This window comes from Paracidovorax wautersii (assembly GCF_900113035.1).
Taxonomy (GTDB): domain Bacteria; phylum Pseudomonadota; class Gammaproteobacteria; order Burkholderiales; family Burkholderiaceae_C; genus Paracidovorax; species Paracidovorax wautersii.
Genome location: NZ_FONX01000002.1, coordinates 447752 through 502710, shown reverse-complemented (window position 1 = coordinate 502710; position 54959 = coordinate 447752). Strand labels below are relative to the sequence as shown.

Here is a 54959-nt window from a genome sequence, read left to right as displayed (position 1 = left end):
CCGCTCACGGTGTCGCGGATCGCCTTGACGAGGTGCGGCCGAAAGCGCGTGCCGCCATTGGCCAGCGTGGCCTCGGCGCTGGCCAGCTGCAGCATGGTGAAGTTGTTGTAGCCCTGGCCGATGCCCAGCGACACGGTTTCGCCCGAATACCAGCGCCGCTGCTCGGGGCGCTTGTAGGTGTTGCGCTTCCACTCGGTGCTGGGCAGCACGCCGCGCACCTCGCCGCCCAGGTCGATGCCGGTGAGCTGGCCGAAGCCCAGCGGCTTCATGAAGTCGTGGATGGTATCCACGCCCATGTCCACCGCGAGCGAATAGAAGTAGGTGTTGCTGGAGAACTGGATGGCGCGCTGCATGTCCACCGGGCCCAGGCCGCCTTCGTGGCTGCGGAAGGTGCGCCCGCCGTAGGTGAAATAGCCGGGGTCGTTGAAGATCGCCGTGGGCGAGCGCTTGCCCAGCTCCAGCGCGCCCAGCGCCATGAAGGGCTTGTAGGTGGAGCCGGGCGGGTAGGTGCCGCGCAGCGCGCGGTTGAGCAGCGGCTTGTCGATCGATTCGTTGAGCGCCTGCCAGTTCTCCGAGTCGATGCCTTCGACGAACAGGTTCGGGTCGAAGGTGGGCTTGGAAACCAGCGCCAGGATCTCGCCGTTGCGCGGGTCGATGGCCACCAGCGCGCCGCGCCGGTCGCCGAAGAGGTCTTCCACCATCTTCTGCAGCTTGATGTCCAGCGACAGCATCACCGTGTTGCCCGGCGTGGCCGGGTAGCTGGCCAGGCGCCGCACGGCATGGCCGCCGGCGGAGGTCTCCATGCGCTCCACGCCGGTCTGGCCGTGCAGCGTGGTCTCGAAGCTCTGCTCCACGCCCAGCTTGCCGATGTGGTCGGTGCCGCGGTAGTTGGCGGCCTCGTCCGAATCCTCGATGCGGGCCTTCTCGCGCTGGTTTATGCGGCCGATGTAGCCGATGGCATGGCTGGCCACCTCGCCCATCGGGTAGGTGCGAAAGAGCCGCGCCTTCACGTCCACGCCGGGGAAGCGGTAGCGCTGGGCCGTGAAGCGCGCCACCTCTTCGTCGGTCAGCCGGGTGCGGATGGGCAGCGACTCGAAGCTGCGCGCGTCCTCCATCAGCCGCTTGAAGCGGCGGCGGTCGCGCGCATGGATGTCCACCACCTTCGAGAGCTCGTCGATGGTGCCTTCGAGGTCATCGACCTTGGACGGCGTGATCTCCAGCGTGTAGGCCGAATAGTTGGTGGCCAGCACCACGCCGTTGCGGTCCACGATGAGGCCGCGGTTGGGCACGATGGGCACGACCGCCGTGCGGTTGCTCTCGGCCTGCTCGGCCAGGTCTTCGTGGCGCACCACCTGCAGCACGATCAGGCGCCCGACGATCAGGCAGAAGGCCAGGAAGACGACGGCCCCCACGGCCAGCACGCGCATCCGGAAGCGGGACGCGTCGGCCTCGTTGTTGCGCAGCTCGGTCATGCAGGCTCAGAAGGTGTGAAGGGGGCAGCCAGGGCGCGGGCTGCGGCGGGTGGCGGCAACGCGGCAGGGGCGGGTTCTGGCGGGGCGGGCGGGCACGGCGGAGCGTTCATGCCCTTTTAGAGGGGCCGGTTCTCATCGGGTTCCGGCGGACGGCGCTGGGGCGCGAGCAGCACCCAGCTGGCCAGCGGCCAGAGCAGTGCTTCCAGCACCGGCGCGGCCAGGCCTTCGATGCCCGGCACGATGCCGCCGGTCAGCAGGCGCAGCAGCAGCTCGATGGCATGGGCCACCACGAAGAGCGGCAACACCTGCAGCGCCTGCGGCCACACGCTGAACCACAGCAGGCGGCGGTGCGCGTAGATGGCGCCGTACATCAGCGCGATGTAGGCCAGCGCGTGCTGACCCAGCAGGGCCGACTGCACCACGTCCATGCACACGCCCAGCGAGAACGCCACGCCCATGCCCACGCGCTGGGGCTGGTGCACGCCCCAGAACGCCAGCAGCACCAGGAGCAGGTCGGGCGTCCAGACCACGCGGCCCAGCGGCAGCATGTTGAAGGCCAGCGCGGCCAGCAAGCTGGCCGCGATGAAGAGCGGGCGTGCCGGCAGCAGCAGCTGCTGGCCTTTGGGCATGATCATCGGCGGGCCTTGTTGCTGCGCTTGGGCGCTGGGTCGGGAGGGGCCGGGCGCTCGGGCAGCTCGTCGGTGAGCGGCTGCAGCACCATGACGTGGCGCGCGCCCAGCATCTGGGCCAGCGGCACGCAGTAGATGCGTGCGAAGGCGGAATCGGCACGGCGCTCCACGCGCACCACGCGCGCCACCGGCAGGCCCGAGGGGTACAGGCCATCGACGCCGCTGGTGGTGAGCAGGTCGCCCTCCTGCACGTCGGCATTGCCGGGCATGAAGCGCAGCTCCATGCCGCCGCTATGGGCGGCCACCGGGTCGCCGTAGGCCACGCTGCGCGCGCCGGTGCGGACGTTCATCACGGGAATGGCCTGGTCGCGGTCGATCAGCAGCGTGACCTCGCTGACCAGCGGCAGCACCCGGGTCACCTGGCCCAGCACGCCGGCGGCGTCCATCACCGGGGAGCCCAGCTGGACGCCCGCCACCTGGCCGCGGTCGATGACCACGCGCCGGGTGTAGGGGTCCGCCGTGTCGTAGATGACCTGGGCGGCATGGGCGGGCGTGGTGAGGCGCTCGCGCAGTTCGAGCAGCTTGCGCAGGCGGGCGTTTTCCTGCTGCAGGTCTTCGGCCTGGTTGACGCGCTGCGCCATCTCGGCCATCTTGCGCTGGGCCTCGTCGCGGGTCTGCTGGGCAGTCTCCAGCGTCTGCAGGTAGTCCGCCGCGCGGCGGGCGAAGTCCACCGGCTGCAGCATGGTCCACTGCAGCGGATACAGCACGGTCGAGATGGCGTTGCGCAGCAGGCCGGTGACGCCGAAGCGGGCGTCGGCCACCATCAAAAACAGCGCCAGGGCGCTGTAGAGGACGAGGCGGGAAAGCGGCGACGGCCCTTGCCGGAAGAAGGACGGAGCAGACCGCTCAAGGGTGCCGAAGAACATGCGAAGGACCTGTCAGGGCAAGGCGGCGCCAGCAAGGGGCGGGCTCAGGCAGCAGCCCGAAGCGCGCACGCCTGCGCCGGCACGGCGTACCGCCCTGCGCAGGGGCCAGCCACCAGGCGCAGGGCCATCTCGCCTCACTCGCTCGTGAAGATGCTGCCCTGGCGGTCCATGCGCTCCAGCGCGATGCCGCAGCCGCGCACCACGCAGGTCAGCGGGTCTTCGGCCACCAGCACGGGCAGGCCGGTTTCCTCGGCCAGCAGGCGGTCCAGGTCGCGCAGCAGCGCGCCGCCGCCGGTCAGCATCATGCCGCGCTCGGCGATGTCCGCACCCAGTTCGGGCGGGGTCTGTTCCAGCGCGTTCTTGACGGCCGAGACGATCTGGTTGAGCGGATCGGTCAGGGCTTCCAGCACTTCGTTGCTGGAGATGGTGAAGCTGCGCGGCACGCCTTCGGACAGGTTGCGGCCCTTGACTTCCATCTCGCGCACTTCGGAGCCCGGGAAGGCCGAGCCGATGTGCTTCTTGATGGATTCAGCGGTGGGCTCGCCGATCAGCATGCCGTAGTTGCGGCGGATGTAGTTGATGATGGCTTCGTCGAACTTGTCGCCGCCCACGCGGACCGAGCCCTTGTAGACCATGCCGCCCAGCGAGATCACGCCGACCTCGGTCGTGCCGCCGCCGATGTCCACCACCATGGAGCCGGAAGCTTCCGACACCGGCAGGCCGGCACCGATGCCGGCGGCCATGGGTTCCTCGATCAGATAGACGGCGGTGGCGCCGGCGGCCTCGGCCGCGTCCTTGATGGCGCGGCGCTCGACCTGGGTCGAGCCGCAGGGTACGCAGATGATGATGCGCGGGCTGGGCGTGAGCAGCGTGCGCGGATGCACCATCTTGATGAACTGCTTGATCATCTGCTCGGTGATGACGAAGTCGGCGATCACGCCGTCCTTCATCGGCCGGATGGCTTCGATGTTGCCGGGCACCTTGCCCAGCATGGCCTTGGCCTCGCGGCCGACGGCCTGGATGACCTTCTTGCCGTGCGGGCCGCCTTCGTGGCGAATGGCTACGACCGACGGCTCGTCCAGCACGATGCCCTTGTCACGGGCGAAGATCAGGGTGTTGGCAGTGCCAAGGTCAATGGCAAGGTCGGTGGAGAAGTACCGACGGAAGGCTCCGAACATTCAATATTCCTCTTGGGCACGGCACGCGCTTCGGCTGGCCGTCGCCTGGTTTTACGGGGTGTTTGCTGGCTTTTTTCGCCCAATGACCGGCGTTGGAGAGGCTATTGCGGCAAAGGCGGGATAATACCGCATCCCCTGTGAATAACTTTCAATCGCGCGTGGCTGAATTGGGCTTTACATCCCGTTTCTGCGCGCCGACATCGCTCCCACCCTATGGCACTGACACCCCAGGATATCGGCCGCATCGCCAATCTGGCGCGGCTGGAACTCAGCCCCGCCGACAGTGAGCGCATGCTCACCCAGCTCAACGGCTTCTTCGGCATCGTCGAGAAGATGCGCGCCGTGGACACCACCGGCATCGCACCCCTGCCCCATCCGGTGGCGGCGATCCAGGACGTGGCGCTGCGCCTGCGCGAGGACGTGGCCAGCGAGCCCGACCAGCGCGAGGCCAACCAGCGCAGCGCGCCGGCCGTCGAGCGCGGCCTGTTCCTGGTGCCCAAGGTCATCGAGTGAGGAGCGGCGCAGCATGACCGACATGAAGAACTCCGCCCTGCACGACCTGAGCGTCGCCGACCTCGCCCGCCACCTGGCGGCCAAGCAGGTCTCCGCCGTCGAGGCGGCGCAGCACTTTTTGGCCCGCGCCAACGCCCACCGGCAGCTGGGTGCCTTCGTGGCCGTGAACGAAGAGGCCACGCTGGCCCAGGCCCGCGGGCAGGACGCGGCCATCGCCGCCGGCACGGCCGGCCCGCTGGCGGGCGTGCCCATCGCCCACAAGGACATCTTCGTCACGCGCGACTTCCCCACCACCGCCGGCTCGAAGATGCTGGCCGGCTACCGCTCGCCCTTCGACGCCACCGTGGTCACGCGCCTGGCCGATGCCGGCGCGGTGACGCTGGGCAAGCTCAACTGCGATGAATTCGCCATGGGCTCGGCCAACGAGAACTCGGCCATCGCCCCCGTGGGCAGCGATGCGCCCGCCCCCGTGCGCAACCCCTGGGCCACCGACCGCGTACCGGGCGGCTCCTCGGGCGGCAGCGCCGTGGCCGTGGCCGCGCGCCTGGCCCCCGCCGTGACGGGCACCGACACCGGCGGATCCATCCGCCAGCCGGCCTCGTTCTGCGGCGTCACCGGCATCAAGCCCACCTACGGCCGCGCCAGCCGCTACGGCATGATCGCCTTCGCCTCCAGCCTGGACCAGGCCGGCCCGATGGCCCGCAGCGCCGAAGACTGCGCCCTGCTGCTCTCGGCGATCTGCGGCCCCGATCCGGACCGCGACTCCACCAGCCTGGACGTGCCCGCCGAAGACTTCAGCGCGAAGCTGAACGACTCCATCGACGGCCTGCGCATCGGCATCCCGGCCGAGTTCTTCGGCGAAGGCCTGGCGCCCGACGTGCGCGCCGCCGTGGATGGCGCGCTCAAGGAATACGAGAAGCTCGGCGCCAAGCTGGTGCCCATCACGCTGCCGCGCACCGAGCTGTCCATCCCGGTGTACTACATCATCGCGCCGGCCGAGGCCTCGTCGAACCTGAGCCGCTTCGACGGCGTGAAGTTCGGCCATCGCGCCAAGGACTACACCGACCTGGTGGACATGTACAAGAAGACGCGCGCCGAAGGCTTCGGCGACGAGGTCAAGCGCCGCATCATGATCGGCGCCTACGTGCTCTCGCACGGCTACTACGACGCCTACTACCTGCAGGCGCAGAAGATCCGCCGCATGATCGCCGACGACTTCCAGAACGCGTTCAAGGAATGCGACCTGATCGCCGGCCCGGTGGCCCCCACGGTGGCCTGGAAGCTGGGCGAGCACAGCAACGACCCGCTGGCCGACTACCTGGCCGACATCTTCACCCTGCCCGCGTCGCTGGCCGGCCTGCCCGGCATGAGCGTGCCCGCCGGTTTCGGCGAAGGCGGCATGCCCGTGGGCCTGCAGCTCATCGGCAACTACTTCCAGGAAGGCCGCCTGCTGAACGCCGCGCACCGGCTGCAGCAGGCGACCGACTTCCACCTCCGCGCGCCGGGAGGCCTGTGACATGACGACCACCAGCAAATTGATCCACGGCTACGAAGTCGTCATCGGCTTCGAGACCCACACCCAGCTCGCCACGCAGTCGAAGATCTTCAGCCGTGCGCCCACGGCCTTCGGCGCCGAGCCCAACACCCAGGCCTGCGCGGTGGACCTGGCGCTGCCCGGCACGTTGCCGGTGATGAACCGCGAGGCCGTGGCCTGCGCTATCAAATTAGGACTGGCCCTCGGCTCCACGATTGCGCCGGAGAGCATTTTCGCCCGCAAGAACTACTTCTACCCCGACCTGCCCAAGGGCTACCAGATCAGCCAGTTCGAGATCCCGGTGGTGCAGGGCGGCGAAGTGTCGTTCTTCCTGGGCGACGAGAAGAAGACCGTGCGCCTGGTACGCGCCCACCTCGAGGAAGACGCGGGCAAGTCGCTGCACGAGGACTTCATCGGCCAGTCGGGCATCGACCTGAACCGCGCCGGCACGCCGCTGCTGGAGATCGTGACCGAGCCCGACATCCGCAGCAGCGAGGAAGCCGTGGCCTATGCCCGCGAGCTGCACAAGATCGTCACCTGGATCGGCATCTGCGACGGCAACATGCAGGAAGGCTCGTTCCGCTGCGACGCCAACGTCTCCGTGCGCAAGCCCGGCGCTCCGCTGGGCACGCGCCGCGAGATCAAGAACCTGAACAGCTTCAAGTTCATGCAGCAGGCGATCGACTACGAGATCCGCTGGCAGATCGACCAGATCGAGGACGGCCACGCCATCCAGCAGGCCACCGTGCTGTTCGACCCCGACACGGGCGAAACGCGCGCCATGCGCACCAAGGAAGACGCGGCCGACTACCGCTACTTCCCCGACCCGGACCTGCCGCCGCTACGGATTTCGGAGCAGTGGGTGCAGGAAGAGCGGGCGCGCATGCCCGAACTGCCGCGCACCATGGCGGCGCGCTTCGTGGCCGACTACGGCCTGCCCGAATACGACGCGACCACGCTCACGCAATCGAAGGCCATGGCGGCCTACTTCGAAGAGGCCGCGAAGGCCAGCGGGCAACCGAAGCTCGCGAGCAACTGGATCATGGGCGAGATCTCGCGCCGCGTGAATGCTGGCGAGACCGACATCGCCGCCGCGCCGGTCACGGCCGCGCTGCTGGCGAAGCTCGTCGGCCGCATCGCCGACGGCACCATCTCCAACGCCGCCGCCCGCCAGGTGTTCGAGGCGCTCTGGACCGGCGAAGGCAGCGACGTGGACGCGCTCATCGAGGCCAAGGGCCTCAAGCAGATGAACGATTCCGGCGCGCTGGAGAAGATCATCGACGAGGTGATCGCCGCCAACCCCGACAACGTGGCCCAGTTCAAGGCCGGCAAGGACAAGGCGTTCAACGCGCTGGTCGGCCAGGCGATGAAGGCCAGCCGCGGCAAGGCCAACCCGCAGCAGGTCAACGACATGCTGCGCGCCAAGCTGGCTGCGGCCTGAGGCTGACGCCCAGGCCATGGCGCCTGGGCCTGGGCGGTGGGCGGCTCAGCGCTCCGCCGCGGCGGCTTCCGGCGCGGCCGGCTTGCCCGCCCAGATCGGCTGCAGCACGGCCCGTTCGGCATCGAAGCGCTGGTTCACCCGGCGCTTCTCGGCCTCCTGCGCGGCCACGAAGCGCTTGTGCGTCTCCAGGACCTGGTCCTGCTCGGCCAGCTGCCGGCGCAGCGCCATGGGTGCCTTGCCCGGCGTGCCGGCGTAGGCGGCCAGTTCCGCCTCCAGCTTATTGCGGTCGCGCAGCAGCTCATCCACATGCTTCTGGGTCACGGCAGTCACGTCGTCCACCCGGGCCAGCGCCGCGGCGCGCTCGGCATCGTGCGCGCTCTGCGTGGGGTAGCGCGCGGCCAGCACGCGCTCGCGCCGGCGCTCTTCGGCCACGCGGGCGCGCTCGGCGGCCTCGCGCTGGTGCTGGGCCTCGGCCGCGGCGCGTTCGTTCTCGGTGAGCGACGGGCCCATGCGGCGGCGCTCCGCGCCCGTCTGGTCCAGCACGCGCTGCTCGCGGTCGTTGCATTCCGGGATCGGGCGGTCGGCCGTGAGGCGACGGCCCTGCCGGTCGATGCAGGTATAGACGCTGCCGCCGCCCGGCGCAGGCTGCGCCCAGACGGAGCCCGCGCAGCAGAGGCCGGCCAGGGCCACGCCAGCAGCGGCCAGCGCACGCGGGCCGATGGGCTGGCGGGCCGCAGGACTCATGCGGCGCCTACGCCGTAGCGTTCGCGGTAGGCCAGCACGCGTTCGTGGTGGGCCGCCATGTCGGCGCCCGCGCCGCTCTGCGCCAGATACTGCAGCAGGTCGGCCAGCGTGGCGATGGTGCAGACCTGCATGCCGAGCTGGTTGCGCACGTACTGCACGGCGCTGTGGTCCACGTCCTGGCCGTTCTCGGTGGCCTTTTCCTGCCGGTCCAGCGCGATGGCGATGGCGTGCGGCACGGCGCCCGCGGCGCGGATGAGGGCGATGGATTCGCGCGCGGCCGTGCCGGCGGACATCACGTCGTCCACGATCAGCACGCGGCCCTTGAGCGGCGCGCCCACCAGCGTGCCGCCCTCGCCGTGGTCCTTGGCTTCCTTGCGGTTGTAGGCGAAGGGCACGTTGCGGCCCAGGCGGGCCAGCTCGACGGCCACCGTCGCGGCCAGCGGAATGCCCTTGTAGGCGGGGCCGAAGACCATGTCGAACTCGATGCCGCTGGCGACCAGCGCCTTTGCATAGAATTCCGCCAGCCGACCCATCTTGGCGCCGTCGTCGAACAGCCCGGCATTGAAGAAGTACGGGCTCATCCGGCCCGCCTTGGTCTTGAATTCGCCGAAGCGCAGCACGCCGGAGGCCTCGGCGAAACGCACGAAATCCTGCGCCAGGGAGCCTTGCTGCTCCACCGGCTGCGCCTTGTCTGTCACCATGAATGCACCTTTGTTCAAATTAACCAGCCTCAACCTCAACGGCATCCGCTCGGCCACCTCGAAAGGCGTCGAAGCCTGGATCGCCGCGAACCGGCCGGATTGTATTTGCGTGCAGGAGATCAAGGCCCAGTCCGCCGACATGCAGGGCCGCTTCGAGCAGCTCGCCGGCCTCACGGGCCACTTCCATTTCGCGGCCAAGAAGGGCTATTCGGGCGTGGGCATCTATACGCGCCATGAGCCTACCGACGTCATCGTCGGCTACGGCTCGACGGAATTCGACGCCGAGGGCCGCTACGTGGAAGCGCGCTTCGACACGCCCGCGCGCAAGCTCTCCATCATCAGCGCGTACTTCCCCAGCGGCTCGTCGGGCCCCGAGCGGCAGGAGGCCAAGTTCCGCTTCCTGGCCGAGTTCCACCCGCACCTCATGCGGCTGAAGGCCGAGCGCGAACTCATCCTGTGCGGCGACATCAACATCGCCCACCAGCAGATCGACCTGAAGAACTGGCGCAGCAACCAGAAGAACAGCGGCTTCCTGCCCGAAGAGCGCGCCTGGATGACCCAGCTGCTGCACACCGCCGAAGCCACGGGCGGCCTGATCGACGTCTATCGCCGGCTGCAGCCCACCGCCACCGACACGGCCTACACCTGGTGGAGCAACCGGGGCCAGGCCTATGCCAACAACGTGGGCTGGCGGCTGGACTAGATGATGCGTCAAAAAACCCGCAAAATCCGGGCATGACTACCACCCGCGTTTACTCCTACCGTCGCTTCTCATCAGGCCGCCAAGCACACGGCCACAGCCTCGAACGGCAGACCGCATCAGCGCGGGCATGGTGCGTTGAACACGGCTACGAACTCGACGAGGAGTTCGAGCTATCCGACATGGCAACTTCGGCCTATACGGGGAAAAATGCCACGGACGGAGCGCTAGCGGCGTTCCTGCTGGCGGCAAAGGGCGGAAAGGTGCCCAGTGGCTCCATTTTGCTTGTGGAAAGCCTGGATCGCCTCTCTCGAAACCACCTGACGGAAGCGATTGCCTTACTTACCTCAATTGTCCAAGCAGGCATCCGGGTGGTCTCGCTACTGGATGGCAAGGAGTGGAACCGAGAAAACATCAACGACACCATGAACTTCATGCTGTCCGTGCTGTTGTTCGCCCGTGCCCATGAGGAAAGCGCTACGAAGGCGAAGCGTGTGCGAGCAGCCTTTGCAAAAAAGCGGGACGCTGGCTTGGCGGTTGTTTCGCATGGGCATGGACCGGGATGGGCGTATCCACGAGAGGACCGGCAAGGCTGGGAGTTGGACGAAGCGAAGGCGGAGTCCGTGCGAAAAGTCTTTGAGCATGTGGCCGGTGGGCTGGGAGGCGTAGCCATAGCGAGGCTCGCTAATTCGGAGGGTTGGACGCTTCCGTGGCGAAACCGAGCCAACACCAACACGCGATGGGAACACACACAGGTCAGCCGATTGGTCCGCGACCGTCGCGTGGTGGGTGAGTGGCAGCCCAAGCAGATGGTTGACGGTTCGCTGGTGCCACTCGGCGACCCGGTATCCGACTACTTTCCACGGGTCATCACCGATGAGCTTTGGGGAAAAGTCCATGTCGCTTTGGATGCGCGGACTGGGATACCACGAATACGCGGTGTCAAGGCCGACGTGTTGGCGGGCCTCTTCTATTGCCGATGTGGGGAGAAGATGCAGCGCAAAGCCCCCTGGAAGCGAGGCTATGCCCGCTACTACTGCCTCGGTCAAATTGCAGGGAAAAGCGACTGCCGCTCCATCAGTGAAGCAGCCATCATCGACCATGGCTTCTCGTTACTGGGAACACTGGAACACGGCCAGTTCCAAGAAACCGAAGCGCTAAGGCTTGCACGTGCGGCCATTGACGAGGCGGTGGCCAAGCTGGCGGAACTCGACGAACGCGCCGCACGGTACATGGATGCAATCGAGGAAGGCAGCGGCCAGGGCATCAAGCTCATCACCGAGCGTTTGCGGCGAATTGAAGCCGAGCAGGACGCTTTGCAAGCAGTGCTTACCCAGCGCCGAGCAGAGTTGGCGGCTGCTCCGAAAACAGGGGTGGATTTCGGCGCGCTCTTCGCATACGACGTCCGGGCGGCGGTGGCGGACAAAGAAGCAGTCAAAGAGCGGCACCGCATCGCGACCGCACTGAACCGACTCCTAATCAAGATAGTGTGGGAGCCACCCAGCTTCCTGATGATGTACACCAGGGACGGGGGCATGGTTGCCCACATATTCCAGAAGGGCCAGTTGGACAGAGCACCTCGGCGTGACAGGGGCACAACTCATAGTTCGCGGTCAAGTCGGTAACTGCGCCGGTCCATCAACTAGCTTGTCCAGCGCTACACCCGGTTTGATGCCACAGGCTTGGCACCATCGCACGTAGAGAAGCACGTCCAGAAAGTTTTCTCCACGTTCAAGCTTGGATACATAAGACTGGCCGACGCCCAGCGTTTGCGCCATTTGGATTTGTGTCAATCCGGCTTGCCTTCGTATAGAGCGCAGCACCCTGCGCAAGTCTTCGTAGTCAGCATGGTAAAGAGAGGCAGACATGCCTCACATCGTTTAGTCCAACTAGGAATAGTCGTAACACGACTTTCTTGAGCTACGATGCGCCCCTGGTTGCGGCGTGGTGCCGCCATCGTCAACAGGAGGTCATCGCTTATGAAACTTGCAATCCTTGCCTTCACCGTCGCAGCCTTAGCAGGCTGCGCAACCTCCATCCCTCCGACAGCCAGCCACGGCCCGGCATCACCCGTTCAGCCACTTTCGTGGGCAACTGGCACCAATGGCATGGCGGATTGAGGGAAACAGATGCGCTCCATCATTGACAAAATACGCGCGTCGCTTGCCGCTAGCGTGGGCCTCGCCCTCCTCAGCTTCGGCGCCCATGCCACCGACATTGCTGGCGTCAAGCTGGGAATGTCAGTCGCAGAGGCAAAAGCGGCCTTCGGCAAACCTGCGCAGATGAAGGTCATCCCGATCTACACGAACAAGGTCGAAAGCGGCCTTGCTGCTTGGCAAGGGGAGCGGCTTTACGACAACTCGTGGAGTGGGCCACTCGATGAGTTCGTGGCATTCAAGGGCCACGCCGACAGCGTTTGGTTCGTGCAGAAAAATCAGCGCCTGCCGAAGACCGCGCGATACACCCGCCAAGTCCTGCTGGAAGCAGTCCGGAAGAAATTCGGTAAAGAGAGCTTCATCAAGGGTGAGATGGGCGACAAGTTCGGGGCCATCGTGGTTGGATGGGAGTTCGACCAAGATGGCAAGCAGTACTTTGGCCAGTACTCCGAAGGAGGACGAACCATCACGGGCGCGGCGATACCGGCAGCACCATGCCGGATGTTCGACGTTGTGAGGATTGGCTCAAACCCCACAGGAGGGGACAACTTCCTTCCGGAGCCCATGTCTATCGTCCTACCATCCGAGTTCAAGCGTTCATGCAGCCGCGCGTACTACGCCGAATGGACCCATGATGGAGACGGGCTTGTGGAAGCCGTAGCACTAAGAGCCATTGACTCCGCTGCCATGTTGCGCGCCATAGATGGCAAAAACGCGAGCAGCGAAGCCGATGCACGAAAACGGGTCCAAGACCAACAGAACAAGGGCGCGAAGCCTAGCTTGTGACGGATATCGTGAACTGGTCGAAGTAGTCGTCCGGCCAATCCCAGAAGGACAGCGGGGCACTGTTCGGCGTGCGCCGGTCACGCGCCCTCGCCTCTTTGCATAGTGCCTCCACCATTTGTAGCACCTTCGCGGTGTCGCCGTCCCTCGCTGCGCGCAGAATCATGGCCAAGCCTGGGCGCGGAGAGTCGGGGCACGTCGCGGTCAGGTGGTCGCGCATCGGATAGGTAATGCGCACCGGCTCGGGCGCGTCAGCGGAGAGGTTTTCCCTCTCCGCCTGCCGCTCCTCATCCTCCCAAGCTGTGCAAGTCGGAATGCCCAGTTTTTTGGCAATGTCGCCCGCGTGAAAGCGGCTACGGCCTTGTAGCGCTTCGATAGCGCGCAGCCATTCGGCGGATGCCTTGGCATCGCCTCGGCCGGCCCGGTCCAACAACTGCCCCAGCAGCAACCCCTTTTTGCGAGCCTTCTTGGTGTCGTGGTTCGACATTTCGTGAGCCAATTCCTGCTTGGCGAGGTAGTCCGCCATGGCGTTCAGTTTCAGGTCAAAGCCATGGTCGTTGCACTTGCCGCCCACCTGGGCCACCGCCTTTTCCCATTCGGCGCGGGCAAGCGCTTCGAAAGCGGTCAAATCCACCCCTAGCAGGTAGGTCAGAAGGACGTGGAAGTGCCCATGAATGCCATGGACGCCTACGGGCGCTTCAAAACTTTTCAGCTTTCCCATGCAGCCGATTGCCTTGTACCGTCGGGACATGTTCTTGTCGAAGAGCTTGAAGGCAGCGTGCAGCAGGTCAACAGAGTCCTTCCAGTTGCCGTCGTAGCTGTGGGCCATGGTGAACGTCATCATCGCGGCACCCAAACCATGGGCCTCCAATGCCGGAATCAAGGCGGCACGAATCCACGAGCGGGCCTGCGAGACTCGGGCGCGGGCACACTGGTCGCAGGTCCAGACGTTCCCGCATTTGAAGTGGCCGTGGAGCTTCGCGCCGTCCGCGCCAACCTCAATTTCCGCGTGAGTGGAGTCGAATCCGAAGGCGCGCCAACGACCGCAGCCGACCACCGACGACCCCCTGAGATTTTGGCCGTTGCGGTGGTAATAGCCCGCCATCAGCCGCGATGCGGTTGAAACGCGGATATACGACCTATTAGGGCTCGTTTTTGATGGTGTTTTTTGGTCAAGCGACATCGCCGGCTTTCGCGCCGACTTGTTTACTTGACAATGAACGATGAATTAGTATCATGGACTTGTTCCCTGTACTGCATTTCCGTCGAAAAGAAAGGTGCAGTAAAAAAGGCCCGCCCCGTGCGGGCCTTTTTCTTTGTCCAATCAACTTATCAATTTAAGGTAGGCGGGGTCAAGTGATGATGAGGGCAGGCCGCTCTTGATATCAGGTTGAAGCGATGTGTCGGAGTATTCCTATTCTTCCCAAGGTCGGCAGCCTGATATCAATTTTGCTTTGTGGCCCTCATCCATTTTTATCCAGAAAAATAGATGAGGTCGCCCCCGCGAGGCGGCGGCGATAATTAAAGAATGATATCAATCACCACTCCCACGGTTCGGGAATCTTTGGCGTTTGGTGCGGCGTCAAAGTGAAAGGGCCATTCCAAGTGTTGGACGGGGTTGCGCTGTGGTCTTCTGGTCCGGGCACCGGATTGGGACGGGGAGCATCGGGCAATGTCGCCTCGTGCGCCTTGACCCGCTCGCGGTGCTCGGGCCATTGCATCCACTCGTCATATTTGCGCTTGCGCTCGGGGTCATTGATGTACGCAGTCAAGGCCGTGTCGTTCTTCCTGCACCGCTCTATGGCCGCTCGGGCTTCGACTACCTTCTCTTCGTAAATCGCCAGGGTGTCCCGGACGCCGAAGGTGCGGAGCATTTTCGCCATCATGGAAACCAGTGGGTTGGGCGGGTCTGCTTCAAGCTCGCGAAGATGCGCTCGCCATTTGTTTGCCACTTCACGCCCCTCCTCTCGTCTGGCATGGGCCCGCTTTACTTCACGAAAGGCGTGCCGAAGGTCAAGCGAATTCGTGAGCTGCGATATCCGCTGTTGGGCATCCTCCGCCAAGGGGCTAGCACTGGGGGCAAATGGCCGACTTAATGGACGCTCTTGGGGCACTTCCGCGTTGACGATCTGGTGTTCCTGGGTTGCTGTGCTTGCGGCAACATGCAACGCTGCCTGGACCTGCGCGGACGTCTCTTTTGACTCTTCCATGATGCGTTTGAGAAGGGGGCGAGCCTCCACAATCGCTAAATTCTCCGCTTCCATGGCCTCGCGCAGTTCGGCGGGCGCGTTGACCGGAATATGCGCGGTGGGGATGTGCCATTCCTCCACCTCGACAAACTTCCCGGCGTAGACATACCAGTCGTCGCCGTTGGCCTGGGCATGCGCGTTCATGATGCGGCAAAGCTCTTCCCGCATTTTCTTCACCTCGCCGGTTTTCATGTCGTCAAGAATTCTGGTTTTTTTCCCAAAATTCATTTCTGCATCCACCTCCCTGGTCGTGAACAAAATATGGACATGGTCATTTTGTCCATTGGCTGGGCGATGGATGGAAGCCATCACTGCAACCCCGTAACGAGCCACTAGCATTTCCGCCAAACCACGAACACAAAGCAGCCGCTGCTCGTCTGTCCACCCGTGCGGTAGAGGGACCATCAGCTCACGAGCGACAGCCGAATTCTTGCGCTTCTCTGACCGTTCGGCTTTGTTCCAGAGGGTGCCGATATCCTCAAAACCCATTTTTAGCCCATCCACCCCGAATAACTCCGTAGAGACGTGGCCGGTCTTGGGACGGTAATCGGGCGATTTTCCAAGTTGCTCATCGTGCAATAGGGTGCAGGCACGGTAAGCAGCCGCTGCGACGGCGTTACGGCCTTTGGACCGCTGCAAGACTTGCAGCGAGGGGGTAAACCAAGTGGCGAGGTTAGGCACGGCACCCCCGAAGGCGATTGCGAAGCAACGGGGTCCAGGGGCGCAGCCCATGGCGAACGCAAACTCGAAGAGTTTGCATAAGTGAGCCCTTGCAGGGGGCTACTCGGGGGCTGGGACTAATTAACGCGCTCGGGACATTCACCCTATATAAATTAGCACAATCAAAAAGAAAGTGTTAATTTAGCATGAGAAATAGGAGATATATATCGTGGCTAGTATAAATGCGTTGAAAAAGAGAATGAGCCAATTGGACGCTGAAAAATCGGCCCTTCTCGCCAAGGTTTCAGTAACAGCCCGAAAAAATGCTGCTGCCCGCAAATACTCTCTTGGCGGCGCACTGTTGAAGCTGGCGACCTCCGACCCAGGAGCTTACGAGGTGTTGAAAAAGGCTTGGGCACTGGGAGAAAAGGACAAGCCCCGAGCGTTCGAGGATGCGAGCATCCCGAGCCCAGTTCTCCCCGCAGCGCCTGCGACAATGCGCTAGGGCGTTGCAGTCTCGGTGGTCCAAGGCGGTACGCAGTTGTTAATTGAATCAGGACAGGCATGCGCATCATCACCGCGAACCTCAACGGCATCCGCTCGGCCGCGAGCAAGGGATTTTTCGATTGGGCAGGGCAGCAGGAAGCCGACGTCATCGGTGTCCAAGAAGTCAAGGCCCAAGACGAACAGGTCAAGGGCATCCACTGCCACATCGGCAAGATGGCCGGGCAGTTCCACTACGCCCAAAAACGCGGTTATTCAGGCGTGGGCATCTACATGCACGAAGCGCCGTCCGATGTGGTCATCGGCTTAGGCGACAACGAGTTCGACAACGAAGGACGGTGGGTTGAAGCACGCTTCGACAAGCCCGGCCGCAAACTCAGCATCGTGAGTTGCTACTTCCCTAGCGGGTCATCAGGTGAAGAGCGCCAACAAGCCAAGTTCCGGTTCCTCGCCTTGCTTTACCCCAAGCTACTGTCCATGCGCGAGGAGCGGGAGTTCATTCTGATGGGGGATGTAAACATCGCCCATCAGAATGCCGACCTGAAAAACTGGCGTAGCAACCAGAAGAACAGTGGCTTTCTACCCGAAGAGCGTGCGTGGATGACCAAGGTGCTAAGTGAAGGCGGGCTCGTGGACGTGTATCGTCGCCTCCATCCTGACACGACAGAGACTTGCTACACATGGTGGAGCAACCGGGGTCAGGCCTACGCCAACAACGTTGGGTGGAGACTGGACTACCAGATAGCGACCCCGGGATTGGCGGAACTGGCTCGTTCCGTCAGCATCTACAAGGGCCAGAAGTTCAGCGACCACGCCCCGGTAGTCGTTGACTACGACATGACGCTTTAAGCCGACCGACACCCTTCCCACGTTCCAGGTCGCACTCAGTGTGCAGCGCTTTTGGAGAAGAGGTTGAGAACGATGACACCAGCGACGATCAGGCCGATGCCAGCAATCGCCGCAAGGTCGAGTTTTTGACCGTGAAGCAGCCAAGCAATGAGGGAGATGAGCACGATGCCGCATCCTGACCAAATCGCGTAGGCGATGCCGGTCGGAATCTCCTTCAATGTCTGCGAGAGCAGGTAGAAGCACACAGCGTAAGACACCACGGCGGCCACACTGGGCCACAGCCGGGTAAAGCCCTCCGATGTTTTCATGAAGGTCGTGCCAACCACTTCCAGAGCGATGGCACCGCCGAGAAATACGTACGAGTTCATTTCAGTTTCCTTCCGTTAGTTGAAGAAGTTCCGCCCCAAGGGCTTCGCGCTCTGCTTCCGATAGCTGGTAGGTACCCAGCATGTCCGACAGCCAAAGGCCATCTGCCGCAAGACGTGCTACTAGCTTTCCATTGACACCAGCACCGTCGTTTTTTCTGTCTGCTTGCACCCAGCGGTTCCATCTGGTTGCCAAAGCACGGTCGATGACGCAGGCAACAAGCAGCGCACGCCAGCGACGAGCCAATTCATCGTCGGTTTGAGCTTTCACGGTCGCGGCGACGTACGCGCCCGCTGCCGACAGACCAACCCCGGCCGTCTGAACCTGAGCAACGAAATGCAGTTCAAGCTCGTCGTATAGAGCCATCAGTAATGCTTCACGGGTGCCGAAGTGGTGTTGCACGGCTCCTTTGGTCACACCCGCCAGAGAGGCCACCTCGCCGATGGAAAGTGGAACGCCTTCGGACAGTAACTCCACACATGCGGCCAGCAGCCGCTCTCTGACTACCTGCGGTTGCTTGGGGCGATGGAGTCCAGTTTCGAGCATGCCGCAATCATAACATTACGGTCGTATTCTTTGGGCCTGTTGCACAAAGTTTTGCTGCTGATGCCCTACCGATAGTGGGTTTTTTGCCGCACCATCTACCACCTGGCGACGCCGGCCATCGCCGCGCTGGCGCGCAGCGAGAACATCTACAAGGACGTGAAGTTCTCGGACCACGCTCCGATCACGGTGGAATACGACTTCACCCTCTGAACACGCCCACCCAAGCAGCTGGCGCTCGCCCCATGGCTCCCCAGAAAGACCTTCGACACATGCTTAACGAGTGCCGCTCGAAGACTTGGGGCGAGTTCCGGGAAGCCAGTCATCTTCCAGGCCCATTTGCAGGGCACGACGTCTGAACAGCAGAACGATGACCAGCCGCTATCACACCAGCGGAGCCGAGGGCGAGTTCGAACCGGGCTCGAATGAGCAGGTGCTGCGCAACCTGGTTGGCATCAAGTCCGTAGATGACATGGACGAGCTTGAATTGCAGCTCCTGGGCGATTTGTACGAAGAGGTGCTTCTGCAGAATCTGCCGAATCGCCAGCTAACGGTGGACGACCTCAAGCGCTGGCACCGAATGTGGCTGGGCAACGTCTATCTCTGGGCAGGGCAGGAGCGCTCAGTCAACCTTGGCAAGGGCGGCTTTCAGTTCGCCACCGCAGGGCTGCTTCCAGGCTTGCTGAAGGATTTCGAACGGAAGTGCCTCAGGAGATGGACGCCCTGCAACCACCTGGCCCCGGACGTGCTGGTGAGCGCCATCGCCGTGACGCATGTGGAACTGATCTTGATTCACCCGTTTCGCGAGGGCAATGGGCGCCTGTCCCGCCTGCTCGCCGATGTGATGGCAGTGCAGGCCGGCCATGAGCCGCTGGACTACAGCGGCTGGGAGCAACACAAGACGGCCTACATCGGTGCGATCCACGCCGGCTTCTCCGAAAACTACGGTCCCATGGAGCGGCTTGTGGCCCAGGCCATGGCCGCAAGCGCTGGCGACCTCAGCGGGCCAGCTTGACGCGGGGAAACCTCACCACAGGCTGCTGTAGCCGGCGCTCCAGCAGGACGACGCTGTGGCCGGTTTCGACGGCGGTGGAGCTGGCCACAGACCGCAGCACCGCTTGGCGGCTAGGGGCCTTGCGTGGGGGTACGGTGGTCTTGGGCATGCGGTAGTGTTGCGAGGTCAGGTTTTGGATTTTATCGATAAGCCACGGTCTGGCTTTCATGGAGAAGAAGAGGCCGAATTCCATGCCAAGGCGTGCCCTGCTCCACCCGCCCGCCCGCCCGCCCGCCCGCCCGCCCGCCCGCCCGCCAGGAAGATCATTCACACGCATTGCAGCCTGCTAAGAGCGGCTATCAAAACCCAGCGAAGCGGTTCTGGCTAGGCGCGGCATCGCAGGCAGTAAGGGTAGTACGACAAGTTGCGACAACGACGCGTGCCCCTCACCCCTGCAGCAGCCAGCCGACGCCCAGGTTGATGGCCAGCCCGCCGCAGACCAGCCACACGAACAGCGTGGCCGCCAGCGCCAGCGGACGGATGCCGGCGCGGCGGATGGCAGAGACGTGCGTGGTCAGCCCGAGGCCGGCCATGGCCATGGCCAGCAGCACCGTGTCGATCTCGGTCAGGTGGGCGACGGCGGCGGCCGGCAGCACGTTCAGCGAATGCAGGCCAGCGACCGCGACGAAGCCCAGGGCGAACCAGGGGATGGCGATGCCGCCGCGCTGCGGGGCGCTCCCGCCGCCCTCCGCACCATCGGCAGCGCCTTGCCGGCCGTGGGCCGCGGCATCGCGCGACAGCCATGCCGAGAGGATGACCAGGAAGGGCGCGAGCATCATCACGCGGACCATCTTGGCGATCACGGCCGTATCGGCAGAAGCCTCGCCGACGGCGCGGCCGGCCGCCACCACCTGGGCGACCTCGTGGATCGTGGAACCCGCGAAGACGCCGTAGGCCTGGGCGGAGAGGTCGATGAGATGGTGCTGCGCGTTGAACTGGTAGAGCAGCGGGTAGAGGAAGATCGACACCGTGCCGAACACCACCACCGTGGCGACCGCGACCGTCACCTGCTCCGCCCGGCCGCGCACGACGGGCTCGGCCGCCATCACGGCCGCAGCGCCGCAGATGGAGCTGCCGGCGCCGATCAGCATCGCCGTGCGGCGGTCCAGCCCGAACACCCGGGTGCCGAGAAAGCACGCCAGCGCGAAGGTGCTGCCCAACACGGCCGCATCGATGGCGACGCCGGCCCAGCCGACATGGCCGATGTCCTGGAAGGTCAGCCGCAGGCCGTAGAGCACGATACCCAGGCGCAGCAGGCGGACCTTGGAGAGATTCACGCCCGCTCCGGCCACCGCGCCCATGCGGGCATATACGGTGTTGCCGACCAGCATGCCCAGCACGATGGCCAGGGTCAGCGCGCTGATGCCGTGGGATGCGAACCACGCGAGTTCGCCGAGGTGGATGGATGCGAACGCCAGCGCCCCCGTGAGCGCCAGGCCCGGCAAGGCCTGGCGCAGCGAATGCGCCAGGGCGGCGCTCCAGCGGGCCAGGGGGACCGGAGCGTGCGCGAAGGAGGTGGCGACGGGAGCCGAGGAGGGGGCGGTGTGCATAGTTTTTTTCTCCATCGCGTCGCTCACCGACGCGATGGGAGAACTTTGAACCGCAGCCATCTATCTGACAAACGGATAATTTAGCTATAACCAAATTACCAAACAGGTAATCAACAAGGGCCGACATGCGACTCACCCTGCGTCAATTGCTGATCTTCACGGCGGTGGCCGATACCGGCAGCACCACGGCGGCGGGCGAGCGCGTGGCGCTCTCGCAGTCGGCCACCAGCGCCGCGCTGAACGAGCTGGAGGCGCTGCTGCAGGCGCAGCTCTTCGACCGCATCGGCAAGCGGCTGCTGCTCAACGACTGCGGCCGCGCCCTGCTGCCCCAGGCCCGGGCCCTGCTCGATGCCGCGCTGGCCATCGAAAGCCAGTTCGGCCTGGGCGGCCCGGGCGGCGCCCATGCGCCGCTGGCCACGCGGCTGCGCATCGGCGCCAGCACCACGATCGGCAACTACGTGCTGCCGGCGCTCGTGGCCGGCTACCTGAAGGCCTGGCCCGGCGCGGCGGTGGACGTGGTCATCGGCAACACGCGGGAGGTCGCCGAAGCGGTGGACCGGCTGGAGGTGGACATGGGCCTGATCGAGGGGCCCTGCCACGAGCCCGCGCTGCAGGTCGTTCCCTGGCTGGAGGACGAGCTGGTGGTGGTGGCCGCGCCGGCGCATCCGCTGGCGCAGGCCCATGGCCCGCAGGCGCGCGTGCCGCTCAAGGCCCTGCGGCAGGCGCGCTGGCTGCTGCGCGAGCCCGGCTCGGGCACGCGCGAAGCGGTGGAGCACGCCCTGCTGCCGCATCTGCACCATCTGCAGGGCGACCTGCAGCCCGGCAGCACCGAGGCCATCAAGCAGGCCGCGGCCGCCGGCCTGGGGCTGGCCTGCCTGCCCTGGTGCGCGGTGCAGGATCTGGTGACGCTGGGCCGCCTGGCGGTGCTGCACACCACGCTGCCCCGGCTCAAGCGCCGCTTCTACCTGGTCCACCATCGCCAGAAGCGCCTGTCGGACCCGCTGCAGCGCTTCGTCGCGCATTGCGAGCGGCTGGATGGCAGCGCGCTGGCGGCTCCGATGCCATCGGCCGGCTGAGCCCGGGCCGCTTGCGGCGGCGGCCACCCCCTGGAGGGCCTGCGCCTACAGCGCGTCGAGCGGGATCTTGAGGTAGCGCGTGCCGTTCGCCTCGGGCGGCGGCAGCTCGCCCGCGCGGATGTTGACCTGGATGGACGGCAGGATCAGCACCGGCATGTCCAGCGTGGCGTCGCGCCGCTCGCGCAGGGCGACGAACGCGGCCTCGTCGATGCCGTCGCGCAGGTGGATGTTGCGCTCGCGCTGCGCGGCCACGGTGGTTTCCCACTGCGGGGCGCGGCCCTCGGGCGGGTAGTCGTGGCACATGAAGAGGCGCGTGGCGGCGGGCAGGGCCAGCAGGCGGCGCACCGACGCATAGAGCGTGCGCGCGTCGCCACCGGGAAAGTCGCAGCGCGCGCTACCGACGTCGGGCATGAACAGCGTGTCGCCCACGAAAGCCATCTGCGCCGTGCCCGACGCGTCTTCCAGCACATAGGCCATGTCGGCCGGCGTGTGGCCGGGCACGTGCATCGCCCGCAGGCGCAGGGCGCCGACATGGAACCGCTCGTCGGGCTCGAACAGGTGGCCGAACTGCGCGCCGTCGGCACGGAACCCGGGCTCGGCCAGATGGAAGAGCCGGCCGAACACGCCCTGCACGGTGCGGATGGCCGAGCCGATGGCGATGGTGCCGCCCAGCTTGCCGTGCAGGTAGTGCGCGGCGGAGAGATGGTCGGCATGGGCATGGGTTTCGAGCAGCCACTGCACCTGCAGCCCCTGCGCCTGGATGAAGGCGATCACCTGGTCGGCCGACGCGGTGGCGGTGCGCCCGGACTTGGCGTCGTAGTCCAGCACCGGGTCGATCACCGCGCAGGCGCCGCCCGCGCCCTCGAACAGCACGTAGGTGACGGTCGAGGTGGCGGGATCGAAGAAGGCGTGCACCTGGGCGGCGGGCGATTCGGCCGTGGCGGCGGGGGTGGGGCTGTGGGTCATGACGGATCTCCTGGCCGATGGCAAGCGCATGGACGCGATAACGATATGCAAACAATGAATATATATTTCAATATAATGATCGCATGGAAAGCACCGCACCGCCACCCCCGATGACGACCCAGGCCCCGTCCACCGAGGCGCTGGAGCAGCTGCGCGCCTCGGCCGGCCGCGCCTGCGCCCTGCTCAAAGCCATGGCCAACGAAGACCGCCTGCTGCTGCTGTGCCAGCTGGCCGAGGCCGGCGCAGAGCGCAATGTGGGCGAGCTGCAGGCGCAGACCGGCGTCGTGCAGCCCACGCTGTCGCAGCAGCTGGGCGTGCTGCGCGACGAGGGGCTGGTGGCAACGCGGCGCGAAGGCAAGTTCGTCTATTACCGGCTGGCCAGCGCCGAGGTGCTGGCCGTCATGCAGGCGCTGCACGCGGCGTTCTGCGGCCCTGCGGCATCCCCCCACCCTGAGGAATTCGCACCATGACCATCGACTGGACACACTTCACCCCCTGGCGGTCGCTCGCCGGCGGCGTGCTCATCGGCCTGGCCGCCGTGCTCTTCATGGCCTTCAACGGGCGCATCGCCGGCATCAGCGGCGTGATGGGCGGCCTGCTGGGGCGCAGCGCGGCGGGCGACCGGCTCTGGCGCGGGCTCTTCATCGCCGGGCTGCTGCTGGCCGTGCCGCTCTGGCGCCTGGCCGGCGCGCTGCCGCCCGCCACCATCACCGTGGGCACGCCTGCGCTGATCGTGGCCGGGCTGCTGGTGGGGCTGGGCACGCGCTATGCCGCAGGCTGCACCAGCGGCCACGGCGTGTGCGGCCTCTCGCGCGGCTCGCCGCGGTCGCTGGCGGCCACCGCCGCCTTCATGGCGGCGGGCTTTCTGACGGTCTATGCCCTGCGGCACGTGCTCGCCATTCCTGGCTGGGGAGGCTGATCCATGAACACCAACGCATTCCTCCGCCTGGGCTTCGCCCTGCTGTCCGGCCTGATCTTCGGGCTGGGCCTGGTGCTGTCGGGCATGGCGGACCCGGCCAAGGTGCTGGGCTTTCTCGACGTGGCAGGCGCCTGGGACCCGTCGCTCGCTCTGGTGATGGGCGGCGCCATCGCCGTCACGGCCCCGGCCTTCGCCTTGCTGAGGCGGCGCAAGCGCAGCCTGCTGGACGCGCCGCTGCAATGGCCCACGCGCACCACGCTGGACCGCCGCCTGCTGCTGGGCAGCCTGGCCTTCGGCGCGGGCTGGGGCTTGGCGGGCTTCTGCCCGGGCCCGGCCCTGGTGGGCGCCGCGGCCGGCTACGAGGGCGCCTGGTGGTTCGTGGCGGCCATGGCGGCGGGCATGGGCCTCTTTTCGCTGCTGGAGCAGCAGCGACAGGCGCGGCGCGGGAGCTGAGCGAAGGCGCAAAGCCAAGCCGGCAGCCGCGCGCAGGCTGCGGCCGGGTCGGTCAATCCTTGCCGGGAGCCGGCGGCGGCACCGGGGCGGGTGGCACGTCCAATGCTGCGCCGGGATCCTCCTCGCCCGCCACCGAGTGTTCGGGCGACACCGGAACGGCCGGCGCGGAAGGAGCGCCATCGGGCGGCGGGCTTGCAGCAGCAGGGCTATGCATGGACAGATCCTCCGGTGGCCTGTGGGAACGGGAACGCGCAGCGGCCAGCGACGGCATGGCTGGCCGCCAGATTCATGCAATGCGCGGCGGCGCCGGTGTCGGACAACCGGCCGATGCCGCCGCGGGCGCCCGTTAGCCTGCCGTCTGGCGTGAGCGGGCGCTTATTCGGCCGTGCCTTGCTGCTGGGGCGCAGCGGATGCAGCGCGGCCCTGGCGCACGGCCTGCTGCTGCGCCGGCACGCGGGAAGGCTCGCCGCTTTCCGTCACTTGCCAGTTGCCGCCGTTGCGCAGGGCTTCGATGGCTTCGGCGCGGACCTGCTCGCGGGTCTTGGTGCTCTGGAAATGGTCGGGGTGGACCGTGACACCGACTTCGTTGTTGGCCGGATGCCAGTAGCCGTTGGCCGATGCTGCGCCCGACAGCGCGAGCAGCGACAAACCGATGGCGCCGAAGGCGATCTGCGGCAGGCGACGGGTGTTGTTGTTCTTCATTGGAAAGTCCTTTCGTTGGTGGTTTTCAGAATCTCCGGAGCCTGTGCCCCGGTAGATGCAGCCACTGTAGAAATCGAACCCCGACAGCAGGCGGACGCGAAAATGACAAGTCCGTCATGTACGATGCAACGCTCGGCCGATGCGCCAGATGACAAACTTGTAATCCTGGCCGGGCCGAAACGACGGCCTCCAACCCCTAAGATCCACGCCGGAAGAAGCGCCTCCCCCGGCCCCTTCGGCAAGACCCACATCGCTGCTTCCGTACCGCCGCCGCCTTTCCCCGATCCCGCACGAATGTTCCGCCGCCTCGTCATCGTCTTCATGCTGCTTCTGCTGCCGCTGCAGTGGGCTGCCGCACAGGCGCACGAGTCCGGCGCCTCCGTGGAGTCGGTGGCGGATGAAGAGGACGCAGCCCCGGCGCAGCCCGTGGCCGGCGTGCCGGCGGGTGGCCACACCCAAGAGCACGGCGGCGAGCCCTGCCTGTTCCACACGCTGGCGCAGGCCTCGGCGCTGGCCGGCCTGCATGAAGCGCCGCTGCCCGCAACGCCCGGCCGCTTCGACTGGATCGTTCCGCCGGACATGAACCATCACGGCACAGGTGCCGCCAACGATATCGATCGCCCCCGATGGCCCGGGCGCGCTCCATCGACGGCGGACCGCCCGGCGCGCACCTGAACTGCGCGCGCGCCCTGGGTCCGCCGAAGTCCTTTCCACTTCGGAGATCCAGGTGCTCGACCCACGACCTTTCCTCGGAAAGGCCGGCCCCTACCTGCTGGCCAGCCTTTCCATCGCCCTTACCACCCTTGCCACCGGACTTGCGCCGGTCCATGCGCAGACCGCCGCCACGCCTCCGCCACCTGCGGCCACAGCAGCAGTGCCCCTGACGCTGGCCGAAGCCATCGCGCTGGCGCTGGCGAAGAACACCGGCATCGCCATCGCGCAGCGCGAATTCGACGCAGCGGGCGGTGCCGCCTTGCAGGCGGGCCTGCGCCCCAACCCGGAGCTCTCGCTCCAGCAGGAGGACTTCCGCCGGGGCCGGCAGACCTCCACCCTGCAGATCACCCAGAAGCTGGAACTGGGCGGCAAGCGCGCCGCCCGCACGGCCGTGGCGGAACGGGTGCGCGAACAGGCCGCCGCCGACCTGGAGCAGGTCCGTGCCGACGTGCGCGCGCAGGTGGTGGTGGCCTTCCACGAAACGCTGGTGGCCGAGGAGCGGCTGCGCCTGGCCCGCTCGTCCCTGGAGCTTGCCAGTGGCGATGCCGAAGCCACCGGCAAGCGGGTGCAGGCCGGCAAGATCGCACCCATCGAGCAGACCCGCGCCCAGGTGGCGCGGGCCGCCGCCCAGGCCGAGGCTGCGCAGGCCGAGGGCCAGCTGCGCACCAGCCGCCAGAAGCTGTTCGCGCTCTGGGGCGATACGAGCCGCAGCGCGACTCCGTTGCTGGGCCGCCTGGACCTGCCCGCGGAAGGCCTGGCCGACGGGGCCGTGTCCGCGCGCCTGGCCGCGTCCCCGGTGCTGCGGCGCGCCCGGCTGGAACTCGACCGGGCCCGGGCCGCAGTGGAGCTGGAGCGTTCCCGGCGCATGGTGGATGTCGCCGTCTCCGTGGGCGCCAAGCGCAGCCAGGAGTCGGGCGTCACGGCCGCCGTAGTGGGCCTGAGCGTTCCGCTGCCGCTCTTCGACCGGAACCAGGGAAACATCGCCGAAGCGCTGAGCCGCGAGGACAAGGCGCGCGAAGAGCTGACCGCCGCCGAGCTGCGGCTGGACTCCGAGATCGCCCAGGTCCGCGAGCAGCTGCGTTCGGCCCGCGCCGAGGCCCTGACCCTGCAGCGCGATGCGGTGCCCGGCGCGCTGGAGGCCTACCGCGCCGCCGCCCAGGGCTTCCAGCTCGGCAAGTTCAGCTACCTGGAGGCGCTGGACGCGCAGCGCACCTGGGTCACCACCCAGGCGCAGTACCTGCGCGCCCTGCTCGACACCTACCGCGCTGCGGCAGAGCTCGAACGCCTGCTCAGCATCGCCGACGCGGCATCCCCGCTGCTCCCACCCAGCCAGCCCCAAACACCATGAAAAAGATCCTTGTTGACTCCGGCTCCGAACAGAAGAGCCGCCCCCGACACACCCTCGCCATCGTCGCCATCCTGCTGGTCGCGCTCATCGCGGGCTGGCTCATCCTGCGGCCGGCCAAGACCGGCGGCGCGGCCAACCAGCCCGCCGCCGCTGAAGCCAAGGCCCCCGCCGAAGACGGCCATGGCCACGGCAAGGAAGAGCAGGGCAAGGCAGACCACGACGAAGAGGGCCACGCCGAAGGACAGGCCGGCGAAGCGGCCCACGGCCACGGCAAGGAAGAAGATGCCGGCCACGAAGGCGGCAAGATCGCCTTCACCGACGAGCAACTGCGCACCTCCGGCGTGGTGGTAGAGACCAGCGGCCCGGGCGAGATCGAGACCCGCGCGCAGCTGCCGGGCGAGATCCGCTTCAACGAGGACCGCACCGCGCACGTCGTGCCGCGGGTAGCGGGCGTGGTGGAAAGCGTGCATGCGGACCTGGGCCAGCCGGTGAAGAAGGGCCAGGTGCTGGCCGTGATCTCCAGCGTGGCGCTGTCCGAGCAGCGCAGCGAGCTGATGGCCGCGCAGAAGCGCCTGGCGCTGGCGAAGACCACGGCCGACCGCGAGCGCCGGCTGTTCGAGGACAAGATCTCCGCCCAGCAGGACTTCCTGCAGGCGGAGCAGGCCCAGCGCGAGGCCGAGATCGCCGTGGCGAACGCCAGCCAGAAGCTCAAGGCGCTGGGCGCGACCCCGGCTGCGGGCAGCCTGGCGCGCTACGAGCTGCGGGCGCCGTTCGACGGCATGGTGGTCGAAAAGCACATCGCGCTCGGCGAGTCGGTGAAGGAGGACGCCAACGTCTTCACGCTGTCGGACCTGAGCACGGTCTGGGCGCAGATCAACGTCACGGCCACCAACCTGGCGCTGGTGAGGGTGGGCGAATCGGCGCTCATCAAGGCCACCGGCTTCCAGCGCGAGGCCACGGGCAAGGTGTCGTACGTGGGCTCGCTCATCGGCGAGCAGACCCGCGCCGCGACGGCGCGCGTGACCCTGCCGAACCCCGAGATGGCTTGGCGCCCCGGGCTGTTCGTCACGGTGGAGCTGGTCGCTGACAAGGCGCAGGCACCCGTCACCGTCACGGCCGACGCCATCCAGACGGTGGAGAACCAGCCGACCGTCTATGTGAAGGTGCCGGGGGGCTTCGAGCCACGCGCCGTGAAGACCGGCCGCGCCGGCCCGCAGCGCGTCGAGATCCTGGAAGGCCTGGCGGCCGGTACGGACTACGCGGCCAAGGGCAGCTTCGCCGTGAAGGCGCAGCAGGGCAAGGGCTCTTCGGGCCACGAACACTGAGGCTGCACGGCATGTTCGAACGCATCATCCATTTCTCCATCGCCCACCGCTGGCTCGTGATGCTCGCCGTCGCGGGCATGGCGGCCCTGGGCCTCTACAACTACCAGCGCCTGCCCATCGATGCGGTGCCGGACATCACCAACGTCCAGGTGCAGATCAACACGGCGGCCCCGGGCTATTCGCCGCTGGAGACCGAGCAGCGCATCACCTACCCCATCGAGACGGTGATGGCCGGCCTGCCGGGCCTGCAGCAGACCCGGTCGCTGTCGCGCTACGGGCTGTCCCAGGTCACGGTGATCTTCGAGGACGGCACGGACCTCTACTTCGCGCGCCAGCTGGTGAACGAACGCATCCAGGCCGCGCGCGAGCAGCTGCCCGAGGGCGCGAGCCCCGTGGCCGGGCCGATCTCCACGGGCCTGGGCGAGATCTATCTCTGGACCGTGGAGGCCGAGGACGGCGCGCGCCGGCCGGACGGCCGGGAATACACGCCCACCGACCTGCGCGAGATCCAGGACTGGATCATCAAGCCCCAGCTGCGCAACGTGAAGGGCGTGACCGAGATCAACAGCATCGGCGGCTTCGCGAAGGAATACCAGGTCGCGCCCCGGCCGGAAAAGCTCTATGCCTACGGCTTGACGCTGGCCGACGTGGTGGCCGCGCTGGAGCGCAACAACGAGAACGTCGGCGCCGGCTACATCGAGCGCCGCGGCGAGCAGTACCTGATCCGCGCGCCCGGCCAGGTGCGCACGATGGAGGACATCGGCAACATCGTGGTCAGCCAGGCGGCCGGCGTGCCCATCCGGGTGCGCGACATCGGCGAGGTGGTGCTGGGCCGCGAACTGCGCACGGGCGCGGCCACGGACAACGGCAAGGAGGTAGTGCTCGGCACCGTCTTCATGCTGATCGGCGAGAACAGCCGCACGGTGTCGCAGGCGGTGGACCGCAAGATGCTGGAGATCAACCGCACCCTGCCGGCCGGGGTGAAGGCGGTCACGGTCTACGACCGCACGGTGCTGGTGGACAAGGCCATCGCGACCGTGAAGAAGAACCTGCTCGAAGGCGCGGTGCTGGTGATCGCGGTGCTCTTCGCCTTCCTGGGCAACATCCGCGCGGCGCTGATCACCGCCATGGTCATTCCGCTGGCCATGCTCTTCACCTTCACCGGCATGGTGTCGCAGAAGGTCAGCGCCAACCTGATGAGCCTGGGGGCGCTGGACTTCGGCATCATCGTGGACGGCGCGGTGGTGATCGTGGAGAACTGCATCCGCCGGCTGGCCCATGCGCAGCATGCGGCGGGGCGCGCGCTCAGCCTGCGGGAGCGCTTCGACGAGGTGTTCGAGGCGGCCCGCGAGGCGCGGCGCCCGCTGGTCTTCGGCCAGCTGATCATCATGGTGGTGTACCTGCCGATCTTCGCCCTGACCGGGGTCGAGGGGAAGATGTTCCACCCCATGGCCTTCACCGTGGTGATCGCACTGCTGGGCGCCATGCTGCTGTCGGTGACCTTCGTGCCGGCCGCGGTCGCGCTCTTCATCGGCCGCCACGTCGCGGAGAAGGAGAACCGCCTGATGTCCTGGCTGCGCCAGCGCTACGAGCCGCTGCTGGAGCGCGTGCTGGACGCCAAGGCGGTGATGCTGACGGCGGCCCTGGTCGCGGTGGTACTGTCCGGCCTCATGGCGACGCGGCTGGGCACGGAGTTCGCGCCCAGCCTGAGCGAGGGCGACCTCGCCATCCAGGCCATCCGCATTCCGGGCACCAGCCTGAGCGAATCGGTGGCCATGCAGCAGAAGATCGAAGCCGCCATCAAGGCGAAGTTCCCCGAGGTCAAGCGCGTCTTCGCACGGACCGGCACCGCGGAGATCGCCTCCGACCCCATGCCGCCCAACATCTCCGACGGCTACATCATGCTCAACCCCGAGAGCGAATGGCCCGCGCCGCGCAAGACGCCGGCCGAGCTGCTGGACGCCATCCAGGACGAGGTCGAGAAGATCGCGGGCAACAGCTACGAGTTCTCGCAGCCGATCCAGCTGCGCTTCAACGAGCTGATCTCCGGCATCCGCAGCGACGTGGCGGTCAAGATCTTCGGCGACGACATGGATCAGCTGAACCAGGCGGCCACCCGCGCGGCGGCGGTGCTGCAAAAGCTGGAGGGCGCCTCGGAGGTCAAGGTCGAGCAGACCACCGGCCTGCCGGTGCTGACCGTGTCCATCGACCGCTCCAAGGCCGCGCGCTACGGCCTCAATATCGCCGACGTGCAGGGCACCCTGGCCACGGCGGTCGGCGGCCGGCGCGCCGGCACGCTGTTCGAGGGCGACCGGCGCTTCGACATCCTGGTCCGGCTGCCCGAAGACGTGCGCACCGACCTGGACGCGATCCGCCGCCTGCCCATCGCCCTGCCCCGGAACGGCAACGGCGCGGCGACCGCGTTCATCCCGCTGAGCGAAGTCGCCTCGCTGGACATCGCGCCTGGCCCCAACCAGGTCAGCCGCGAGAACGGCAAGCGCCGCATCGTCGTCAGCGCGAACGTGCGCGGGCGGGACCTGGGCTCCTTCGTCGCCGAGGCGCAGTCGGCCATCCGGCAGGTGGCGCTGCCGGCCGGCTACTGGGTGGAATGGGGCGGGCAGTTCGAGAACCTGCAGTCCGCCGCGGACCGGCTGAAGATCGTCGTGCCGGTGTCACTCGGCCTGGTGTTCGTGCTGCTGTTCGCCATGTTCGGCAACGTGAAAGACGGTCTGCTGGTGTTCACCGGCATTCCCTTCGCGCTGACGGGCGGCGTGCTGGCGCTGTGGCTGCGCGGCATTCCGCTGTCCATCTCGGCGGGCATCGGCTTCATCGCGCTGTCGGGCGTGGCCGTGCTCAACGGCCTGGTGATGCTGAGCTTCATCCGGCAGTTGCGCGAAGAGGAAGGCATGCCGCTGGCCCAGGCCGTGCGCCACGGCGCCGTGCAGCGCCTGCGCCCGGTGCTGATGACCGCCATGGTGGCGTCGCTGGGCTTCATCCCCATGGCCCTGGCGACGGGCACGGGCTCGGAGGTGCAGCGCCCGCTGGCGACGGTGGTGATCGGCGGCATCCTGTCGTCCACCATCCTCACGCTGCTGGTGCTGCCGCTGCTCTACAGCCTGGCCCACCGCCGGGACGAAGCGCAGCCGGCCGATCCGGCCAGCGAGCTGCCGGCCCCGGCGGCCGGGGGGCACTGAGCATGTCGGCCGGACACGACCATGGCGCCAACGCCCATGAAGGCGCGCTGAAGAAGGCCCTGCTGCTCACCGCGGGCTTTCTGCTGGTGGAGGTGGCGGGCGGCCTCTGGAGCGGCAGCCTGGCGCTGCTGTCGGATGCCGCGCACATGTTCACCGACGCGGTGGCGCTGGGCATCGCGCTGCTGGCGATCCGCCTGGGCCGGCGCGCGGCCGACGACGCGCGCACCTTCGGCTACGCCCGCTTCGAGATCCTGGCGGCCGCGTTCAATGCCCTGCTGCTCTTCGGCGTCGCGGGCTATGTGCTGTACGAGGCCTACCGGCGCTTCTCGTCGCCGCCCGAGGTGCAGTCGCTGGCCATGCTGGCGGTCGCCACGGCGGGCCTGGCCATCAACTTCATCAGCATGCGCCTGCTGGCGGGCGGGCGGGAGCAGAGCCTGAACGTCAAGGGCGCCTACCTGGAAGTCTGGGCCGACCTGCTCGGGTCGGTGGGCGTCATCGCCGGCGCCATCGTCATCTACTTCACCGGCTGGACCTGGGTGGACACGGCGGTGGCCGTGGCCATCGGGCTCTGGGTGCTGCCGCGCACCTGGACCTTGCTCAGCGAGAGCGTGAACGTGCTGCTGGAAGGCGTTCCGCGCGAGGTGGACATCCAGGCGGTCAGCCGCCTGCTGCAAGGCTATCCGGGCGTGCTCGACGTGCACGACCTGCACGTCTGGAGCGTCTCGAACGGCAAGACCAGCCTGACGGCCCATGTGGTCTACGATCCCCGGATCGACCCGCAGCAGGCCCTGCGGGACCTGCGCGCGCGGCTGGCGAACGAGTGCTCCATCCATCATTCGACCATCCAGATGGAGACGCAGGCCTGCGAACGCGGCAGTGGCGCCCCACATTTCGGCCCGGCCTCCACTGCGGACGGCCAGCCGCAGGAGCCGAACCATGGCTGACGGCGCCACCCCGGGCCGCAGCCCATCGCATCACGGGAGCCCCCCATGAAACTGCTGCTGGTGGAAGACGAGCCCAAGCTGTCCGAGTACCTGAAGAAAGGCCTGGGCGAGGAAGGCTTCGTGGTGGACGCCGCGCTGAACGGCGTCGACGGGCTGCACATGGCGTCGGTGAACGACTACGACCTGATCATCCTGGACGGCAACCTGCCCGGCATCGACGGCCTGGCCGTGCTCGCCGCCCTGCGCCAGACCCGGCAGGTCCGGCAGACCCCGGTGCTGATGCTCACGGCGCGCGTGCAGGTGGAGGACCGGGTCCGGGGGCTGCAGGGCGGCGCCGACGACTACGTGCTCAAGCCGTTCGCCTTTTCCGAGCTGGTGGCACGCATCCACGTCCTGCTGCGGCGGTCGCAGGGCGGCGGCAACGGCGGCGAGGCCACCGTGCTGCGGCTGGGCGACCTGGAGCTGGACCTGATCCGGCGCCGCGCCATGCGCGAGGGGCAGCGCCTGGACCTCACGGCCAAGGAATTCAACCTGCTGAGCCTGCTGCTGCGCCGCCAGGGCGAAGTGCTGTCGCGCACCGAGCTGGCGGCCCAGGTGTGGGACATGAACTTCGACAGCGATACCAACGTGGTCGAAGTCGCCGTGCGCCGGCTGCGCAGCAAGCTGGACCAGCCGTTCGCGCGGCCGCTGCTGCACACGGTGCGCGGCATGGGCTACGTGCTGGAGCGCCGGACGCCATGAAGGCCGGCTGGCTGTCGCCGCACAGCCTGCGCGGCCGGCTGTCGCGCGGGCTGGCCCTGCAGGCCGCGCTGGGTCTGGGCGCCGTCTGCGCCGCGGTCTACATCGTCATCGCGTGGACGCTGTCGCTCCGGCAGGACGAAGTGCTGGCGCAGAAGCAGGCCGCCATCCAGCATGTGCTGCGGGAAGGGCGCAGCGCGCACGACGCACGGTTCGCTCAGCACCTGCTGGCCGACCTGCTCGCCGGGCATGGCGAGCTGAGCTTGCGCGTTATGGACGGCGAGGGCCGGTCCCTCTATGAAGACCCGGGCAGGCCAACGCCGGCCGGCACTGCCGCCGCCGCCGCGAAGCGCCTGGATTTCGACATCGCGCGGCCCGAATTTCCCGGCGGCCGCGCGCAGGCCACGCTGGCCCTCGACACCGCGAGCGACGACGCACTGCTGGCCCGGCTGGGCTGGACCCTGGCGCTGGCTGCGCTGCTGGGCACGGGCGCCATTGCGGCCGGCGGGGTCTGGCTGGTGGGACGGGGCCTGGCGCCGCTCGGCCAGCTGGTGGACCAGACGCGGCAGGTGAGCGCGCTGCGCCTGGACCGCCGGCTGGACGGCAGCGGGCAGGCCCAGGAGCTGCAGCCGCTCATCGCCCAGTTCAACGCGTTGCTGGACGGGCTGGCCGGGGCCTACGGGCAGATGGAATCCTTCAACGCCGACGTGGCCCACGAACTGAATACGCCCCTGGCCACGCTCATCAGCAGCTGCGAGCTGGCCCTGCGGCGCCCGCGCGGCCGGGAGGAGCTGTGCGAGGTGCTCGCCTCCAACCTGGAAGAGCTGCACCGCATGGCCGGCATCGTCGGCGACATGCTGTTCCTGTCGAATGCCGAGCGCGGCGTACCCGCACGCAGCACGCACCAGGACAGCCTGGCCCGGCTGGCGCAGGAGGTCATCGAATTCCACGAGGCGGCGCTGTTCGAGGCCGGCCTGGCCGCCGAGGTGCAGGGCGACGCGCAGGCCTGCGTGGATGCGCCGCTGCTGCGGCGCGCCCTGTCCAACCTGCTGGGCAATGCGACGCGCTACGGCCTCGCGGGATCGGCCGTCGCCGTGCAGATCACGCCGCGCCCGGATGGCGGCATCGAACTGGCGGTGCAGAACCGGGGCCCGGCCATCGGCGCCGAGCATCTGCCGCGGCTCTTCGACCGCTTCTACCGCGCCGACCCGGCCCGGGCCGACGCGGACCGCAACCACGGGCTGGGGCTGTCCATCGTGGCCGGCATCGCGCGCATGCACGGCGGCAGCGCCTTCGCGGAATCCGACTCGGGCCTCACCCGCGTGGGATTGCGACTGCCGGAATGCGCGATGGAAGGGACCATGGCATCTCCATCGGAGGCTGCCGCAGCCGGGCCGCGCGGCCCATGAACGGAGCGGGCCTTTCCCACCGTCGCGCCCGCTTTGCGCGCCACAATCCGGCCATGCTCCACTACCACACCCTTCCCGTCACCGCCTTCCAGCAGAACTGCTCGCTGCTGTGGTGCGACGCCACCCGCGAGGCAGCGCTGATCGACCCGGGCGGCGACCTGGACCGCCTGCTGGCCGCCGTGGCCGAGCGCGGTCTCCAGCTCACCCAGATCTGGCTCACGCATGCCCACATCGACCACGCGGGCGGCGCGGGCGAGCTGGCCGACGAGCACGGCCTGCCCATCACCGGCCCGCACCCGGGCGACCAGTTCTGGATCGACGGGCTGCCGCAGCAGAGCGCGATGTTCGGCTTTCCGCCCGCGCGCGCATTCACGCCCACGCGCTGGCTGCACGACGGCGACACGGTGCAGATCGGCGAGGAGACGCTGCACGTGCGCCACTGTCCCGGCCACACGCCCGGCCACGTGGTGTTCCACGCGCCGCAGATCGAACGCTGCTTCGTGGGCGACGTGCTGTTCGCCGGCAGCATCGGCCGCACGGACTTTCCGCAGGGCAACCACCAGCAGCTCATCGACAGCATCGTGCAGCGCCTCTGGCCCATGGGCGACGCCACGGTGTTCATCCCCGGCCACGGGCCGGAAAGCAGCTTCGGGCGCGAGCGGCGCAGCAACCCCTACGTGGGCGGGACCTGACGCAGCGCCTGGGCCACGGGCCGGCAGGGCTCGTGGGGCCTGCGGGGCCCGTGGAGCGGCCATCGACGCGGCCTTGATGGCGATCAACCCGTGACGGCGGCGGCGCGGGCATGCTCACGCACAGGCCCGATGGCGCCGCGCACCCGGTGGTTCTCTTTCCGGTCCATGGCGGCAGGCCACGGCCTCCACCCGTGAAAGAACCGCCTTCGCCATGACCACCCCGACCGTCCCCCTGCCCACCCCGGCCGCGCCCATCGGCTCGCAGCCCGAACCCGATTCGCGCCGCAAGCTCGGCTACCTGCTGCTGGCCCTGGGCCTCTATGCCCTGGTGCTGGCCCTGCCCGCGCCGGCGGGCCTCTCTCCTTCGGGCCAGGTCGCCCTGGGGCTGCTCGTGCTGGTCGTCACGCTGTGGATCAGCGAATGCGTCTCGCCCGCCAACAGCGCGGTGCTGCTCACCGGCATGGCGGTGGTGGGCCTGATGGGCAAGCCGCTCACGCCGGGCGCCAAGCCCATGGCTTCGTCCGATGCGCTCACGGTGATGCTGGGCGGCTTCTCATCCACGGCCGTGCTGCTGGTGGCCGCAGCGCTGTTCCTGGCCGTGGCGCTCAAGCACACGGGGCTGGACCGCCGCGTGGCCCTGCTGGTGATGAGCCGGGTCGGCATCTCGCCCGCGCGGCTCACCCTCGGCGCTATGCTGGTGGGCTTCGTGCTCGCGCTGTTCATCCCTTCCGCCACGGCACGCGTGGGCGCGGTGATCCCGATCATGGTGGGCATCACCGCCGCGCTCGGCCTGCCGGTGGGCAGCAGCCTGGGCGCCGCGCTGATGATCGTCACCGCGCAGGCCTGCTCGATCTTCAACATCGCGGTGAAGACCGGCGCCGCACAGAACCTCATCAGCCTGAACTTCATGCAAGGGGCCTTCGGGCACGGCGTGACCTGGGGGCAGTGGTTCCTGGCCGCCCTGCCCTTCACCGTGGGCATGTCCGTGGTGCTGTTCTTCACCTCGCTCTGGCTGCTGCGCCCGCAGGTGCCGGATTCCGCCAGCGCCGCGGGCAGCCTGCGCGACCAGCTGCGCGCCCTCGGGCCCGTGAGCGGCCCGGAAAAGCGCCTGATCGCCGTGGCGCTGCTGCTGCTCGTGCTCTGGTCCACCGAAGGCACGCTGCACCCGTTCGACACGACCACCACCACGCAGCTGGGCATCGCGCTGCTGCTCATGCCGCGCATCGGCGTGATGCACTGGGCGCAGGCCGAAAAGCTCGTGCCCTGGGGCACGGTGGTGCTGTTCGCCGCCTCGATCTCGCTGGGCACGCTGCTGCAGCGCACGGGCGCTGCCGGCTGGTTGGCCCAGCAGACGCTGGGGCAACTGGGCCTGGCCGGACTGCCGGTGGTGGCGGTGATCGGCGCGCTGGCCGTCTTCAGCATCGTGCTGCACCTGGGCTTCGCCTCGGCCACGGGGCTGGCGAGCACGCTCATCCCGATCTTCATCGCCTTCACGCAGACGCTGCCGGTGTCGAAGGAAACGGCCTTCGGCATCGTCTTCGTGCAGAGCTTCGTGGTGTCGTTCGGCTTCATCCTGCCGACGAACGCGCCGCAGAACATGCTGTGCTACGGCACGGGCGCCTTCGGCACGCTGCAGTTCGCCAAGGTCGGGCTGGTGGTGACGCTGGCCGGCCTGGCGCTGATCCTGCTGCTGTCGGTGACGCTGTGGCCGTGGATGGGCGTGCTCTGACGCCGCTGCGGCGCCACGCGCCAGGTCAACCGCGCCGGGCCGCCTGGTAGAGCCCTTCGACGCGCGGCACGTTGGCCTCCAGCTGGCGGATGCGGTCGGGCCCGCTCGGGTGGGTGGAGAGAAAGGCCAGGCCGCCCTGGCTCTTGGTCGCCTCGCCCATCTTGCGCCACAGGCTCACCGAGGCGTCGGGGTCGAAGCCGCCGCGCGCGGCGAGTTCCAGGCCCACGAGGTCGGCCTCGGTCTCGTCGCTGCGGCTGAACTTGAGCGACAGCAGCTGCGTGCCCAGGTTGGCGGCCACGTTGCCCAGGTCGCCCAGGCCCAGCAGCTGCGCGCCCAGCGACAGGCCCATGCTGGTGGCCTGCGTCTTGGCCAGCCGGGCGCGGGCGTGCTCGCGCAGCGCGTGGGCCATTTCGTGGCCCATGACCATGGCGGCCTCGTCGTCGGTGAGCTTGAGCTGGTCGAGGATGCCGGTGTAGAAGGCGATCTTGCCGCCCGGCATGCAGAAGGCGTTGATCTGCTTGCTGCCGATCAGGTTGACCTCCCAGCGCCATTCGCCGGCGCGGCGGTTCCACTGCGGGCTGAAGGGAATCAGCCGCCGCGAGATGCCGCGCAGCTTCTGCAGCTGCGGATGGCCGTCGGGCGCGAGCGCGCGCTTGGCGCGGGCCTGCTCCAGCAGCTGGCCGTATTGCTGCGTGGCGGCCTGCTCCAGCCCCTCGGCCGGCACCAGCTGGCGCATGGCCGAGGCCGAGCCCACGTCCACCTGCGCCAGCGCGGGCCCGGCGAACGCCGCGCCCGCCGCCAGCAGGAAGCCGCGCCGCGCATTCCACGCACCGTGGCCCTGGCGCAGGGCGCACAGGCGGCAGCCGGATGCGGGATGGGAGTCAGGGGCGGTGATGCGGGAGTCTGCTTGCATGGCGCGAGAGTTTAGGAAGAACTCGGCCCGCGGGATGTAAGAACGTGTCTACGATCTCAGCAACTTTCTCCTGTCAGGAACGCGCCACGCGCAGCTCGGCCCACACCACCAGCAGCAGGCCCGAGAGCACCGCCACCAGCCCGCCCACCGACAGCAGCGTGGCCGGCTCGCCCACCACCACGACGGCCAGCACGAAGGCGGTGACGGGCTCGGCCAGCGCCAGGGTGACGCCGGTGGCGCCCGAGATATGGCGCAGCGCGCTGGTGAAGAGCAGATAGGCCAGGCCCGTGGCCACCAGCCCCAGGTAGGCCACGGTGGCCCAGGTGCCGGCCGTGAGCGCGGGCGTGCCGGCCACGCCCCAGGCCACGGGCACCGACAGCACGGCCGCCGTGCCGAAGACGGCCAGGTTGACCGTGGGCGCCGGCGCGTGCTGCACCAGCGGCTTGTTGAGCAGCGTGTAGGCCGAATAGCCCAGCCCCGCCAGCAGGCACAGCGCGATGCCCAGCGCCTGCGCGCCTCCCCGGCTGCCGCTGCCGGCGCCGCCATCCAGCGCCATCGCCACGCCGCCGGCCACGCCCAGCAGCGTGCCCGCCCACCACACGGGCGCGGGCATGCGGCGCTGCAGCACGGTCTGCAGCAGCCCCGCCCAGATGGGCCCGCTGCCGATGGCCAGCGCCGTGCCCAGCGCCACGCCGCTGATCTTGATGCCCGCGAAGAAGCTCAGGTTATAGACGGCCACGCAGGCGCCGGCCAGCAGCACCTGGGGCCAGGCCAGCCGGCCACGCGGGCCGCCGCGCCGTCGCAGCACGCCCGCCAGCACGGCGAAGAAGGCCGTCGCCACGGCCAGCCGCAGCGCGCCCACCCAGTAGGGCGAGAGGCCCGCGGGGGCCAGGCTCTGCACCGTGCCGGTGGTGCCCCAGAGCATGGCGGCCAGCAGCACCATGCCGATGCCGCGCGCGCCGTGGCGGGCAGCGGCCGGGAAAGCGGGGGAGGAAGAAGAAGAGGAAGGGGCAGAAGAGACTTCGGACATGGCGCCCGAGCGTGCCACGGCCAGAGGCCGGGCACTATCGCGCAACCATCAAGGTGCGTGGCTGCCGCCGCTGCCTTCGCCGCCTGCGGGCCGCTCGGCCCCGCGCAGTGCACGCAGCTCCCGCAGCTCGCGCGCGCTGGTGCCGCGCTCGCGCCGCAGGGCCGCCGCCAGGGCCGGGCCGGTGGCGTAGCCGCAGGCCAGGGCCACGCGCTCCAGCGGCTGGCCGGCGGCCAGCTGCCGCTCCGCCGCATCCAGCCGCACGCCGCGCAGCCAGGCCTGCGGGGTGGCGCCGCAGAGTTCGCTCCAGCGGGTGTGAAAGCGCGGCACGCTCATGTGGCAGAGCGCCGCCATGCGGGCGGTGGGCCAGTCCTCGTGCAGGGCGCGGCGCACGGCCTGCTCCAGGCGCGCGGGCGCCAGGTCGCGCCGGGCCAGCAGGCGCGGCGCCTGCAGCAGGCCGGCCAGCTGCTGCGGCAGGCCGGCACCGCCTTGCGCCGCCGCCTGTGCGGGCCAGGCCTGCGCCACGCCGTCAGGCCAGTGCGCGCGGGCGGCGCCCCGCGCGGTATCGCCTTGCACGCCGGCATCGGTCCAGCGGGCGGCGGCGGCGTCGATCCAGCTGCGCGCCTGGGGCGGCACGGCGAAGCGGCGCACCCGCTCGGTGCCCGCGCCCTCGGGCAGGTCGAACACGCAAAAGCGCGCGCCCGGCAGCGCGGAAAAGCCATGCCGCACGCCGGCCGGCACGACGATGCCGCTGGCCCGGTCCACCCATAGGGCGCGGCCCGCGACTTCGAGTTCCATGCGGCCCGCAAGCGCATAGACGACCTGGGCATGCGCGTGGGCATGCACGGCGTATTCGCCGCTGTAGGCGCGCACGGAGCAGGCGGCAGGGCTGGCGGAGGATAAGAGCGTCACGGCGCCATGGTAGCGAAGGGCATGTAGGACTACCGCTCAACCTGCGCGGCCCCCGGAAAGCACCGCGGGCGCGGCGCAGGCAACTCGGGCACAATCAAATGTCAAGTTTTGTATCGGGCCGCCCGGCCGCCCCGCTCCCATGGATAGCCCCCTCGTCACGGCGTACCTGATCTCGGTCGGCATCCTGCTCATGGGTGCCGGGTATGCCGCCGTGCTGGCCTGGCACAGCAAGACGCCGCGCGTGCTCTGGAGCTACGCGGCGCTGTGCCTGTGCTTCGCGCTGTTCCAGCTGGGCAACGCGCTGCAGTATTCCGCCGACGACATGGCCGCCGCCTTGCACGCGCACCGCTGGCTCAACCTGTGGTCGCTGCTGGCGGTGCCGCTGGGCACGCTGTTCTTCGAATCGGTCGGCTCGCCCCGGCCACGCCTGCGCCTCACGGCCGCTGCGAGCGCCATCACGCTGGTGCTCGTGGTGCACAACTTCAGCACGCCCTTCGGCTACCGCTTCACCGAGTCCCCCGGAGCCAATCTGGTCGAATTGCCCTGGGGCGAATCCATCTACCTCTTCTCGGGCACGACCGACCTGCCGTTCCAGCTGCTGCGCCTGCTGTCGCTCCTGCTGCTGGTCGCCAGCCTCCCCCAGCTGCGCGATGTGCCGGGCCAGGCGCGCCTCTGGCGCACCGCGTCGCGCTGGGGCGCCGCGCTGCTGGTCGCGGGGGGTGTCATGGCCGTGCTGGTGGACAGCGGCAAGGCACATCTGCCCTACACGGGCGGCTTCTTCTTCCTGCTGGTGAGCGTGCTGGTCGTCGGCGCCCTGATGCGCGATCTGCGCCGCCAGGGCCTGCGGGCGCGCCCCTACGGCTCGGGCCTGCGCTATGGGCCGCCCACCGCTCCGGCGCCGCTGGAGGCCACCGCGGCATCCCGGCCCGCCGCGGCGCGCACGGCACCGGCAGGCGACTCGCGCTACGCCGACCTGCCGGACCGCGCCCAGCTGCTGCGCCGGCTCGCGCCCGTGCTGCAGGAGCACCAGCGCCGGGCCGAACCGCTGACCGTGTTCGTCTTCGACATCGACCGCTTCGACCTGCTCTGCGCCACGCAGGGCCGCGCCGCGGGCGGCTCCCTTTTGGCCCAGCTCACCGGCCGCCTGCAGAAGGCGCTGGTGGATGGCGACCTGCTCTCGCGCAGGCATGAGGCCGGCTTCGCGGTGGTCTGCAAGGGCTTGGCGCCCCAGGCCGTGGCCCAGCGCCATGTGCAGCTCGACCACGCCTTCGCCCTGCCCATCGCCTTCGCGGGCAAGGTGATGAACGTGCGCGCCAGCGCCGGCGTGGCGCGCTTTCCCGATGACGGCCTGACGGCAGAGGCCGTGCTGGACGCGGCCGAGCTGGCGCTGCACGAGGCCAAGACCAGCGGCCGCGGCAGCCGGCCGCTCAAGACCTTCACCACCGCCCTGAAAGACCAGGTGCAAGAGCAGCTGGAGCTGGAAGACGAGCTGCGCACCGCGCTCGAACGCGGCGAATTCGTGCTGCACTACCAGCCGCAGATCCACGGCGACACGGGCCAGCTGGTGTGCATGGAGGCGCTGGTGCGCTGGCAGCACCCGGTGCGCGGGCTGGTCTCGCCGCTGCGCTTCATCCCGGTGGCCGAATCGACCGGCCTCATCCATCCCCTGGGCGCCTGGGTGCTCGACACCGCCTGCGCCCAGCTGGCGCGCTGGCACGCCCAGGGCCACACGTCGCTGCGCATGGCCGTGAACCTGTCGGGCCATCAGCTGGAAGACGAGTCGCTCGAAGCCACCATCGCCGACGCCCTGGCGCGCCACCGCATCCACCCGGGCGATCTGGAGCTGGAGATCACCGAATCCGTGCTGATGCACCAGCTGGACCTGGTGGCCGCACGGCTGGCGGCGCTGCGCACGCTGGGCGTGCGCCTGTCCATCGACGACTTCGGCACGGGCTATTCGTCGCTCAGCTACCTGCGGCGCCTGCCCGTGCATGCGTTCAAGCTCGACCGCTCCTTCATCCGCGACATGGACCTGAGCGGGCGCGGCCAGGCGGTGTGCGCCACCGCCATCGGCCTGGCCTTCGATCTGCAGCTGGAGGTGGTCGCCGAGGGCGTCGAGACCCTGCAGCAGGCGCAGTTGCTCAAGCAGTGGGGCTGCCACCTGCTGCAGGGCTTCCTGTTCGCACGGCCCATGCCGGCGGACGCGGCGACGGAGTTCCTGCAAAGCGCCGCCAGCGCGGCCACGGCCCCGGACCTCGCGCCGGCCCAGCAGCTGCAGCAGACGCCGCAGGAGCGCTCCGCTGCGGCATTGCAGATGGCGGGTTCCTGAAGGCACCCGCCCGGGCGCAAGGCGCCGCCCGATAATCCCCGCAGACCCGCCCGTTGCGGCCCGGCGCCCCCGGCCCGCCGCACGGCACCGCCACAGACCCGCGCCCCCGGCAGCGCTGCAGGGCCGGCACCCGCCGCCCCGGCCGCGCGCCCTCTTTGTGCTCCCCCATGACGAATCCAGCGCCCTCTTCCCGAACCGCCGCATCCTCCCCCAGCGCCGATCCCGCAGCCACGCCACCGCAGCCACCCGCGCCGCGCCGCAGCTGGGGCCAGGCCCTGCGGGTCTATCGGGAACCGGCCAGCCTGCGCATGCTGGCGCTGGGCTTTTCGGCCGGGCTACCGCTCCTGCTGGTGCTGGGCACGCTGAGCTTCTGGCTGCGCGAGGCCGGCGTGGACCGCACCACCATCGGCTACCTGAGCTGGGTGGGCCTGGCCTATGCCTTCAAGTGGGTCTGGGCGCCGCTGGTGGACCGCATGCCCCTGCCCTGGCTCACGCGCGCGCTGGGCCGGCGGCGCAGCTGGCTGCTGCTGTCGCAGCTGCTGGTGATGGGCGGGCTGGTGGGCATGGCCCTGCACGACCCGCGCGTGGCGCTGGCGCCCATGGTGTGGTGCGCGCTCTTCGTCGCCTTCGGCTCGGCCACGCAGGACATCGCGCTCGACGCCTTCCGCATCGAATCGGCCGACGCCGACCGGCAGGCCGCCCTGGCCGCGACCTACCAGACGGGCTACCGCCTGGCGATGATCTGGGCCGGCGCCGGCGTGCTCTGGGTGGCGGCCCGGGCCGAATCGCCCACCGCCAGCGGCTACCAGCACGGTGCCTGGCAGGCGGCCTACCTGACCATGGCGGCCTCGATGCTGCTGGGCGCCATCACCGTGCTGCTCTCGCGCGAGCCCGCGCCGCGCCCGCTGCCGCCCGCCCGCAATGCCGCCGAATGGCTGCGCGGCGCACTCGTCGAGCCCTTTGCCGACTTCATCCGCCGCTACCGCTGGCAGGCCGCGCTGCTGCTGGCGCTCATCGCGCTCTACCGCATCAGCGACGTGGTGATGGGCATCATGGCCAACCCGTTCTACGTCGATATGGGCTACACCAAGGACGAGGTGGCCGCCGTGAGCAAGGTCTTCGGCGTGGTGGCCACGCTGGCCGGCGCCTTCGTGGGCGGCGTGCTGTCCATGCGCCTGGGCGTGATGCGCGTGCTGATGCTGGGCGCGGTGCTCAGCGCGCTGAGCAACCTGCTCTTCGCCTGGCTGGGCCAGCAGGGCCACAGCGTGCCGCTGCTGATGGCGGTGGTGTCGGCCGACAACCTCTCGGGCGGCATCGCCTCGGCCGCGTTCATCGCCTACCTATCCAGCCTGACGAACGTGCAGTACTCGGCCACGCAGTACGCCCTCTTCAGCTCCATGATGCTGCTGCTGCCCAAGTGGATCGCCGGCTTCTCGGGCCGCTTCGTCGATGCCTACGGCTACACCGACTTCTTCATCGGCACCGCGCTCCTGGGGCTGCCGGTGCTGCTGCTGGTGGCGCTGGCTTCCAGAGTCAAAATGGCCCCTAGCGCTTGATCCACAAGGGCAATTAGCTACATATTTGATAGCAATTACCGGGAATGCGGCCCCGGGCAGCCGCCGCCCTGAAGCGCTCGTTTACCTAACTTTACGGAGACTTCAACCCGGCGAGATGCCCTGGCGTCACCATGCAGCCTGTGCCCCGTTTTGTTTTCCGTTTCCTCTTCCTTCTTCCATCCTCCGCCCGCCTGCCATGAGTTCCCAACTGCTGATGATCGAAGACGACGCCCGCCTGGCCGAGATGGTGGGCGAGTACCTGGGCCAGTCCGGCCTGCAGGTCACCCACAAGGCGGACGGCGGCAGCGGCCTGGCGCATCTGCAGGGCGATGGCGGCTACGCGCTGCCCGACCTGGTCATCCTCGACCTGATGCTGCCCGACATGGACGGCCTCGAAGTCTGCCGCCGCATCCGCGCCCTGCCCGGCGCCGCCGCGCAGGTGCCGGTGCTGATGCTCACCGCCAAGGGCGACCCCATGGACCGCATCATCGGCCTGGAGCTGGGCGCCGACGACTACCTGCCCAAGCCCTTCGAGCCGCGCGAGCTGCTGGCGCGCATCCGCGCCATCCTGCGCCGGCGCGAGAGCGGCGCCCAGCCCGCGCCGCAGCTCATGCGCTTCGGCACGCTGGAGATCGACCGCGACGCGCGCAGCGTCACCGTGGGCGGGCAGCCGGCGGACCTCACCTCCTACCAGTTCGACCTGCTGGTCGCGCTGGCCGAGCGCGCCGGCCGTGTGCTCACGCGCGACCAGATCATGGAAGCCGTGCGCGGCCGCGAGCTGGAAGCCTTCGACCGCTCCATCGACGTGCACATGGGCCGCATCCGCGCCGCCATCGAGCAGGACGCCAAGAACCCGCGCCGCATCCTCACCGTGCGCGGCGTGGGCTACGTGTTCGCCAAGCAGCAAGACTAGATGTCCCTGGTCAGCCCCTTCTCCCGGCGCCTCTACCTGCGCATCTGGCTCGCCGTGGTGGGCGGGGTGGCGGTGTTCGCGCTGCTGGTGGGCCTGGCCTGGCGCATCGCGGCAGAGCACAACGCGCAGCAGGCCGCAGCGCAGCCGCCGGGGCGCGAATTCGTGCTGCGCGACGCCCAGGGCCACCCGCGGCTCAAGGGCCAGGCCCTGCGCCGCCCCACCGAGCGCGGCGAGGGCCTCGAATTCGTGCTCGAAGGGCTGGACGGCGCGGCCTACACGCTGGAGATGTCGCCGCGCCAGCGCCCGCCCGGCCCGGGCCGGCACGACGCCGCCTTCTGGCTGAGCCCGCCCTTCGGCTTCCTGTGGATGCTGGCGCTGGTCGGCATCGCCGTCACCGTGGGCGTGTTCCCCATCATCCGCAAGCTGCTGGTGCGGCTGGAGACGCTGCAGCGCAGCGTGCAGCGCTTCGGCGAGGGCGACCTCTCGGTGCGCGTGACCGAACGCGGGCAGGACGAGGTGGCCGACCTGGCGCGGCAGTTCAACGCCGCCGCCGCGCGCATCGAAACCCTGGTCAAGTCGCACAAGTCATTGCTGGCCAATGCCTCGCACGAGCTGCGCTCGCCGCTCACGCGCATCCGCATGGGGCTGGAGCTGATGCAGGGCAGCGCGCCCTCGCCCAACTTCCGCGCCGAGATCCTGCGCAACATCGCCGAGCTGGACCAGCTGGTGGACGAGATCCTGCTCGCCAGCCGGCTCGACGCGCGCGAGGCCGACGTGGGCACCGTCGAGGTGGTGGACCTCATGGGCCTGGCCGCCGAGGAATGCGTGCGCGTGGATGCCGAACTGCTGATCGCCGACGGCACGGCCGCCGACGCGCTGGAAGTGAACGGCATCCCCAAGCTGCTGCGCCGGGCGCTGCGCAACCTGCTGGAAAACGCCCGCCGCTACAGCCAGGGCGACATCACCGTCACCCTGCGCAGCACCGGCACGCATGTGGAAGCCAGCGTGTGCGACCAGGGCCCGGGCGTGCCGGCCGACCAGCGCGAACGCATCTTCGAGCCCTTCTACCGCCTGCCCGGCGCCAGCGAACGCTCCGGCGGCGTGGGCCTGGGGCTGGCGCTGGTGCGCTCCATCGCCGAACGCCACGACGGCCGCGTCTTCTGCACCGACCGGCCCGACGGCGCGAGCGGCGCCAGCTTCGTGCTGCAGCTGCCGCGCTCGGCCTGATCCCGGCGCCCGGCGCCCTCAGTTCGCTTCACGCAGCGGCCAGCGCCGCACCATTGCCCCCAGCACGCACGCCCCCAGCACCAGCGCCCCGGCCGCCATGGCCAGGCCCTGAGCAAAGCCCTGCTGCGGCGTGGCCGCATGGTGCAGCGCCCAGGCCACCAGGGGCGGGCCGGCGATCTGGCCCAGGCCGTAGGCCACCGTCAGCAGGCCCGCAAAGCTGTCGCCCGCCGCCGGCCAGATGCGCCGCGCCTCCTGCAGCGCATAGAAGGTGATGGCCGTGAACGGCAGCCCCAGCAGCAGGCTGCCTAGCGCGAAGCCCGCCGCGCCCGGCCACACCAGCCCCAGGCCAATGGCCAGCGCCTGCAGCGCGTAGCAGCCGGCCAGCAGCCAGCGCCGGTCCCAGCCGGCCGGCGTGCGGGTGGACAGCGCCGCGCCCAGCGCCACGCCCGCACCGAACACCGGCCAGAACAGATCGGGCCAGGGCGAGCCCGCCGGCAGCACCCCGCGCGCGATCACCGGCAAGAAGGTGGCCGTGACGATGTAGCCCAGGCCCGCGAGGCCATAGGCCAGCGTGAGCAGCGCCCGGGCGCTGCGGCCTCCTGCAGGGGCGGGCCTGGGGAGCGGCATGGCGGCGCTGGCCATCCCGGCCTGCTGCGCCGGGCCCCGCACCACCGGCCAGACCAGCGCGCACAGCACCGCGCAGAGCAGCCCGAAAGCCGCCCAGCCGGCCGCCGCCGGCCAGTGCGCCGACACCATGGCACTGGCCGAAAGGCCCGTGAGCACGATGCCCAGCCCCGGCCCGCAGAAGATCAGCCCGCCCAGCGCCGCCTGCCCCGACGCCACCAGCCGCGCCATGCACCAGGACGACACGTTGAGGAACACCACCGCGCTCGCTGCGCCCGCCGCCGCGCGCAGCCACGGCCAGGCGCCGGCCACCGGCAGCGCCATGCCGCAGGTCAGCAGCACCGTGGCCGCCAGGCCCCAGCGCGTGAGCGGCGCGCCCTGCCAGGCCCGGGCGGTGCGCGGCGCCAGCCACGGCAGCGCCATGCAGGCCAGGGCCCCGATCAGATAGCCCACGTAGTTGACCGTGGCCAGCCAGCTGCCGTCCGCCAGGGTGAGCACGCCGTCGCGCAGCATCATGGGCAGCAGCGGGGTGAAGGCGAAGCGGCCGATGCCCATGGCGGCGCCCAGCGCGGCCATGCCGGCCAGGGCGATGGCCAGCGGGCGGTGCGCCAGGGCGGGCGGCGTAGCGGCCTCGGGGCCGGACGGAGCGGAATCGGTGGACATGCGGCGGGGCCTCGGGTTGTCTGTTTATTCTCTTTTTCAGATTAACATTCAATCAATCCATCTCCAAACGGGAATTTCATGGACCTCTCCGCCCTGGAAATCTTTCGCGCCGTGGCGGCCGAAGGCAGCGTCACCCGCGCAGCCGAACGGCTGGGCCGGGTGCAGTCCAACGTCACCACCCGCGTGCAGCAGCTCGAAGAACAGCTCGGCGCCACGCTGTTCCTGCGCGAAGGCCGGCGCATGGCGCTGACGCCGGCCGGCACCTCGCTGGTGGCCTATGCCGACCGCCTGCTGGCGCTGGCCGAAGAAGCCCGCCAGGCCCTGCACCCTGCCGCGCCCAGCGGCCGGCTGCGCCTGGGCGCCATGGAAAGCACCGCCGCCGCCCGCCTGCCCGCGCCGCTGGCCCGCCTGCATGCGCAGTGGCCCGGCCTGCAGCTGGAGCTGCGCACCGGCGCCTCGCGCGAGCTGGTGGACCAGGTGCTGGCCCACACCAGCGACTGCGCCCTGGTCGCCTGGCCGCCGCCGGGCGTGGACCCGGAGGCGCCGGTGGACCGCACGCCGGTGTTCACCGAAGCGATCTGCATCGCCCTGCCCGCCGACCACCCGCCGGTCGAACGCCCCGGCGATCTGCAGGTGGGCACGCTGGCCGCCTTCGACTCCGGTTGCACCTACCGCCGCATGGGCGAGGACTGGATGCGCGCGCAGCGCCACGGCGCCGCGCCCCAGGTGCTGGAGCTGGCCTCCTACCACGCCATCCTGGCCTGCGTGGCCGCCGGGCGCTGCGCCGGCGTGGTGCCGCAGTCCGTCATCGACCTGATGCGCGAGCCGCCCGCGCTGCGCTGGGTGCCGCTGGCCGAGCGCGAAACCGTGCTGGTGCGCCGGCGCGGCTGGCATACGCCGGCGCTCGATGCCCTGCTGCAGGCGCTGCAGGGCCCGGCCTCCGCCTGACCCGCTTCGCTCTCGACCCCACCCTCCAACTCGACGAAAGCCTGCCATGCCTTCTGCACCCGCCACGCCGCCCGCTCGCCCGGCCCCGCTGTTCAGCCGCCTGGGCATCGCCCTGCCCATCGTGCAAGGCCCCATGACCGGATCGGACACGCCGGCCCTGGCCGCCGCCGTCTCCGAAGCCGGCGGGCTGGGCATGCTGGGCTGCGGCATGCGCTCGCCCGCCGCCATGGCCGAGGCCGCGGCCGAGGTGCGCCGCCGCACGGCCCGCCCCTTCGGCATGAACCTCTTCGTGCAGGCCACGCCCGCGCCCGATGCGGCCACCGTGCGCGAGGCGCTGGAACGGCTGGCGCCCCTCTACGCCGAATTCGGGCTGGAACCCGCCGTGCCCGCGCAGTGGTGCGAAGACTTCGCGGCGCAGTTCGAGGCGCTGCTCGCGGCGCGCCCGGCCGTCGCCAGCTTCACCTTCGGCATCCTCGATGCGCGCCAGGTGGAGCGGCTGCACGCGGCCGGCTGCACCGTCATCGGAACCGCCACCACCGTGGCCGAGGCCCGCGCCTGGGCCGCCGTGGGCGCCGATGCGGTCTGCGCCAGCGGTCTGGAAGCCGGCGGGCACCGGGGCACGTTTCTCGGGGGGACGGCGGCACGCGAAGCCGGGGCACGCGAGGAGCCATCCCTGGGCGACTTCGAGGCCAGCCTGGTGGGCACGCTGGCACTGGTGCCGCAATGCGTGGACGCGCTCGCCGGCCTGCCGGTGATCGCGGCCGGGGGCATCATGGACGGGCGCGGCATCGCCGCCGCCCAGGCCCTGGGCGCCGAGGGCGTGCAGATGGGCACGGCCTTCCTCGTCTGCCCGGAATCGGCCATCGGGCCGGCCTACCGCGCCGCGCTCGCCGCGGCGGGCGAGACCGATACGCGCATCACCCGCGTGTTCTCGGGCCGGCCGGCGCGCGGCATCGTCAACGCCACCATGGAGCGGCTCGCCGCCTTCGAGGCCGCCGTGCCGGCCTACCCGGTGCAGAACGCGCTCATGGGGCCGGTGCGCAAGGCCGCCGCCGCCCAGGGCCGGGCCGATGCCCTCGCGCTCTGGGCCGGCCAGGGCGTGGCGGCGGCCCGGCCGATGCCGGCGGGGGAGCTGGTGGCGCTGCTGGCGCGGGAATGGCGGGCTGCCCGCGCCGGAATCAAGGCCTGATGGCCCTGCAGCGCAGGCGGATCAAGCGCCTATAGCTATTTTTTCGATAGCAATCAGCGCGCAGTGCCCTTACCGGCCATGAGCTGCTGCCCGGCGATGCTGTCCGGCAGGTAAAGCCCGCGCTCCAGGTAGTCGTCCAGCCGCCGGCGATCCGGCGCACGCAGCTTGATGAGCGGCGGCAGCGCCCCCGTGGGCCGCGAGAACAGCAGCCGCAGCTTGAGCGGCGTGCGGCCCCAGCGGCCGAGCACGTGGTAGTAGAACGGCCCGTCTTCGGCGCGGGCCAGCGCCAGCCGGTAGCCGCCGCGCGTGCGCAGCACGAACTGCAGCGCCAGGTGCATGCTGAGGTAGTCGGGCGCGTCGATGTGCTGGCGCACGTCCTCGTAGATGCCCAGCGACTGCAGGTGGGCGATGTATTCATGCCCCGTGCGGTGGATGACCTGGGTGGTGAATTCGTGCTGCAGGTCGGCGATGAAGCGGCTGCCCGGGGGCGCGGCCATGAACCAGTTCTCGACCACCGGATAGGCGGCGTCGCGGGTGTGGCGCTCCAGGTAGAAGCCCACGAAGTCGGCCGGCGTGCGCGCCTGCTGCTCCAGCACCCAGTCCAGCGGCGCGGTGAGGATGCTGCTGGCATCCACCCAGATGCCGCCGTGCAGGCGCAGCAGCTCCAGCCGGATCCAGTCGGCGCGCTTGGCGGGCGAGACCTGGTCGAGCACGGCCGGGATCTCCGGCAGCCAGGCGCGGGCGGAGACGTCGTCCAGCAGGCGGATCTCGTAGCCCGGGCTCATGCGCCGCCAGTTGGCGAAGCAGCGCTGGATCAGCAGCGGCGGCGCATCGCCCTTCCAGTAGGCCCAGATGACGCGCGGGATGGGCCTGGCAGCGGCTTCGTCCACCGCCGGCACCTGCGCGCCGGGTGCCGGTGCGATGGCATGCAGCGCGAAGGCCGGCGGCGGGCAGGCTTCGAGCCGGCGCGGCCACAGGCCGTAGAACCGGCGCAGGCCGCGTGCCAGCCAGAGTTCGCCGCGCGTCTTGAGCGAGGGGCGGCGGGAGGGAGCGGAAGAAGTCATCGGGGTCGCAGCGCGTGGGCGCGCAGGAATTTCAGGCGCCGCAGCCACCAGCCGCGCAGCAGATAGGCCTGGGCCAGCGCCTCGGCGGGCAGCGGCGAGGCGGCGGCGAAGTCGGCGCGGATGCGGCCGGCCGCGGCATCCAGCGCCGCCGCATCGGCGCCGGGCTGGGCGGCGGCGCGGGCCACCACGCGCATGGCGCCCATCAGGCTGCGGGCGCACTGGTGGGCCAGGGCGAAGCGCAGGGCGGGGTCTGCGGCCTCGGGCCGGCCGCGCAGCGCATCGCCGAAGGGCCGCAGCGCGGCGGACTGGTCCAGGGCCTTGGGCAAGGTCATGGTGGACAGGATGCTGCCGCCGCGCTGGCGGTAGGCCACCCAGGGCTTCGGCACATGCCAGTAGCTGCGCGCGCCCAGCAGGGCCAGCGGCATGGTGGCCATGTCCTCGAAATAGCGGCCGGGCGGAAAGCGCACCGTGGCCGGCCAGAGGGCGCGACGCGTGATCTTGGACCAGGCATGCAGCTGGCCCGTGGCCAGCAGGCCGGCCAGCAGCTCGGGGCCGCCGGGGCGCAGCGCGGCGTGCGGGCCCGCGAAGGTGTTGCGATGGCCTTCGCCGCGCAGGCGGTGCTTCAGGCGCGGGCGCTCGCGCCAGACGGCGAAGTCGCAGAGCACGGCATCGGGCGCGTGCAGGCCCACCACCTCGCGCAGGCCGGCGATGGCGCCGGGCAGCAGCTTGTCGTCGGAGTCGAGGAACCAGAGGTAGTCGCCCCGCGCCGCCTCGATCATGGTGTTGCGCGCGGCGCTCAGGCCGGCATTGCGTTCGTGGCGCAGCAGCCGCAGGCGGCCGGGCCAGCGGGCATCCAGCGCGGCCATGGCCTCGGCGGAACCATCGGTGGAGCAGTCGTCGAGCAGCAGCACTTCGACGCCCGCATCGGCCGGCGCCTGGCCCAGCACGGATTCGACGCATTCGGCCAGGTAGTCGCGCACGTTGTAGACGGGCAGGAGCACGCTGAGCCAGGGCGTGGCAGCGGCCGGCGCAGCGGAAGCGAAAGGGTTCATGGCGTGGCGGGCTCCGCCGGCAGCAGGCCGTGCAGCAGCGCTTCGTAGCGCGCCGTCATGGTGGGCAGGCCGTAGTGCGCCACGGCGTCTTCGCGGGCGGCGGCGGCCATGCGGGCGGCGGCGGGGGTGTCGGTCAAGAGGCGCTGCAGCGCATCGGCGAGCGAGGCGGCATCGCCGGGCTCGGCCAGCAGGCCGGTGCGGCCGGGCGCGATCACCTCCTGCACGCCCACCACGCGGCTGCCCACCACGGCGCAGCCGGCGGCCATGCCTTCGATGAGCGAGAGCGGCATGCCCTCGTAGTGGGTGGAGAGCACGCAGATCCGCTGGCCCATCAGCAGCCCGGGCACGTCGGCGCAGTGGCCGATGAACTGCACCTGGGGCAGCAGGTCCAGTTCCTGCGCCAGCCGCTCGGCCGCCTGCCGGGCGCTGGCCTTGCCGCCGCCGGCCAGGCGCACGGGCGGGGTCAGGCCGCGATCGCGCAGCAGCGCCACGGCGCGCAGCAGCGTGGCATGGTCCTTCTGGCGGGCGAAGCGCGCGGCCATGACGATGCCGGGCTCGCGCGCGGCGAACGGGCGGGACTCGGCCTGGGCGAAGGGCTCGAGCCGCACGCCGTTGGGAATGGCATGGATGCGGTCGGCCGGAAAGCCGCGCTCCAGCAGGGTGCTGCGCACGCCTTCGGAAACGCCCACGATGGCCGCCGTGCGCCGCGCCAGCCAGCGCGCCTGTGCCAGCCGCCAGGCGGTGTAGCGCTCGCGGGAGTTGTGCTCCACGTGCACCAGCCGGGGCACGCCCGCCAGCAGGCCGGCATAGCGGCCCCAGAGGTGTTCGCTGAAACCATGCGCGACCAGGATGTCGGGCTGCCAGCGCCGGCACAGCGCCGCCAGCTGCCACACCGTGGCGGCGTGCGCCCAGCCGGGCACCAGTTCCACCGCCAGCCCCTCGGCGCGCAGCGCGGCCACGCGCTCGGGCGTGGTGGTGCGTCGCTTGGCGCGCAGCGCGAGCAGCGCCTCGAACCGGCCCGATGCGGCATGGGCGCGCACCAGATCGACGGCCACCTGCGTGGCGCCCGAGAAGCCGCCGGTCACGAAGTGCAGCACGCGCGGCCGGCGTGCGGCGAAGAGCGGGGGCGTCGTGCTCATGGAAGCATCATGGCGGCCACCGGGGCCTCAGGTGCGGGCAGCGGCTGCGCGCAAGGCCGGGTCGGAGCCCAGCAGGGCGGACCAGACGATCATGTTGGAGAAGAGATAGAACATGATCCCGCTGTTGTGCGCGAAGAAGACCTGCGTGAGCCCGAAGCCCACGTAGAGCACGGGAATGCACACGCCGGTGAGCCGCAGCGCCACGACCTGGGTGCGCTCGGCCTCGGGCAGGCCGTCCAGCGCTGCCAGACGGCGCCGGCTGGGCCAGAAAAGGAAGAAGGGCACGCCGTAGAAGCACAGCAGCAGGGCCACGCCGCCGATGCCGGTCTTGACGAAGACGTCCAGCGGCTCGTTGTGGACGTAGATGTATTCGGTGATGGACTTCTGGTAGAGGCCGGCCGCGACGCGCTTTTCCTTCTCGCGCATGTAGCCGGCCAGGCCCCAGCCCGTCAGCGGACGTTCACGGCCCAGGTCCCAGGCGAAGCGCCAGTGCTCCAGCCGCTGGCCCACCGAGCTTTCGGCGCCGGCGCGGGCGTTGTCGTCGTACTGCGTCACCTCCTGGTGCATCAGCTCCCAGCGCTGCTCGATCAGGCGCCAGTTCATCACCGTCAGCACCACCAGCGCAGCGAGCAGCGCCCCCGCGATGCGCAGCACCCGCCCGGGGTGCAGGCGATGGAAGAGATAGATGCCCAGCGGCAGCGCCAGCAAGAGCGCCAGCCACCCGCCGCGCGACTGCGACAGCACCGAGGCGTTGAGCGCCATCAGCGCCGCCGCCACGCCCACCCAGGGCACGGCACGCGGCAGCTGGCGCCAGAGCGCCACCAGCTGCATCGCCAGCATGGCGCCCAGGAGCAGCGCCAGGTTGCCCCACTGGATGGCATTGGTGTGGTTGGACGGAAAGCCTGAGGCGCGAAGCGCGCCTTCCACGCGCACCTGCCAGAGCGCCACGCAGCCCGCGCCGAGGCAGCCCAGCAGCAGCCCCCAGAAGAGCGCCCGGGGGCGCGGCGGGAACTTGGCGATGAACAGCAGGCACACAGTGCCGAGCAGGAACTTGATGGAACGGTCCCACTGCCCCATGCCTTCGCGCGCATCCGACATCACGCACCACAGCAGCCCCATGGCGAAGAAGATGGCGGCCAGCGCCAGCGTGCCGCGGTCGGGCCGATGCCGCGCCCAGTGCGGCAGGCTGACAACGGCGCCCAGCAGCAGCAGCACAGCACCGTAGGAATAGCCCGAGGAGACTGTCAGGGACAGGGCCAGCACGAGGAAGGCAGCCAGCGTGGTCCACTGGCGCTGCCAGGGCGACGGGCCCAGATAAGACGAGATTTGCATCGAAAAAGGAATTCGTAGGGGATTCAAGCGCCACGCCCAGAACTAGTACGCAGCTGCCGCTATCGTTTCAATCGAACGATTGGCGCGGATCGTAACCCGGTGGCCAGCGTGCAGAATGCCGCCGTCGCGTATCCGCGCGCTTTCGTGCATTTCGGTGCTGCTCTGACTCCATGACACATTCCCTCCCCGCTGCCGCCTTCCGCACCGTGTATGCCGTGCTGGCCCGGCTGCGCCCGCGCACGGCAGCGGCCTATGCCGCCGCGGCGCCCCAGGTCGCCGCCCCGGGCGACGGAGCAGCGGCCAGCGCCGCCATTCCGCGCCGCATCTGGAGCTACTGGCACAGCGTGCAGCCCGACGCCTTCGTGGAGCGCTGCATCGCCAACTGGCGCGCGCAGTGCCCGGGCTTCGAGGTGCAGGTGCTCAACCAGCAGACGGTGCGCGAGCACGTGCCGCCGGCCGACTGGCCCGAGGGCTTCGAGCGGCTCGACCCGGTCAAGCAGTCGGACTGGATACGGCTCTATCTGGTGAGCCGCTTCGGCGGCTACTGGCTGGATGCGACCGTGCTGCTGACCCGGCCCATCGACTGGCTGGAGGCGATGCGCCAGGCGCAGGGCGCAGACTTTGCGGGCTTCTACCTGCAGGGCTACACGCAGGACGCGCAGTTCCCGGTGGTGGAGAACTGGACCTTCGGCGCGCCCGCCGGCGGCGCCTTCGTCACCGCATGGCAGCGCGAATTCCACCATGCGCTCTTCGAGGTGGGCACGGCGGCCTATCTGCCCGCGCGGCAGGCGGAGCCCGGCTGGGCGCAGCTGCTGCAGGGCATTCCCGATCCGGTCTATCTGCTGGGCCACGTCACCGCGCAGCGGGTGCTGCGCCGGGATGGCGCGGCGCACCGCCTGGCACTCGCCCAAGCGGAAGACACGGCTTTCTTCTATCAGAAGGCCGTGGGCTGGAAGTGGTATCTGCTCTATCCGCGCCTGTGCCTCATGCCGGCGGACGCGCAGGTGCCGCCGCTGGTCAAGCTGCGCGGGGGCGAGCGGCGGCATTTCGCGCAGCTCTTCGCGCGGCATGGCGAGCCCCGGCCGGACAGCCTCTGGGGCCGTGCCTGCAGCGGGCATCGCTGAGGCGGGGGAATGAACGGGCCGGCAGTCCTGCCGGCCTGCGGAGATCAGTGGCCCGCGTGGACCACTTCGCCCGCCTTCAGGCGGTACACCGTGCCGCAGTACGGGCACTTGGCTTCGCCCGTGTGGGCCACGTCCAGATAGACCTTGGGGTGGTTGTTCCAGATCTTCATGTCGGCCTTGGGGCTC

At 69.2% G+C, this 54959-nt stretch carries 53 protein-coding genes and 1 pseudogene (2 of these 54 running past the window's edge); 30 read left to right on the top strand and 24 right to left on the bottom strand.

All coding sequences use genetic code 11. The features are described from left to right. The 4 genes from mrdA to BM070_RS04815 form a co-directional block, all read right to left on the bottom strand. Nucleotides 1–1472, bottom strand: the 5' portion of a protein-coding gene (gene mrdA / locus BM070_RS04830; RefSeq protein WP_092938041.1) for a penicillin-binding protein 2. Its footprint begins 472 nt before the window's first position; 1472 of the gene's 1944 nt are visible here — the first part of the coding sequence; the start codon lies at nucleotides 1470–1472; the stop codon falls past the left edge of the window. Between the two features lie 116 nt (nucleotides 1473–1588). Continuing rightward, nucleotides 1589–2107: a rod shape-determining protein MreD gene (gene mreD, locus BM070_RS04825; protein WP_092938039.1), complete on the bottom strand. Its 519-nt coding sequence runs from the start codon at nucleotides 2105–2107 to the stop codon at nucleotides 1589–1591. Then, a complete protein-coding gene (gene mreC / locus BM070_RS04820) occupies nucleotides 2104–3027 on the bottom strand; it encodes a rod shape-determining protein MreC (protein ID WP_092938037.1) in 924 nt (307 codons plus the stop codon). The genes mreD and mreC overlap by 4 nt, the downstream gene beginning before the upstream one ends. A 134-nt stretch (nucleotides 3028–3161) precedes the next feature. Then, nucleotides 3162–4205, bottom strand: coding sequence for a rod shape-determining protein (locus tag BM070_RS04815; protein WP_092938035.1), 1044 nt, complete (start codon nucleotides 4203–4205; stop codon nucleotides 3162–3164). Between the two features lie 213 nt (nucleotides 4206–4418). Between BM070_RS04815 and gatC the strand changes: the two genes are divergently transcribed. Genes gatC through gatB form a run of 3 tightly spaced genes read left to right on the top strand, consistent with a single transcriptional unit; the run spans nucleotide 4419 to nucleotide 7693 of the window. Continuing rightward, the gene (gene gatC / locus BM070_RS04810; RefSeq protein ID WP_092938033.1) at nucleotides 4419–4718 is read left to right on the top strand and encodes an Asp-tRNA(Asn)/Glu-tRNA(Gln) amidotransferase subunit GatC; all 300 of its coding nucleotides are present in this window, start codon (nucleotides 4419–4421) and stop codon (nucleotides 4716–4718) included. Between the two features lie 22 nt (nucleotides 4719–4740). Then, nucleotides 4741–6234 carry an Asp-tRNA(Asn)/Glu-tRNA(Gln) amidotransferase subunit GatA gene (gatA, locus tag BM070_RS04805; RefSeq protein WP_434803163.1) on the top strand — a complete coding sequence of 498 codons (1494 nt, stop codon included), beginning with the start codon at nucleotides 4741–4743 and terminating at the stop codon, nucleotides 6232–6234. Nucleotide 6235: 1 nt separating this feature from the next. Continuing rightward, complete coding sequence (gene gatB, locus BM070_RS04800) at nucleotides 6236–7693, top strand: Asp-tRNA(Asn)/Glu-tRNA(Gln) amidotransferase subunit GatB (protein ID WP_092938029.1); 1458 nt, start codon at nucleotides 6236–6238, stop codon at nucleotides 7691–7693. 45 nt (nucleotides 7694–7738) lie between these two features. Here the strand turns inward: gatB and BM070_RS04795 are convergent, their stop codons facing one another. Both BM070_RS04795 and pyrE read right to left on the bottom strand, forming a co-directional pair. After that, nucleotides 7739–8437, bottom strand: a complete 699-nt coding sequence (locus BM070_RS04795) for a DUF4124 domain-containing protein (RefSeq protein ID WP_092938027.1) — start codon at nucleotides 8435–8437, stop codon at nucleotides 7739–7741. Beyond that, on the bottom strand, nucleotides 8434–9138 hold the full coding sequence (pyrE, locus tag BM070_RS04790) for an orotate phosphoribosyltransferase (protein WP_092938025.1): 705 nt from the start codon (nucleotides 9136–9138) through the stop codon (nucleotides 8434–8436). The genes BM070_RS04795 and pyrE overlap by 4 nt, the downstream gene beginning before the upstream one ends. A gap of 10 nt (nucleotides 9139–9148) precedes the next feature. Here pyrE and BM070_RS04785 point away from each other — a divergent pair, with 10 nt between their 5' ends. Then, entirely contained in the window at nucleotides 9149–9841 is a 693-nt protein-coding gene (locus tag BM070_RS04785) for an exodeoxyribonuclease III (RefSeq protein ID WP_092938164.1), read from the top strand. Between the two features lie 32 nt (nucleotides 9842–9873). Then, entirely contained in the window at nucleotides 9874–11463 is a 1590-nt protein-coding gene (locus BM070_RS04780) for a recombinase family protein (RefSeq protein ID WP_092938023.1), read from the top strand. Here the strand turns inward: BM070_RS04780 and BM070_RS04775 are convergent. After that, a complete protein-coding gene (locus BM070_RS04775; RefSeq protein WP_092938021.1) occupies nucleotides 11452–11706 on the bottom strand; it encodes a helix-turn-helix domain-containing protein in 255 nt (84 codons plus the stop codon). The genes BM070_RS04780 and BM070_RS04775 overlap by 12 nt on opposite strands. 261 nt (nucleotides 11707–11967) lie before the next feature. Here BM070_RS04775 and BM070_RS04770 point away from each other — a divergent pair, with 261 nt between their 5' ends. Further along, a complete protein-coding gene (locus BM070_RS04770) occupies nucleotides 11968–12780 on the top strand; it encodes a hypothetical protein (RefSeq protein WP_092938019.1) in 813 nt (270 codons plus the stop codon). Here the strand turns inward: BM070_RS04770 and BM070_RS04765 are convergent. Further along, nucleotides 12770–13960 (bottom strand): hypothetical protein, encoded by a 1191-nt coding sequence (locus BM070_RS04765; protein WP_139222766.1) that lies wholly within the window; start codon nucleotides 13958–13960, stop codon nucleotides 12770–12772. The genes BM070_RS04770 and BM070_RS04765 overlap by 11 nt on opposite strands. Nucleotides 13961–14315: 355 nt before the next feature. Then, nucleotides 14316–15707, bottom strand: a complete 1392-nt coding sequence (locus BM070_RS04760; RefSeq protein WP_175518421.1) for a MobA/MobL family protein — start codon at nucleotides 15705–15707, stop codon at nucleotides 14316–14318. A 238-nt stretch (nucleotides 15708–15945) separates the two neighbouring features. On the opposite strand from BM070_RS04760, the gene BM070_RS24060 reads away from it, so the two are divergent. Together BM070_RS24060 and BM070_RS04755 are read left to right on the top strand one after the other, a co-directional pair. Next, nucleotides 15946–16191, top strand: coding sequence for a hypothetical protein (locus tag BM070_RS24060; RefSeq protein ID WP_139222765.1), 246 nt, complete (start codon nucleotides 15946–15948; stop codon nucleotides 16189–16191). A gap of 59 nt (nucleotides 16192–16250) precedes the next feature. Then, a complete protein-coding gene (locus tag BM070_RS04755; RefSeq protein ID WP_092938013.1) occupies nucleotides 16251–17039 on the top strand; it encodes an exodeoxyribonuclease III in 789 nt (262 codons plus the stop codon). A 35-nt stretch (nucleotides 17040–17074) separates the two neighbouring features. Here the strand turns inward: BM070_RS04755 and BM070_RS04750 are convergent, their stop codons facing one another. Next, complete coding sequence (locus tag BM070_RS04750; RefSeq protein WP_092938011.1) at nucleotides 17075–17407, bottom strand: EmrE family multidrug efflux SMR transporter; 333 nt, start codon at nucleotides 17405–17407, stop codon at nucleotides 17075–17077. A gap of 1 nt (nucleotide 17408) precedes the next feature. Beyond that, nucleotides 17409–17951, bottom strand: coding sequence for a TetR/AcrR family transcriptional regulator (locus BM070_RS04745; protein ID WP_092938008.1), 543 nt, complete (start codon nucleotides 17949–17951; stop codon nucleotides 17409–17411). Nucleotides 17952–18038: 87 nt separating this feature from the next. Between BM070_RS04745 and BM070_RS25090 the strand changes: the two are divergent. Together BM070_RS25090 and BM070_RS04740 are read left to right on the top strand one after the other, a co-directional pair. Then, nucleotides 18039–18161, top strand: a pseudogene (locus BM070_RS25090) (exodeoxyribonuclease III); the annotation flags it as partial. A gap of 157 nt (nucleotides 18162–18318) precedes the next feature. Further along, nucleotides 18319–18963, top strand: a complete 645-nt coding sequence (locus tag BM070_RS04740) for a Fic/DOC family protein (protein ID WP_092938006.1) — start codon at nucleotides 18319–18321, stop codon at nucleotides 18961–18963. Here the strand turns inward: BM070_RS04740 and BM070_RS04735 are convergent. Both BM070_RS04735 and BM070_RS04730 read right to left on the bottom strand, forming a co-directional pair. Beyond that, on the bottom strand, nucleotides 18947–19195 hold the full coding sequence (locus BM070_RS04735; protein WP_092938004.1) for a hypothetical protein: 249 nt from the start codon (nucleotides 19193–19195) through the stop codon (nucleotides 18947–18949). The two genes, BM070_RS04740 and BM070_RS04735, sit on opposite strands and share 17 nt — an antisense overlap. A gap of 193 nt (nucleotides 19196–19388) precedes the next feature. Continuing rightward, nucleotides 19389–20552, bottom strand: coding sequence for a YeiH family protein (locus tag BM070_RS04730; protein WP_092938002.1), 1164 nt, complete (start codon nucleotides 20550–20552; stop codon nucleotides 19389–19391). A gap of 125 nt (nucleotides 20553–20677) precedes the next feature. Between BM070_RS04730 and BM070_RS04725 the strand changes: the two genes are divergently transcribed. Continuing rightward, entirely contained in the window at nucleotides 20678–21628 is a 951-nt protein-coding gene (locus BM070_RS04725) for a LysR family transcriptional regulator (RefSeq protein WP_092938000.1), read from the top strand. A gap of 45 nt (nucleotides 21629–21673) precedes the next feature. Here BM070_RS04725 and BM070_RS04720 read toward each other — a convergent pair whose 3' ends face one another. Further along, nucleotides 21674–22594: an MBL fold metallo-hydrolase gene (locus BM070_RS04720; protein WP_092937998.1), complete on the bottom strand. Its 921-nt coding sequence runs from the start codon at nucleotides 22592–22594 to the stop codon at nucleotides 21674–21676. A 110-nt stretch (nucleotides 22595–22704) separates the two neighbouring features. Here BM070_RS04720 and BM070_RS04715 point away from each other — a divergent pair, with 110 nt between their 5' ends. From BM070_RS04715 to BM070_RS04705, 3 genes are read left to right on the top strand one after another with little or no spacing between them, the layout of a single operon-like run. After that, nucleotides 22705–23064: an ArsR/SmtB family transcription factor gene (locus BM070_RS04715; RefSeq protein WP_092937996.1), complete on the top strand. Its 360-nt coding sequence runs from the start codon at nucleotides 22705–22707 to the stop codon at nucleotides 23062–23064. Next, nucleotides 23061–23513, top strand: a complete 453-nt coding sequence (locus BM070_RS04710; protein ID WP_092937994.1) for a YeeE/YedE family protein — start codon at nucleotides 23061–23063, stop codon at nucleotides 23511–23513. The genes BM070_RS04715 and BM070_RS04710 overlap by 4 nt, the downstream gene beginning before the upstream one ends. A 3-nt stretch (nucleotides 23514–23516) precedes the next feature. After that, nucleotides 23517–23966, top strand: coding sequence for a YeeE/YedE family protein (locus BM070_RS04705; RefSeq protein WP_092937992.1), 450 nt, complete (start codon nucleotides 23517–23519; stop codon nucleotides 23964–23966). Between the two features lie 375 nt (nucleotides 23967–24341). Here the strand turns inward: BM070_RS04705 and BM070_RS04700 are convergent, their stop codons facing one another. Beyond that, nucleotides 24342–24668 carry a DUF4148 domain-containing protein gene (locus BM070_RS04700; RefSeq protein ID WP_092937990.1) on the bottom strand — a complete coding sequence of 109 codons (327 nt, stop codon included), beginning with the start codon at nucleotides 24666–24668 and terminating at the stop codon, nucleotides 24342–24344. Nucleotides 24669–24962: 294 nt separating this feature from the next. On the opposite strand from BM070_RS04700, the gene BM070_RS04695 reads away from it, so the two are divergent. From BM070_RS04695 to BM070_RS04655, 9 genes are all read left to right on the top strand, one after another. Then, nucleotides 24963–25343, top strand: a complete 381-nt coding sequence (locus tag BM070_RS04695; protein ID WP_092937989.1) for a hypothetical protein — start codon at nucleotides 24963–24965, stop codon at nucleotides 25341–25343. A gap of 52 nt (nucleotides 25344–25395) precedes the next feature. Then, entirely contained in the window at nucleotides 25396–26730 is a 1335-nt protein-coding gene (locus BM070_RS04690; RefSeq protein WP_245785104.1) for a TolC family protein, read from the top strand. Next, the gene (locus BM070_RS04685) at nucleotides 26727–28055 is read left to right on the top strand and encodes an efflux RND transporter periplasmic adaptor subunit (protein WP_092937987.1); all 1329 of its coding nucleotides are present in this window, start codon (nucleotides 26727–26729) and stop codon (nucleotides 28053–28055) included. Before BM070_RS04690 ends, BM070_RS04685 begins: the two co-directional genes overlap by 4 nt. Before the next feature lie 11 nt (nucleotides 28056–28066). Next, nucleotides 28067–31249, top strand: a complete 3183-nt coding sequence (locus BM070_RS04680) for an efflux RND transporter permease subunit (protein WP_092937985.1) — start codon at nucleotides 28067–28069, stop codon at nucleotides 31247–31249. A gap of 2 nt (nucleotides 31250–31251) precedes the next feature. Then, nucleotides 31252–32193 (top strand): cation diffusion facilitator family transporter, encoded by a 942-nt coding sequence (locus tag BM070_RS04675; protein ID WP_092937983.1) that lies wholly within the window; start codon nucleotides 31252–31254, stop codon nucleotides 32191–32193. A 45-nt stretch (nucleotides 32194–32238) separates the two neighbouring features. Next, on the top strand, nucleotides 32239–32934 hold the full coding sequence (locus tag BM070_RS04670) for a heavy metal response regulator transcription factor (RefSeq protein ID WP_092937981.1): 696 nt from the start codon (nucleotides 32239–32241) through the stop codon (nucleotides 32932–32934). Next, a complete protein-coding gene (locus tag BM070_RS04665) occupies nucleotides 32931–34340 on the top strand; it encodes a heavy metal sensor histidine kinase (protein WP_092937979.1) in 1410 nt (469 codons plus the stop codon). The genes BM070_RS04670 and BM070_RS04665 overlap by 4 nt, the downstream gene beginning before the upstream one ends. Before the next feature lie 53 nt (nucleotides 34341–34393). Next, nucleotides 34394–35032, top strand: coding sequence for an MBL fold metallo-hydrolase (locus tag BM070_RS04660; protein ID WP_092937977.1), 639 nt, complete (start codon nucleotides 34394–34396; stop codon nucleotides 35030–35032). Nucleotides 35033–35243: 211 nt separating this feature from the next. Beyond that, a complete protein-coding gene (locus BM070_RS04655) occupies nucleotides 35244–36761 on the top strand; it encodes an SLC13 family permease (protein WP_092937975.1) in 1518 nt (505 codons plus the stop codon). Nucleotides 36762–36786: 25 nt separating this feature from the next. Here the strand turns inward: BM070_RS04655 and BM070_RS04650 are convergent, their stop codons facing one another. The 3 genes from BM070_RS04650 to BM070_RS04640 all read right to left on the bottom strand — a co-directional run bounded on the left by BM070_RS04650 (nucleotide 36787) and on the right by BM070_RS04640 (nucleotide 39613). Beyond that, nucleotides 36787–37674 carry a M48 family metallopeptidase gene (locus BM070_RS04650; protein ID WP_092937973.1) on the bottom strand — a complete coding sequence of 296 codons (888 nt, stop codon included), beginning with the start codon at nucleotides 37672–37674 and terminating at the stop codon, nucleotides 36787–36789. Nucleotides 37675–37747: 73 nt separating this feature from the next. Beyond that, nucleotides 37748–38704: a DMT family transporter gene (locus BM070_RS04645; protein ID WP_092938160.1), complete on the bottom strand. Its 957-nt coding sequence runs from the start codon at nucleotides 38702–38704 to the stop codon at nucleotides 37748–37750. A gap of 48 nt (nucleotides 38705–38752) precedes the next feature. Beyond that, a complete protein-coding gene (locus tag BM070_RS04640; RefSeq protein ID WP_245785103.1) occupies nucleotides 38753–39613 on the bottom strand; it encodes a helix-turn-helix domain-containing protein in 861 nt (286 codons plus the stop codon). Nucleotides 39614–39752: 139 nt separating this feature from the next. On the opposite strand from BM070_RS04640, the gene BM070_RS04635 reads away from it, so the two are divergent. From BM070_RS04635 to BM070_RS04620, 4 genes are all read left to right on the top strand, one after another. Beyond that, complete coding sequence (locus BM070_RS04635) at nucleotides 39753–41942, top strand: putative bifunctional diguanylate cyclase/phosphodiesterase (protein WP_092937971.1); 2190 nt, start codon at nucleotides 39753–39755, stop codon at nucleotides 41940–41942. A 167-nt stretch (nucleotides 41943–42109) separates the two neighbouring features. Further along, entirely contained in the window at nucleotides 42110–43498 is a 1389-nt protein-coding gene (locus tag BM070_RS04630) for an AmpG family muropeptide MFS transporter (RefSeq protein WP_092937969.1), read from the top strand. Between the two features lie 196 nt (nucleotides 43499–43694). Continuing rightward, the gene (locus BM070_RS04625; RefSeq protein WP_092937967.1) at nucleotides 43695–44411 is read left to right on the top strand and encodes a response regulator; all 717 of its coding nucleotides are present in this window, start codon (nucleotides 43695–43697) and stop codon (nucleotides 44409–44411) included. Further along, on the top strand, nucleotides 44412–45638 hold the full coding sequence (locus tag BM070_RS04620; protein ID WP_175518419.1) for an ATP-binding protein: 1227 nt from the start codon (nucleotides 44412–44414) through the stop codon (nucleotides 45636–45638). Between the two features lie 18 nt (nucleotides 45639–45656). Here the strand turns inward: BM070_RS04620 and BM070_RS04615 are convergent, their stop codons facing one another. After that, entirely contained in the window at nucleotides 45657–46925 is a 1269-nt protein-coding gene (locus BM070_RS04615) for a YbfB/YjiJ family MFS transporter (RefSeq protein ID WP_092937965.1), read from the bottom strand. 78 nt (nucleotides 46926–47003) lie between these two features. Between BM070_RS04615 and BM070_RS04610 the strand changes: the two genes are divergently transcribed. Together BM070_RS04610 and BM070_RS04605 are read left to right on the top strand one after the other, a co-directional pair. After that, on the top strand, nucleotides 47004–47873 hold the full coding sequence (locus BM070_RS04610) for a LysR family transcriptional regulator (protein WP_092937963.1): 870 nt from the start codon (nucleotides 47004–47006) through the stop codon (nucleotides 47871–47873). Nucleotides 47874–47919: 46 nt separating this feature from the next. Next, nucleotides 47920–49062 (top strand): NAD(P)H-dependent flavin oxidoreductase, encoded by a 1143-nt coding sequence (locus tag BM070_RS04605; protein WP_092937961.1) that lies wholly within the window; start codon nucleotides 47920–47922, stop codon nucleotides 49060–49062. A 53-nt stretch (nucleotides 49063–49115) separates the two neighbouring features. Here the strand turns inward: BM070_RS04605 and BM070_RS04600 are convergent, their stop codons facing one another. Genes BM070_RS04600 through BM070_RS04585 form a run of 4 tightly spaced genes read right to left on the bottom strand, consistent with a single transcriptional unit; the run spans nucleotide 49116 to nucleotide 53649 of the window. After that, the gene (locus tag BM070_RS04600) at nucleotides 49116–50126 is read right to left on the bottom strand and encodes a glycosyltransferase family 32 protein (RefSeq protein ID WP_092937959.1); all 1011 of its coding nucleotides are present in this window, start codon (nucleotides 50124–50126) and stop codon (nucleotides 49116–49118) included. Continuing rightward, the gene (locus tag BM070_RS04595; protein ID WP_092937957.1) at nucleotides 50123–51178 is read right to left on the bottom strand and encodes a glycosyltransferase family 2 protein; all 1056 of its coding nucleotides are present in this window, start codon (nucleotides 51176–51178) and stop codon (nucleotides 50123–50125) included. Before BM070_RS04595 ends, BM070_RS04600 begins: the two co-directional genes overlap by 4 nt. Next, a complete protein-coding gene (locus BM070_RS04590) occupies nucleotides 51175–52317 on the bottom strand; it encodes a glycosyltransferase (RefSeq protein WP_092937955.1) in 1143 nt (380 codons plus the stop codon). Before BM070_RS04590 ends, BM070_RS04595 begins: the two co-directional genes overlap by 4 nt. A 27-nt stretch (nucleotides 52318–52344) precedes the next feature. Then, the gene (locus tag BM070_RS04585) at nucleotides 52345–53649 is read right to left on the bottom strand and encodes an O-antigen ligase family protein (protein WP_092937953.1); all 1305 of its coding nucleotides are present in this window, start codon (nucleotides 53647–53649) and stop codon (nucleotides 52345–52347) included. Nucleotides 53650–53819: 170 nt separating this feature from the next. On the opposite strand from BM070_RS04585, the gene BM070_RS04580 reads away from it, so the two are divergent. Further along, complete coding sequence (locus BM070_RS04580) at nucleotides 53820–54773, top strand: glycosyltransferase family 32 protein (protein ID WP_175518418.1); 954 nt, start codon at nucleotides 53820–53822, stop codon at nucleotides 54771–54773. Between the two features lie 44 nt (nucleotides 54774–54817). Here BM070_RS04580 and BM070_RS04575 read toward each other — a convergent pair whose 3' ends face one another. Next, on the bottom strand, nucleotides 54818–54959 hold the 3' portion of the coding sequence (locus BM070_RS04575) for a zinc-finger domain-containing protein (RefSeq protein ID WP_092937951.1). 65 nt of this gene lie beyond the right edge of the window; 142 of the gene's 207 nt are visible here — the last part of the coding sequence; its start codon lies off the right edge, out of view; the stop codon is at nucleotides 54818–54820.

Coding starts and splice junctions, on each gene's coding strand:
- BM070_RS04725 (WP_092938000.1), top strand. CDS start 20,678: ATGCGACTCACCCTGCGTCAATTGCTGATCTTCACGGCGGTGGCCGAT.
- BM070_RS04695 (WP_092937989.1), top strand. CDS start 24,963: ATGTTCCGCCGCCTCGTCATCGTCTTCATGCTGCTTCTGCTGCCGCTG.
- BM070_RS04755 (WP_092938013.1), top strand. CDS start 16,251: ATGCGCATCATCACCGCGAACCTCAACGGCATCCGCTCGGCCGCGAGC.
- mreD (WP_092938039.1), bottom strand. CDS start 2,107: ATGATCATGCCCAAAGGCCAGCAGCTGCTGCTGCCGGCACGCCCGCTC.
- BM070_RS04650 (WP_092937973.1), bottom strand. CDS start 37,674: ATGCAAGCAGACTCCCGCATCACCGCCCCTGACTCCCATCCCGCATCC.
- BM070_RS04745 (WP_092938008.1), bottom strand. CDS start 17,951: ATGCTCGAAACTGGACTCCATCGCCCCAAGCAACCGCAGGTAGTCAGA.
- mreC (WP_092938037.1), bottom strand. CDS start 3,027: ATGTTCTTCGGCACCCTTGAGCGGTCTGCTCCGTCCTTCTTCCGGCAA.
- BM070_RS04605 (WP_092937961.1), top strand. CDS start 47,920: ATGCCTTCTGCACCCGCCACGCCGCCCGCTCGCCCGGCCCCGCTGTTC.
- BM070_RS04590 (WP_092937955.1), bottom strand. CDS start 52,317: ATGAGCACGACGCCCCCGCTCTTCGCCGCACGCCGGCCGCGCGTGCTG.
- BM070_RS24060 (WP_139222765.1), top strand. CDS start 15,946: ATGAGCCAATTGGACGCTGAAAAATCGGCCCTTCTCGCCAAGGTTTCA.
- gatC (WP_092938033.1), top strand. CDS start 4,419: ATGGCACTGACACCCCAGGATATCGGCCGCATCGCCAATCTGGCGCGG.
- BM070_RS04685 (WP_092937987.1), top strand. CDS start 26,727: ATGAAAAAGATCCTTGTTGACTCCGGCTCCGAACAGAAGAGCCGCCCC.
- BM070_RS04780 (WP_092938023.1), top strand. CDS start 9,874: ATGACTACCACCCGCGTTTACTCCTACCGTCGCTTCTCATCAGGCCGC.
- BM070_RS04585 (WP_092937953.1), bottom strand. CDS start 53,649: ATGCAAATCTCGTCTTATCTGGGCCCGTCGCCCTGGCAGCGCCAGTGG.
- gatA (WP_434803163.1), top strand. CDS start 4,741: ATGAAGAACTCCGCCCTGCACGACCTGAGCGTCGCCGACCTCGCCCGC.
- BM070_RS04705 (WP_092937992.1), top strand. CDS start 23,517: ATGAACACCAACGCATTCCTCCGCCTGGGCTTCGCCCTGCTGTCCGGC.
- BM070_RS04660 (WP_092937977.1), top strand. CDS start 34,394: ATGCTCCACTACCACACCCTTCCCGTCACCGCCTTCCAGCAGAACTGC.
- BM070_RS04630 (WP_092937969.1), top strand. CDS start 42,110: ATGACGAATCCAGCGCCCTCTTCCCGAACCGCCGCATCCTCCCCCAGC.
- BM070_RS04795 (WP_092938027.1), bottom strand. CDS start 8,437: ATGAGTCCTGCGGCCCGCCAGCCCATCGGCCCGCGTGCGCTGGCCGCT.
- BM070_RS04700 (WP_092937990.1), bottom strand. CDS start 24,668: ATGAAGAACAACAACACCCGTCGCCTGCCGCAGATCGCCTTCGGCGCC.
- gatB (WP_092938029.1), top strand. CDS start 6,236: ATGACGACCACCAGCAAATTGATCCACGGCTACGAAGTCGTCATCGGC.
- BM070_RS04775 (WP_092938021.1), bottom strand. CDS start 11,706: ATGTCTGCCTCTCTTTACCATGCTGACTACGAAGACTTGCGCAGGGTG.
- BM070_RS04665 (WP_092937979.1), top strand. CDS start 32,931: ATGAAGGCCGGCTGGCTGTCGCCGCACAGCCTGCGCGGCCGGCTGTCG.
- BM070_RS04730 (WP_092938002.1), bottom strand. CDS start 20,552: ATGCACACCGCCCCCTCCTCGGCTCCCGTCGCCACCTCCTTCGCGCAC.
- BM070_RS04670 (WP_092937981.1), top strand. CDS start 32,239: ATGAAACTGCTGCTGGTGGAAGACGAGCCCAAGCTGTCCGAGTACCTG.
- BM070_RS04625 (WP_092937967.1), top strand. CDS start 43,695: ATGAGTTCCCAACTGCTGATGATCGAAGACGACGCCCGCCTGGCCGAG.
- BM070_RS04675 (WP_092937983.1), top strand. CDS start 31,252: ATGTCGGCCGGACACGACCATGGCGCCAACGCCCATGAAGGCGCGCTG.
- BM070_RS04635 (WP_092937971.1), top strand. CDS start 39,753: ATGGATAGCCCCCTCGTCACGGCGTACCTGATCTCGGTCGGCATCCTG.
- BM070_RS04740 (WP_092938006.1), top strand. CDS start 18,319: ATGACCAGCCGCTATCACACCAGCGGAGCCGAGGGCGAGTTCGAACCG.
- BM070_RS04620 (WP_175518419.1), top strand. CDS start 44,412: ATGTCCCTGGTCAGCCCCTTCTCCCGGCGCCTCTACCTGCGCATCTGG.
- BM070_RS04770 (WP_092938019.1), top strand. CDS start 11,968: ATGCGCTCCATCATTGACAAAATACGCGCGTCGCTTGCCGCTAGCGTG.
- BM070_RS04750 (WP_092938011.1), bottom strand. CDS start 17,407: ATGAACTCGTACGTATTTCTCGGCGGTGCCATCGCTCTGGAAGTGGTT.
- BM070_RS04580 (WP_175518418.1), top strand. CDS start 53,820: ATGACACATTCCCTCCCCGCTGCCGCCTTCCGCACCGTGTATGCCGTG.
- BM070_RS04655 (WP_092937975.1), top strand. CDS start 35,244: ATGACCACCCCGACCGTCCCCCTGCCCACCCCGGCCGCGCCCATCGGC.
- BM070_RS04710 (WP_092937994.1), top strand. CDS start 23,061: ATGACCATCGACTGGACACACTTCACCCCCTGGCGGTCGCTCGCCGGC.
- BM070_RS04680 (WP_092937985.1), top strand. CDS start 28,067: ATGTTCGAACGCATCATCCATTTCTCCATCGCCCACCGCTGGCTCGTG.
- BM070_RS04715 (WP_092937996.1), top strand. CDS start 22,705: ATGACGACCCAGGCCCCGTCCACCGAGGCGCTGGAGCAGCTGCGCGCC.
- BM070_RS04600 (WP_092937959.1), bottom strand. CDS start 50,126: ATGACTTCTTCCGCTCCCTCCCGCCGCCCCTCGCTCAAGACGCGCGGC.
- BM070_RS04765 (WP_139222766.1), bottom strand. CDS start 13,960: ATGTCGCTTGACCAAAAAACACCATCAAAAACGAGCCCTAATAGGTCG.
- BM070_RS04595 (WP_092937957.1), bottom strand. CDS start 51,178: ATGAACCCTTTCGCTTCCGCTGCGCCGGCCGCTGCCACGCCCTGGCTC.
- BM070_RS04645 (WP_092938160.1), bottom strand. CDS start 38,704: ATGTCCGAAGTCTCTTCTGCCCCTTCCTCTTCTTCTTCCTCCCCCGCT.
- BM070_RS04815 (WP_092938035.1), bottom strand. CDS start 4,205: ATGTTCGGAGCCTTCCGTCGGTACTTCTCCACCGACCTTGCCATTGAC.
- BM070_RS04720 (WP_092937998.1), bottom strand. CDS start 22,594: ATGACCCACAGCCCCACCCCCGCCGCCACGGCCGAATCGCCCGCCGCC.
- BM070_RS04610 (WP_092937963.1), top strand. CDS start 47,004: ATGGACCTCTCCGCCCTGGAAATCTTTCGCGCCGTGGCGGCCGAAGGC.
- pyrE (WP_092938025.1), bottom strand. CDS start 9,138: ATGGTGACAGACAAGGCGCAGCCGGTGGAGCAGCAAGGCTCCCTGGCG.
- BM070_RS04615 (WP_092937965.1), bottom strand. CDS start 46,925: ATGTCCACCGATTCCGCTCCGTCCGGCCCCGAGGCCGCTACGCCGCCC.
- BM070_RS04735 (WP_092938004.1), bottom strand. CDS start 19,195: ATGGAATTCGGCCTCTTCTTCTCCATGAAAGCCAGACCGTGGCTTATC.